This is a genomic window from Planotetraspora sp. A-T 1434, assembly GCF_025420585.1.
Taxonomy (GTDB): domain Bacteria; phylum Actinomycetota; class Actinomycetes; order Streptosporangiales; family Streptosporangiaceae; genus JAOEGB01.
In genome coordinates this window covers 1-57,671 of sequence record NZ_JAOEGB010000029.1, presented here as the reverse complement: position 1 = coordinate 57,671, position 57,671 = coordinate 1, and the positions used below count along the sequence as shown (strand labels likewise).

Here is a 57,671-nt window from a genome sequence, read left to right as displayed (position 1 = left end):
TGCTGGCGTTCGTCGCCGTGCGGCTCCGGCCCGCGTTCCGGTGGACCCGCCCCGTCGCTGTGGCGGTCGCCGCCGCGCTGGCCGGTGCGGCGGCCCTGCCCGTGCTGGGCCTCGTCGTGCCCCGGCCGGGTGACGAGGGCAGGACGGTGCGGATCGGCATCATCCAGGGCAACGTCCCCGGCCGGGGGATGGACTTCCTCGGCGACGAGCCGGCCGTCGTCCTGCGCAACCACGCGGACGAGACCCACCGGATGGCCGAGGCCGTACGGGCCGGAAAGCTCCCCAGGCCGGACATCGTGGTCTGGCCGGAGAACTCGACCGACATCGACCCCTACCGCAGCGAGTTCGCCCGGGAGACGATCGGCTCCGCGGCTAAGGACGTCGGCGTGCCGGTCCTCGTCGGCGCCGTGGCCGCCATCGGAGACGACCACCGGGCGACCCGCGGGCTGGTGTGGGATCCGGTCACCGGTCCCGGCGCCTACTACGACAAGAGGCAGCTCGTGCCGTTCGGGGAGTACACCCCGTTCAAGGAACTGGTGCTCGCGCTGTCGTCCCGGGCGAACCTCGTGGGCCGGCAGTCGGTCCCCGGGAACGTCCCCGGTGCGCTGCGGATGGGCCCGGTCACCGTCGGGACCGTCGAGTGCTACGAGGTGGCCTTCGACGGCATCGTCCGCGACACCGTGAACGCGGGCGGCACGCCGCTGGTCGTCCAGACCAACAACGCGACGTACGCGCTGACCAACCTCCCGCCGCAGCAGCTCGCCATGTCGCAGCTGCGCGCCGTCGAGCACAACCGCGCCGTCGTGACGGCCGCCACGACCGGCATCTCGGCCTATGTCACCCCAGATGGGGAAGTGGCCTGGCGGACCGGTGAGCTCGTCCCCGGGATGAACGTGGTGACCGTGCCGATCAGGACGCGGAACACGCTGGCCGGCCAGGTAGGTGCGCTACCCGAGTGGACTTTGATACTGATGGGTGCCGGAGCGACGGTGGCGGCGATCTCATGGGCACGGAGGAAGAGCTGATGGAGCGGACTCCCGGACGGGTGCTCGTTATCGTTCCCACGTACAACGAGCGCGAGAACCTGCCATTGATCACCCGGCGGCTGCGCGAGGCGCTGCCGGACGTCCACCTCCTCGTCGCGGACGACAACAGTCCCGACGGGACCGGCCGGATAGCCGACGAGCTGGCGGAGGGGGACGACCACGTCCACGTGCTCCACCGGTCCCGGAAGCAGGGCCTGGGGGCCGCCTACATCGCCGGGTTCCAGTGGGGCCTTCGCGAGGGCTACGACGTCATCGTCGAGATGGACGCCGACGGCTCGCACCAGCCCGAGGAGCTGCACAAGCTGCTCGACGCGGTGGCCGACGGCGCCGACCTGGCGATCGGCTCCCGCTGGGTGCCGGGCGGCAAGGTCGTCAACTGGCCCGCCCACCGGGAGTTGCTGTCCCGGGGCGCCAACACCTACGTGCGTGTGATGCTCGGCATCCCCGTGCGCGACGCGACCGCCGGGTTCCGCGCCTATCGCGCGGCCACGCTGGAGAAGATCGGCTTGGACGCCGTCGAATCCCAGGGGTACTGCTTCCAGGTGGACCTCACCCTCCGGACGGTGCGGCACGGCCTGCGGGTCACCGAGGTGCCCATCACGTTCGTCGAGCGCACCATCGGCGCGAGCAAGATGAGCTTCGACGTCATCCTCGAGGCGTACTGGCGGGTCGCCGCCTGGGGCATCACCGGCCTGCCGGACCGGCTCCGCCGGAGGGGATAGCCGCTCGGGGCCCCACGAGGAACGCCCAGGGCTCCCGGAGCGTTGTCCGATTAGGGAGTGTCCCTCAGATCTTGCCGCGGCGAGGTGTCGCCTGAGCCGCGCGCGGGGCCGACGGGGATCGCGACCCCGTACGACTGCCGCGGGAGTGAGGCAAGAAATGCTGCGTGTCGGGTTGTTCCTGGCGTTCCTCGTCGTGCCGGTCCTGGAGATCTGGCTGCTGATCCGGATCGGCTCCGTCATCGGAGGCTGGCAGACCGTCGCCCTGCTGATCGCCGACAGCCTCCTCGGGGCCTGGCTGGTGCGCCGAGAGGGCAGACGGGCGTGGGCGGCGCTGCAGGGCGCCATCCGGTCCGGCCGTATGCCCGACCGCGAGCTCGCCGACGGGGCGATGATCGTGGCCGGCGGCGCGCTGCTGCTGACCCCGGGCTTCCTCACCGACGTCCTGGGGTTCTTTTTCATCCTGCCGTTCACCCGGCCGGTCGCGCGGCGCTGGTTGTCGTGGTTCTTCGGCCGCCGGGTCCGGGTGATGGCCGCCCGGTCGCCGTACGGGGCTCTGTTCGACGGAGGCGACGACTTCTACCGAGGCGACGGCTTCGGTGGCGGGGACGGTTTCGGTGGCGGGGACGGTTTCGGTGGCGGGCGGCGCGGCTCGGTGGTGCACGGCGAGGTGATCGACGGCGCGGTCGCCGACGGCGACGCGCTGGACCGGCGGCGCCGCGACGCCTGACCGCTGCCGAGCGCCGCCGTGTCCTGGAGACTCGTCCTCGCCAAGCGGTGTCCTAACCGTATCCGGCTATCCATTATCCGAGCGATCCCGTCGACGCGGGAGTATGTGAAGTAATCATGCGCCAGTGGCTGCTGTCGCTCCTGTTACGGCCACGCGCCCGTCCCGACGGTGGGGATCATCGTCGGCGCTCCCCATCTTTCTGGTCGTCGCGCTCTTCACCAGCGCGGGCGCCTCGCTGATGCGCTCACTGGCGCTCGACGCCGACCAGCGGCGCCATGAGGCCGAGGTCGCCCGCGTCGAGCTCAGCGTGGGCGACTCCGCCGTCCGGATCTCCGTACGCGACGACGGGATAGGAGGAGCCGACCCCCGGCAACGGGTCGGGCCTCGTGAGCTCAGGGACCGCGTCCAGGCGATCGGCGGCAGGATGGAGGTCACCAGTCCCGCCGGAGCCGGCACCTCGCTGGTGGCCACCGTCCCATTGGGCGCGGTCCCATTGGGCGCGGTCCCATTGGGCGCGGCCCCAATGGAGTAGGCCCCTACTCATGCGGCGCTCCCGCGTGGCCCCGCACTCTCGTCACGAGACAAGCGAACGGCGGGAGCGTGGCTGTGACGACCGACAACGGGGCGACGTCCTTCGTATTCAATCCGGGTGACAGCGATCTGGGCCTCTTCGACGCGGTCCCGGAGGCGCTCACCCGCGACGTCGAGATCGGAGACCTGTTCCGGGTGCCGGGAGGCCGGCGGCTGGGCAGGCTTGGCAGGCTGGGGACGGGCCTGGGGGAGGGGTCGCTCGGCACGGGGCTGCGGGAAGGGTCGCTCGGTCAAGATCTCGGGGCACGGCTGCCCGGCCATGACGGCCTCGCCACCGACCCGCCGGAGTTCCCCCGGCTCGACGACCCGCCGATCCTCTGGAAGGACCCTCTGCTCAACGAGGGGATCTTCTGGGTCGACCCGGACCTCCAGTGGCCGCCGGCGGTGGTCCGGCCGCCGGTCCCGACGTCGGCGCACCGGAGAGACCTGACGATCCCCATCGCGCCACGCGCCGTGCCCACCGACGGTGATCTCTTCGAGAGCCCGGACGGGAGCGTCAAGTACGCGCTGCCGCGCTACTCGCTCGCCTTCGACAAGATCGGCGTGACCGACGAGCCGCGCGTCGTCATCGCCGACCGCGACGGGACGGCCACTCTCATGCTGACCTTCGTCGAGACGCCGTCCCCCGCCGCGGGGCCCGGTGTCGCCGAGCTGCCGCACGTCATCAGCGTCTCCATGAAATACCGCGTTCCGGTGATCAGCGGCGAATCCCTCGTGCTGGAGCTGCCCTTCCCCAGCGTGCGCCTCGACGCCACGCAGACGGTCGTGACCGCCGAGATGCCGCTGACCACTCCGGGGCTGCGCCAGCAGGTCCTCGCCGCGCTCGCCTCGCTGGAGGCGGCCGTGTCCCTCGTGGTCGGCCGCGGGGTGACGGTGGGCGTGCCGACGGGGGAGACACTGGAGGACGGCCTGCCCGGCTACCGCCAGGAACGGCTACTCCTGGAATGGACCGCTCCACCGCTCCCGCTGGTCCTCTCCGAGGCCCAGCGGGAGCGGCTCGGGGGAGACGTGGGCGGCGTGCGTCCGATGGGCCGCGTCCGGGTGCCCTTCGGCGGGCGCAGCCACTCCTACTGGCAGGACCCGGCGCGTCCCGAGCGGTACTACTACCTGCCCGACCGCTTCCTCCTCGCGCGGCTCGCGAGCGCGGGCCGTCCACCGGCTCTCCGGGTGCGGGCCACGGGCGCGGCGTCCGAAGACGCGGTGCGCGTCACCATGGAGTTCTCCGCCCAGCCGGTCCTCCAGCGGGAGCGGCTGGAGGCGGCCAGGCCGATCCTGGAGCAGGAGGCCAGAGCGAAAGGCGCTTCCGGGCCGGTGCGCCTGGAGATCCTGCCGGACGCCCAGCCCGTCCTCCGGCTCGCGCTGCCCGAGGGGGGCGCCCCGTCGTCCGCCCTGACCGAACGGCCCGCGGCTGACATCGATTTAGAGCTCGGCGTCACCCACGCCGAGACGCTGGGGCTTGAGGACTTCCGCCTCGTCTACGACGCGCTCTTCGGGGCCTCGCTCAGTCTGCTCCGGGGAGAGGTGCGGGTGGGGGCGGGCGGCGGCACGCCCGACGACGTGCCGCTCGAGCTGCGCCTGGACCGCACGGCGGGCGACGTGCTCGCCCTCACCCCGACCGAGAGCTCCGCCACGCGGATCACCGCCCGCCTGGTGAACGAGATCGAGAGCCCGGTGCGCCCGGGGCGGCTCGTGGCCGTGGCGCTCTGCGGGGACCGGCGCGTCCCGCTCCGCATCGAGGGACTCCCCGGCGACGCGGTCCTGCCGGCGGGCGAGGGCGTGGACGTCCGGCTGGTGCCCGAATCGCCCCTGCCGGACGGCGGCGCCGACACGATCGCGCTCGACCAGAGCGACGCCGTGGCCGAGCCCGACCGCCAGGCCATCTGGGCGCTCGTGTTCGACCGGACCGCCCAGCCCCAGCTCACCCGGGACGTGCGGGTGGAGGCCGTCCCGGCCCTCTTCGCCGGCCCCCCAGGAGATCAGGTCGCGGTGTTCGTCGTGGTCGTGGAGCGCGGCGGCACGGTTCGGCTCACCGAGACCGAGCTCACCGCCGTCACCACCGTGCGCGTGCCGGTGCAGCCGCTGCTCACGGGCGCTCCGATCCCTCCGCTGCGCTACCGCACCGAGACGTTGTGGCAATCAGGGGGCGTCGGCGTGAGTGGATGGCGCGAGACCGACGCCACCATCCTCCTGCCCATGAAGACGGCCCCCGGGACGGGCGGTGCGTGATGACAACGCAAACCGGCCTGTCCACCGGCCTGCTCACCGGCCTGCCCGACCTCGGCGCGCCGCTCACCTCGCTGCCGGGCGCCGTCTTCCGCGGTTTCGACGACAACGGCCTGGCGGTGGCCGTACCGGACGACCTGGACCTCGAACGGCAGGCGGACGGTTCGGCGGCGCTGCTCGTGACGCTGGTCCGCGGCGACGAGCCGCCCTACGGACGGATCGAGGCCGGGTTCGCGGTCGGCACCCGCCTGCCCGAGATAGGGGCGGCCGCCGTGGCACAGGGCCAGATCATCAGGCTCGCCGAGGCCGAGGTGCGGGGAGGCGTGCTGGAGTTCACCGCCAGGCTCGGCCGCGTGGCGGAACAGGTGCTCGTCCCCGCGTTCGAGCTCGCCCCCGGCCTGCTGGCACGGGCCCGGGTCGCCGCGATCCTCTCCCCGGAAGCCGCCACGCTCGCCGCGCGGCTCGTCGAGGACGCCACGCTCCTGGTGACCGCCACGCTGCGCCTCACCCTGCGCGCGGTCGCGCCGCGACTTCCCCTGGCGGTCACCGTCGACCCGCACGACCTCGCCGTACGGCTGGCCGGGCGGGTGGGCGAGGGGGCGGCGCTCAGCCTCGAAGAGCTCGGTGAGGCCCTCGACGCCCTGCTCCCCGGGCAGCGGGAGGGACGGGCGGAGACGCTGGCACTGCGGTTGAAGGAGCTGCTGGCCCGCCCGGAGCTGTCCACGGCGATCCGCTACCGGCTGCGCTCTCCGGACGAGGTGGCGCGGGGCCAGGAGCACGTCGATCTCGCCGTGCCCACCGCCGTGCTCGTCGACCGGGTGGTCAGCCTCGACCCGTTCCTCGCGGCGCGGGCGCTATCGGGCGGGAGCCTCGACCGGCACGTGCGCCGGATCACGGTTCCCTCCCTGCCCGCCGGTCACGTCTCCGTGGAGTTCGCCGCCAACCTGCCCGAGCCGGTGTCCGGCCTGCTCGCGCTCTTCGCCGACCTGCGGGTGCCCCCCGCGCCGCCTCTACGCCCCCAGCAGGTCACCGCCGGAGCCGCCCTGGACCCGCCCGGCCGTACCGGCACGGCGCACGTCGTCCTCGCGCCCGGCGAGGAGTCGCACCTCGGTGAGTTGGGCGCCGAGGTGCGGCTGCGCGCGCTGCTCGATGTGCCGGAGGTGCCCGAGGGGGCGTCGCGGGTGCCGGGCCCGGCGGAGCTGGCCGGGCCGTGGCAACCGGCGACGGACCGGCACCTGCTGCTCGGGCCCGCCGCCTTCCCGTTGCCGTTGACGGTGGTCCGGGCGTCGGAGGCGCTGACCGCTCTGGCCGTCGCCGAGGTCGTCACGGCGGAGGGGCGGACGCCGGCGCGGCTCGACGCGGCTACGCCGCTGGCGGCCGTGCCGCGCGTGCCCGGGGACCCGCCCGCCCGCGTGGTGATCCGGCCGACCGGGCCGGGACGGACGATCGAGCTGCCTGTCGACGGGCGCGACCGGCTCGACCTCGACATCGTGACCCTGCCGGGATTCGGCGCGCACCAGGCGCGCCTCGCCTGCCGCAAGCCCCCCGTCCAGGTGGAGTGGCGGGCCGAGGGCGACGCCGGGCCGCCGCGGACCATACGGCTGCAGGGGGAGGGCGAGATCCGCTGGATCGCCACCTCCCCGTTCCAGCCCGGCGTGGTGTGGCGGGTGGCGACCGGTGGCGTTCCGGGGGCTCCGGGGCAGTGGTCCGCACCGGTCGCCCCCGCCGACGGGCTGGTCATCGCCGTCGATCCCCCCGAGGGGATCGTGCTCAACGGGGTCGAGGCCTGGCCGGACGACGCGGAGCCGGGTGTCTGGACGTACGTCCCTCCCGGGCCGTTCCTCGATCGCCTGCCGGGAGGGGGGCGGGCGATCGGCCTCGTCGAGGCGGGTGCCGTGGCGTTCCTTCAGGTCACCACCCGCCTCGACGTGCCGGACCAGGACCGGGACACCATGCGCCGGGGGCTGCCCGCCGGGTCCGATCTCCGCCCCGCGCCGGTGACCGTACGGCGGGTCGCCGTGGAGGTCAGGACGCCGGACGGCGGCTGGGCTCCCGTCGCCGAGGGCACCAGCTCAGGCCTCCCGCCCTGGACCACCGCGCTGTCCGCCACGCTCGACGCCGCCCAGGCGGCGGCGGTCAAGGCCGCGCTGGGAGGAGCCAGGGATCGGCTCCGCCTGGTCGGCGAGCTGACCGCGCCAGCGGGCGTCACGGTGCGGACCCGGGACGTCGCCGACCTGCTCGAAATCCAGTGACCCCAAGAAGCGATCCATAACAGGAGGAATCCATGCTTCTGCTCCAAGGAGCCATCGACCTGCCCGAGGCGACCGCCTATCTGGACGACGGCGACGACCTCCGGTTCCACATCCTGCCGAAGGTGCCGATCCTGCGGCGCGAGGCCGGCAAGGCCGTCTTCAAGTTCGTGAAGTACCGCACGCTCAAGCCGCTGGCCAGCGGCGACGTGGGGGCCGCGCTCGTCTTCATGGACATCGAGCTGGCGCTCACCGACCAGCAGGAGCAGACGGTGCGCGGGAAGCTGGCCCAGATGATCACCGCCCGCCGCGGCCCCGGCGCGCAGCCGGTGGACCCGAACCAGCTCATCCTCACCAAACCCCAGGTCTCCACGGCCGACGTCACGGTCGAGGTGCTCGCCGCCAGCGGCGACCTCGTCCAGAGGGTCAACAACGCGGGCAAGCCGTCCATGTACGGCAACAACGTCGTGGCGATCTCGGCGGAGCTCACCCAGTTCGGCGCGCCCGTCTTCGAGGCCGTGATGAGCAGCCAGGGGGCCGGCGGCGTCCGGGTGGTGTACGACCTGACCTTCGCCGCCCGGATGCCCCCGGTGCGGGCCGTCGGCACCTGGGTCGCGACCAAGTTCTACAACTTCGTCCAGGAGGTCGACTTCGAGGAGAACTTCTGGTCGGAGGACGACTTCAGCGAGCACGTCACCGAGATCTTCAGGAACTCCGAGTCCCGGGTCGTGGAGGTCGACCCCGGCGCACTGCCGAACGGCGACCCCGAGACCGCCAAGCTGCTCGACATAGTGCGCGGGTCGGTCGAGCGGCAGCTCGACGAGGCGGTCAAGCGCAACCTGCTGGAGGCCGTCCCGCCGGAGAACCGCGACTTCTCGAAGGTCCGCGACGACGACTTCGAGAACATCAAGCGGAGCGTCATGGTGGACAAGCGGTCGGACGTCCACATCGAGGTCAAGGAGAACCAGGTCACCACCGTCGAGGTGCACCCGCAGGCCAACATGCAGTCGCTCGTGAGCCAGGGGTTCACCTGGACCGACTACTCGATGGAGGTGGACCTCGACGACCCGTTCTTCCGCCAGCTCAACCTCACGATCCAGGTGAACGCGGACTTCGTCGAGCTGCCGATCTTCAGCGTGGACGTGAAGATCGATTACCCGCCGCACACCAGGGACCACGGCATCCAGACCTTCGGCTTCCGCAAGGCCGACGACGTTGGGAAGTTCAACGCCTTCATCAGCGGCGGCTCGACGAAGTTCAAGTACCAGTACGTCGTTAACTACAAGGGCGAGAGCCGGGTGTTCACCTCCGAATGGATCGAGGACGACACCAACGACCTGAAGATCAACGTGGACGAGCTGGGCCTGTGGCTGGTCGACATCGAAGTGGGCGACATGAACTTCGACCAGGTCACCCGCGCCGTCCTCACGCTGGAGCACCCCGAGGTCGCCCCCGGAGTGCCGCCGGTGAACCGCTTCCAGATCGACAAGGACACCAAGAAGGCCACGGTCAAGGAGCTGCTGCTGAAGCCGGTCCAGCCGTACGGCGGCTCGATCAAGTACTTCATGCAGGACGGCCGGGAGTACGTCAAGGAGCTGACCGGGCTCAAAGGGCAGCGGTTCTACGTCGACGACCCCTTCTCCGCGACGCGGACGGTCCAGCTCCGCACCCGGGGCGACTTCGATCGGCGGATCGACACGATCTTCGTCGACCTGTCGTACGCCGACGACGGCAACGACTACCGGCAGTCGACGTCCATCGCGCTGCAGAAGGACAAGCGCTTCTTCGACTGGTCGTTCCCCGTCATCGACGAGCGCCAGGGAGCGGTCACCTACCGCGCCATCACCACCTTCCGGGACGGCACGTCCACCGACAGCGGCGACCTGCCGATCACGGGCAAGACGCTGCTGCTCGGCGAGGAGTCGGTGACGCTGAGCGTCAAGATCGTCCCCGACCTCATCGACTGGACCCTCGTGAAGCTGGCCACCGTCGAGATCCACTACACCGACCCCGGCCACGGCATCGACGAGCGCGGCAGCTTCACCTTCCGCAAGCCCGGCAACGAGCAGCTCTTCGAGCTGGCCATCCAGGACAAGACCCAGAAGAGCTACACGTGGAAGGCGAAGTTCTTCATGGCCGACGGAAGCCGCAAGGAGATCGAGTCCCCGGGACCGGTCACGGACGCGGACCTGATCATCGAGCTCCCCGCCTGACCGGAAAGGACCCCCGGCCATGCTCTTCGAGGCACCGCCGTACTATCTGATCGACGGCGTGTCGATCATGCGGGACCATCTGGACCCGCTGCAGTTCTACTACCTGCCGCTCGCGCCGCGGTTCGTGACCAGGACCGACGGCGGGATCGAGGCCCCCGAGTTCCTTCTCATCAAGTTCAGGTCGGCGACGCGCAACGGGGGCTTCGCCGAGTTCGACGTCGACCTCGGCATGTCCGCCGACCGGCTGGAGACCGTGCGGCGCGAGCTCCAGCGGCTCGCCGGCGTATCCGAGCCGCCGCGGCTCGCTCCGGTGCCCGTCATCGACGGCTCGGTGAAGCTCATGATCTTCGGGGAGACGGGCGACGGGGGCGGCCCGGGGTTCGTGCGGGCCGTACGGCACGCCGCCAAGCCCGCGCTGTACGGCGACAACCGCGCGGCGTTCTCCGTCGAACTGGACGAGCGGGGGGTCACGATCCTCGACCAGGCCATGGCCGGGGAGCTGGCGCCGATCGGCGTCGTCTACAGCCTCGACTACCTGGCCCTCCGGCCCGCCTACCATGTGCGCCTCACGATCGACTGGGACCGGACCCAGGAGATCCTCGACGAGACGTTCGGCCACGAGGGCCAGTTCACCGACATCCAGATCCAGAACGTCATGGAGCGCCTGGAGGACGAGAGGGCCATCCGGTTCGAGGTCGACACCACCGTTCCCGAGGACGACGAGACCGGCACCCTCCTGGAGCGCAGGGACGCGGCGGCCGCCCGCGCCCGCGACATGATCACCGACGCCTTCTTCGAGAGCTCGCTCGACCCGCTCCGGCAGCCGCCGGACGGCTGGGACAAGGCGCGCGAGGTCATCAAGTCGTTCTCGCCGGAGCGCACCACGCCGCTCGGCGTCTTCACCTACAAGAAGACGCACTACACCCGGATCGACGCCAAGCGGCTCGACGCCGACTTCTCCGAACGGACGACCGCCCGGCGGACCATCTACCCGCAGGGCCATCTCGACGGCCTGTTCCGCGTCTTCGGCGCGGGCCTCGACCGCGGCCGGCTCGTGCTGCAGATCGACGCCGACGACCCCTGGTTCCAGCGCCGAAAGGTGCAGGTGATCTCCCAGGCCGACTTCGCCCACGACCCGGTCCGCTCGATCACCGCCACGCTGACCTACCACGGGCAGACCAAGACGGTGCGGCTCGACTCGGCCACGCCGGCGGGCGAGGCGCAGTGGCCGTCGGCCATCGTGGACGGGCGGCTCATCGAGCCGGTCGATCTCAGCTTCCTCGTGGACCTGAAGCCGGCCGACGCGGGGGAGCGGCCGGGCAAACTCGTCTCCGGCGTCACCCAGGTCCTCGGTGAGACCGAGGGCATCGAGCCGCGCGACCTGTACTCCCTGGAGACCATCCCCGTCCTGCCCCTGCCGGCCTTCCCCTGGGATCGCTACCCGCAGGTCGAGGTGCAGCTCCGCTACGACGACCCGGCCCACCAGATCCGGCAGGACGATCTCATACGGCTCACCTCCGACAAGCCGGCCGGGGAGTGGCAGCGCTTCCTCGTCGGCCCGCCCGCGGGCCCCGTCATGGCGCGGCTCACCTACCGGGCGGCCGACCACCGGGACCACGTCACGCCGTTCGCCCCGCTCACCCGGCCGCAGGTCGACGTCCCCGACCCGTTCCCCCGGCGGCTCAAGGTCAGCGTCGTCGCCGCGCTCAACTTCGACCAGGTCGACAGGGCGTGGGTCGATTTCGTCTACGACGATCCGGCCAACGGGATCCACGCGGAGGACTCGATCGAGGTCGTCTCCGGGCAGACGCCGCGGCCGTTCGCCGCCGACCGGGTCGATCCCACCGTCAACCAGACGCGCTACCGCATCACGATCCTGATGAAGGACGGCACAGTATTCGAGGGGCCGTGGTCCACCACCCTGGCGAGCCGCGTCTTCGTCCGGGCCGACCTGCGCGGCCACCGGGCGGTGACCCTGCGGTCCCCGGCCGACTTCGCCGCCAAGGGGCTGGAGCGCATCCACGTCGACGCCCGCGCGAAGGACGAGGTCGCCGGGCTGTCCTTCGAGGACGCCGTCGACTTCACCGCGGCGGACGCCACGGCCGTGTTCGAGTTCGACTTCGCGGCCGCCGACGCCTACGAGCTCAGGGTCCGCCGGTTCTTCCGCAACGGGCTCACGGCCGAGCAGGACTGGCGGCGCTTCGACCAGGACAACGTCACCATTGCCGCCAATCCCTGAACGCCGCCAATGCCCCGAAACGCCGCCAATCCCCAGACCAGGAGGGACCACCCAATGCTCCAGCTCGGATCGGGCACGTTCGACGTCGACGGCGTGACGGTCTTCCGCGACCACGCGGACGAGACCCAGTTCTGGTATCTCGCGACCCAGGTCGCGCTCGGACGGCGGCCGGACGGCAGCGCCGCGTTCAGCTTCATCAAGTATCGCCCCGAGGTCGCCGACGCCGGGGTGGACGGCGGCGGGTTCCTGATGTTCGAGTCGGTCGTCGAGTTGCCCGAGGCCACCCGCCGCAAGATCATGGGCCGGATCGGCGCGCTCGTCCGGAACGGCGTGCCCAACCTCGCCCCCGCGCCGATCGAGCGGGGCACCGTACGCTGCGTCGCCCTCAACCTGGAAGGCTCCGGCGGCGCCGTGGCCGCGGACCCGCCGCCCGGCGGCTTCACCGCCGTGACCAAGATCCTCGGGGCCACCAAGCCGTCCCTCGCCGGCGCGGAGACCGCGGCGTTCTCCCTGGTCCTGGACAAGGAAGGGGCCATCATCCTGGAGCAGGCCTTCGCCCAGGGCCTCACCCCGGTCGGGATCGTCTACGAGCTGGAGTACTCCGGGCTCACCCCCGACGTCCACGTGGAGATCACGGCCGACTTCGAGCGCATATACACCCACTTCTCGGCCAACCTGGAAGCCCAGATCTACTGGGTGCGGGCCGGCATCGACGCCGGGTTCGAGAAGCTCGTCCAGGACGGGGCCATTCAGATCAAGGTCATCGACTTCGACGGCGCGCCCGACCGCGAGGCCAAGGAGAAGTGGGCCCTCGACTTCTTCAAGAACGACCTGCTCGCGAAGTGGTTCGAGCCCTCCCTCGACCTGGGGCAGCTCAAGGGCGCGGGCCAGCCGGAGGGGCTCGACGCGGTCCTCGACCGGCTCAAGAAGCTCCGCCCGGGCGGTACGGCGGGCAGCCCCGGCTCACCTACCACGGCGGGACAGCCGCCCACCGGGACGACCACTCCAGGGACGCCTTCCGCAGGCACTCGGGGGACGCACACGGCCACGGCCTCCGCCGGGACGCTTCCGGCCGCGACTCTCACGGTCAACGCGACGACGCCCTCGCCCCTGCCGGGCGGTTACGGCCTGTCCCTCGTGCCGGGGTCGGCCGGCCCGTCCGAGACGCTGCGCGTCGAGGGCCCGGCGGGTGCGGTCGTGACGGTGGGCGGGCAGTTGGAGGTGGCGGACGCGGACGGCACGGTCGCCGTCACCGTGCCCGCCGGTGCCAGCCTCCCCGTGACCGTGAACTGGCCCGCCTCGCCACCCGTCGACGAGACCTTCATCCTGGGGTTCACCTTCGACCAGCCGCACGAGCAGGGCTTCTCCCCTAGCCCGGCCAACCCCGTCTTCACGTCCTACCTGCTCGGCAATCCCGCACCCCCGGATCCGCGCTTCTCGCAGAGCACCGCTCCCGGCAGGACGCCGCCGCCGTCGGGAGCGGCGGCGCTGCGGGAGTGGCTCGACCAGCGCCTCCTGCCGCCGAAGAACGTCTCCGTCGTCGCCCACGCCAGCTTCGAGGGCGACAGCGATCCGGCCAAGGTCGCGTTCAACCAGCGGCTGTCCGAGCGGCGCCTGGCCATCGCGCGGGGCCTCATCGCCAACCGCGCCATGATCGTGACGAGCGAGGCGCGGGGCTTCTCGCGGGCGCAGGCCGCCGGGCGCGTCGGCCGTGACGAGGACCGCGTCGCCGAGGTCACCGGAAAGGTGCCCGGCCGCGATCCCGCCGTGTCCATCCAGGCCACACTCGCACGCCAGCCGGTCCCGACGCCGCCTCCCACTCCCACGCCGACCCCGACTCCCACCCCGACGCCGACTCCCACCCCGACGCCTACTCCGACTCCCACGCCGACCCCGACCACGGGCGACGGCGGAATCCCGGCCCTGGTGTCGTTCCGCCTCAAGCTCGTGCGGCAGGAGGAGCGGAAGAAGCTCACGATCGTGTACGACCGCAAGAAGGCGGTGACCCGGACCTACGCGCCACAGGGGTTCATCGGTCTCCTGCTGGACCAGCTTCCCGACAAGGCCGCCCATTTCATCTCTGTCGACCTGGACGACCCGTTCTTCCGTGAGCTCCACGTCGACGTCGGCACCCCGGTCGACTTCCAGCGGATCGGCCTCTTCGCCACCGATGTGACGATCGACTACGGAGATCCGGCCGACGCGCAGAACCATCGCCACGCCGAGTTCCGGCTCACGGCGACGGACCCGGGGCCGAAGCGGTTCACCACCTTCCTCGACCAGGCGCACGACATCGGCTTCCGCGTCGGCCTCCAGCACCATTTCCGCGCGGACTCCGGCTGGGTGGGGGAGAGGCTCAGCTACGACATCGCCCCACGGCCCAGCACGGACCGCACGCTCACGGTGGACCCGGACGACGACCTGGGCTTCCTCGAGGTGCAGATCTTCCCGAACCGGATCGACGCCGGGATCGTCGACGCCATCGACGTCGAGATGTCCTACGACGACGGCGCGGCGTTCCAGCGGCACGACGTGTTCCGGGTGGTCCCCGGCGGTCCTGGCGGTCCTGGCGGTCCTGGCGGTCCCGGCGGTCTCGGCGGCGCGCCCCAGCTCTGGAGGCTCCGGCTCACCCGCCCCGACCGGCGCGGGTGGACCGCCCGGTTGACGCATCACCTGAAGAACGGCACGGCGCGGACCACGGGGCCGATCAGCGGCGACGCCTCGTTCCTCCCCGTGGACGACCCGTTCGTGGACGCGCTCGACATCCGGGCCATCCCGCTCTTCGCCCCCGGCACGGTGCAGGTCGCCTTCCTCGACATCGACTACGACGACCCGGGCAACGCCTACCGCCGCAGCGAGCGGCTGGAGATCCCGGGGACCGCCACCGAGCCCGTCCCCTTGCGGATCGCGCTGCTGAACGCGGGCCTGCGCACCTTCCGCCGCCGCGTGACCATCGTCACCAAGGACGGCCATCTGGTCCAGGAGGCGCCCGTAGACGGAACGGAGACGCTCATCCCCATCGGCGTGGCGTGATGGAGCGGTCTCGGACTCCCGGACGAGGCGGTGGTCCGGTGCGATCAGGGCCGTCTGACGAGGTGACTGGCGAAGAGGTGGCCGGGCAAGAGGCGGCGGGGGAAGAGGTCCGGGCGCGGCGCCGCAGTGAGATAAGGCGGGCGGTGGAGGGCTTGGTCGGCGAGGCGACCGGTCTCGGGGTCCTTCCGCCGCATCTCGATGCCGCCGTCGGACGACTTGAGGCCGGCGCGTGGCCAGAGGTGGCCGCGCGGTGGAGCCGTCTCACGCCGTCCGGCTTCCCCGTCGAGTTGACGGTCGGCGCCGCCGACGGCTGTCTCCGCTGGACGGCCGAGATCGCCGGGCCGGAGGTCGCCGGCTCGTGGCGCCTGCCCCTGACGGTCGCACTGCTGGCGGCTTGCGGCCAGGCGCCCGATCCGGCGCTCGCCGAGGAACTGGAGCGGCTGCAGGCCGGTGCCGATTTGCGCTTCGGCGCCTGGCTCGGCGGCCGGGAGGCGCTCCCCGGGCTGCCCGGGCTCACGCCCGAGGAGTCGTCCGATGGTGTGTCTCGGCCCAAGCCCGAGGAGTACGGCGGGCCGTACCGGCTTGAGGCCGACCAGGCGCTCAGCGGGGCAGCGCGGCTCAAGGTGTACGCCGAAATGCCATCGCGGGAGAGCGGCGGCCCAGTCATGAGGAACGAGCGCCTCCCCGAATGGCTGCCGGTGCCCGCCCGGGTGACGGCGGCCTGGGGGCTTCTCCCGCCCGGCAGCCGGTTCCGCATGCTGGGCATCGAGCCCGCGCGGAGCCGGACCGAGACGTACGCCCGCCTGCCCTCGATCGACGCGCTCGCGCTGCTGCCCTTCCTGCACGCCATAGGGCACACCTCGGCCCTGACCGCCCTGGAGAGGGATCTCGTGGACGGCCTGCGGCGGCTGCGGGGGCGGAGGCTGGGGCTGAGCGTCGCCTGGGGGCCCGGCGGCCGGATCGAGACGGCTCTGTTCGCGTCCGCCCGCTCGCTCTTCCCCACCGACCCGGCGATGCTCACCCGCCTGGTGCCCGAAGCGGGCAGATCCGGCCGCCCGCGCGAGGCGTCGCGCACCGGGCTCGTCACGCTCGGCCTCGATTCCGGGGGAGGGCCGTTGCGAGCCACCGTCGGGCTCTCGCCCGCCGTGAAGCCCGCCGTGAAGCCCGCCGTAAAGAGCGACGCAAGAGCCCGCCGTACGGCATGAGCGTTGAAATCTGTTATTCCGCTCCAAATCGAGTAGGGCCCTACTCATGCCCGTGTGACTGGGCGTGCGATCCCATTGATTCATGACGGAGAAAATCCCCACCCAGCCAAGACCGGAGCCGGAGCTCTCAGCGGACGATCCACCCCAGGAATTCGACGAGCCCGACTACGACGAGATCGATCGGGAGGTGGCGGGCGATGCCCAAACCCAGTGAACTGCTCAGGGAAATGACCCGTTACCTCGACTACGCCGAGCCCGTGAGCGGGAAGACGGTGTTCGGGGCCACCTACCGCGAGCGCAAGCAACTGGAGCCCGCTTTCGACGTGGCCCCGTGGTGCGACATGTTCATCGCCCAGTGCTCGCTGGCCGCCGGAGGGGCGGACATGCTCGACGTCGTCGGCGACTTCGCCCTGACGACGAGCCACGCGGAGTGGTTCCGCGAGCACGACAGATGGCACGCCGGAACGGCGGGCATCCGCGCAGGAGACATCGTTTTCTTCGACTGGTCCGGCGGAAAGAAAATCAGCGCCATCGACCATGTCGCGACGGTTGAGAAAGTGATTTCCGAGCACGACATCCAGACGATCGACGGGAATGTCGGCGACACCTGTAAAAGGCGTCGCCGGACGAGCGCCCTGGTCGTCGGATACGGGCGTCCGGCGTATGACGGAACGCCGTCGAGCCCGGATGTGTCGCTCATCTCCACTCTGGCCGAGCTGGGGCACGCCCCCGATTTCCCGGGCGTCGTCCGGCCGGGCCAGAACGGTAAGAACGTCCGGCGGGTGCAGGAGAAGCTCCGCCGCCGCCAGTTCGGCCTGGGCCCTTCCGGCGTCGACGGCGACTTCGGCCCGGCCACCAAGGCGGCGGTTGTGGCCTTCCAGGAGAGCGTCGGCCTGGAGGCGACCGGCCTCGTCGACGAGAAGACATGGGAGGCGCTGTGGGAGGCTCCCATCGAGGGCTGACCCCCAGTGACGTGACGGCCATCGCCGCCCTCCGCGCCAGAAGGCGCCGGGCCGCGGTGGCCGTCTTTTCGTGGCCGGGCAGGTTCGTGGCCCGGGTCAGATGGTGACCCACTCGGTCGTGAACGCGACGTCGCCGGTCCGGCAGCGGATGCTGAACGGGCCCGCCGGCACCCGATCGACGGTGAAGCGGCCCAGTGAGTCTGTGGTCAGCGAGACCGGGCCGGGGCCGCGGACCTCGATCGCCGCCTCCCGCGGAGGCATCACCTGGCCCACGATGCGGTTCGTCGTCCCGGTCTCGGAGATCTCCAGGTCGAGGGCGGACCCGGCCGCGCCGAATGTCAGCAGCCGAGGGTGTTCGCCGCCTCTCACCGGTACGGGGCCGGCGAGAGAGTCGAAGGTCAGATCGGCCAGCTCGGCGTCGATCGTCCGAAACCGGTAGGCCTCGCTGGCGACCTGAAGGAGGTGGGGCGGCACCGGATCGAACAGCTCGGCCGCTCGGCGCAGCTCCCCCTCCAGCTCCATGTCGTCGTTCACGCCGCACTTCCTTCGCGGTGACGCCGGTGACGCCGGTGACGTCTCATTCGGCGAGCAGCTTTCTCAGGTGGCCGAGGCACCGTCCCCGGGTCGGCCCGATGCTTCCGATGGCGATCCCGAGGCCCGCCGCGACCTCGGCATAGGTCGGCGGCGGCGAGGCCATCAGGACGCGGAGCAGCCGCCGGCAGTTCTCGGAGAGCTGCTCGTAGGCCTCCCAGACCCGCCGGAGCCGCGCCGCCTCGGTCCTGGTCTCCTCCGCGTCGAGGACGGCGCGTTCCGGTGAGAGATCGTCGACGCCGGGGGAGAGCACGTCCAGGTCGCTCGTCGGGATGACCCGGCGGGAGCCCCGGATGACCTTGAGGCACTCGTGCCGGGCCGTGCTGGCGAGCCACGCGCCGACCTTGTCCGGCTCCTTGATCCGCGTGAGGTTGTCGGCGAGCCGGAACCACGTGGTCTGGTACACCTCGTGGGCGTCCGCGTCGATCAGCCGGTATGACCGGATGACCGACCAGACGAGCGGGCTGAGCCGCTTCACGAGCGCCTCCCAGGCCGCGGCGTCACCGTCGGCCGCGGCCTGGAAGAGGCGGGCAGTTGAATCGCTGTCCACGCGGCGTGTCCCTTACGTTCGGGATCGTCATCGTACGCCGGGGGAGCCCCGGACGGCGGGGCTATACGAGCGATTGATCGGCCCGCAGGATCGGCAGGACGAGTCCGTCCGTGTCGGTCACGGCCTGCTTCCGCGCCTGGTCGAGCAGCCACGCCGCCGCGTCCCTGCTCGGCTCGTCCGCCACCGACATGCGCGCGACGATGAGCCCGGCGACGAGAGGGGTGGAGAAGGACGTGCCACTCCACCTCGCCAGTCCCTCGAACTGGCTCGTCGTCCCCTCGGGCTGGTTCGCACCGACGAAGTGGTCGGCGGGGTGCAGCGTGGTGTACTCCCCGAAGGCGAACGCGTTGACCAGGTGGTAGCCCCGGGCGTACACCTTGACCCAGTCGCCGTAGTCGCTGAACGCGACGCGGGCGTTCTCCTCCTTGTTGAGCGCCCCGACGGAGACCACGCTCGGGTCGTCCGCGGCGTAGGCCGCGGGGTAGAACGGCGTGCTCATCGCGTCGTTGCCCGCGGCGGCGACGAGCGTCGTCTCGGGGTGAGCGTGCAACTGGTCCATGAAGGCGCCCAGGCTGACGAGGGGCCGCTCCGCGACCGTCCGCACGCCGGCGGAGAGGCTGATGACGTCGGGCCACCGCCCGTGCTGGCTGTCGTACCTGGCCAGGTCTTCGATCAGCTTGTCGCCGAAGCTCATCGCGTCGATGGTGCCCGCCCACTGGAGCGTGTTGTAGACCGTCACCCGCGCCCTCGGCGCGACGCATCGGACGACTCCCGCGATGAAGGTCCCGTGGCCGACGTACTCCTGGATGACGCCGTGCCTCGGCTGGCCTCTGTCGTCGCCCCAGATCTCCCGCCCGGCGAGCAGGCCCCCGTGACCCGGCACCGGGATGTCCCCCAGGTCCAGATCCAGACGCGGATCCAGAGCCGGGTGAATCGCGGGAGCGTCCCCGAGCTCCGGTGCTCTGAGCCGTCCCTTCACCTCATCCTTCTCGACCTTGTCGGCGAGCCAGGGGTACGCCTCGAGATGGTCCGCCGTGTCCCAGCCCGTCACGAGACCGGTGTCGATCACGAGGACGTGCTTCCCGGCTCCGAGGTCGGGCTCCGGCCGTTGCGGTGGGTCGGGGCGCGTGAACTCGGGAACGACAGGCTCGTCCGCCGGGCAGAGGTTGACGTTGCAGATCGACACGAGGTAATTGGGGCTCACGGACTCGACGTCCCGGAGCTTGCGGAGCGCGTCGAGCACGCGGGACCCGCCGCGCTCGGCGGGCCCGTCGAGGCGCATCGCGTACACGCCGGCCGGGCGCCAGGCCCTGGCGGCGTCGTCGGCCGCGCCGGGCACTCTCTCCAGGATCGTGTCGCGGGCCGCCGCGTCGTGACAGATGAGAACGTCCTTCTCATACACGTATCCGGGGTCGAAGTCCCTGTCCGGTGTGGCGAAGACCTCCGTCCCCTGGGCGAGGCTCCTCCGGCGGATGCCATCAGGAGCCTGGACGGGAAAGCAGCGGGCGGGCGGCCGGCGGGGGTCGAGCGTGGCGCTCTGCTCGGCGACCTCCAGCCAGAGGCCGGGCGGCGCGTCGGCGAGGACCAGCCCGAGCTGCCTCCAGAACCGGTCGCGGAGGGAGTTTTTCGAGGGAAGCGCTGGTGACTCGGCCATGCGAGGTGTCCCTTTCATAGTCAGGATGCGGGTCTCCTCAAACAGGAGCCAGTGGGTGGCGCCCTGATACACCGCAGTGTGGACGCTCCGGCGAGCCCGCGTCTAACATCGATCCGTGGCCGGGGACACCCAAGATCCACTCGATTTGCTGCCCCTGGTCTTCTCGCAGCCCAAGGAGGCGCTGGCGGGCGCACGCGCGCTGCTCGCCGGCAGGCCCACGCCCCATGACGCGTCCGTCGCGCATCACGTGCTCGGCCTCATCGAGCGCGACTTCGGCGACCTGACCGCGGCCGTCGCGCACCTGCGGCGGGCCAGGTCCCTCGCCCGCGCGGCCGGTTCCGCCGCCAGAGAGGCCGACGTCCTCGCGACCCTCGGCATCGCCCTCATCCACGGCGGGCGAACCCGGCCGGGCCTCGCCGCGCTCGACCGCTCCCTCTCCCAGGCCCTCTCCCAGTCGGACGGCGTGGCGGCGGCCAAGGTGCTGTTCCGGCGGGCCGGAGCGCTGTGGATCCTCGGCCGGCACACCGAAGCCCTCGACGACCTGCGCCGGGCGATTCCCGACCTGCGGCGGGCGGAGGACACCATCTGGACCGCCCGGGCGATCACGCTGCGGGCCACGCTGCTGCTGGCGCTCGGCTCCGTCGAGCGGGCCAACCTCGACTTCCTCGCCGCCGAGCGGCTGTGGGCGACGACCGGCCAGGAGCACGACAAGGTCGTCGCCGTGGAGAACCGCGGCCGCGCGGCCTTCCGCTCCGGAGACCTGCCCGCGGCGCTCGGCCACTTCGACGAGGCCGCCAGGCGTTACCAGGCGCTCGGCACGCCGATGTACGTCATGGAGATGGAACGCTGCGCCGTCCTCATGGCGGCGGGGCTGCCCCGGGAGGCTCTGGAGGCGGCCGACGCCGCGATCGGCGGCCTCGACCGGACCGGCGGTCAGCCGACGAGGAAGGCGCAACTCCTGCTCACGGCCGCCCGGGCCGCCATCGCCGCGGGCGACCCGGACACCGCGGTCGCGCGCGGACAGGCGGCGATCCGGCTCTTCGCGGGCCAGAACCGCGAATGGTGGGAGACGCACGCCCGGCTGGTGCTCTGCCAGGCCAGGTTCGCCTCCGGGCGGATCTCCGCGCGGCTGGTCCGCGACGCCGCCGCGGTGGCCGGGCGGCTCTCGGAGCTGCGCTCGCCGGACGCCGTTCAGGCGTGCCTCCTCGCCGGCCGTACGGCTCTCGCGCTGAACCGGCCGGCCGACGCGGCGCCCTACCTGGCCACGGCGGCGCGCGGGCGGTTCAGGGGGCCCGCGTTCGCCAGGGCGGACGGGTGGCTCGCCCAGGCTCTGCGGGCCGAGGCGGGCGGGCGGCCGAGGGGCGTGCTCGACGCCTGCCGGCGCGGGTTGGACGTGCTCGACGAGCACCGGCTGACGCTGGGCGCGTCCGAGCTGCGGGCCCGCGCCACCGCGCAGGGCGCCGAGCTGGCCACGCTGGCGCAGCGGGTCAGCCTCCGGTCGGGGAGCCCCCGCCAGTTCCTCGTGTGGAGCGAGCGCTGGCGGGCGACGGCCCTCGCCGTGCCGCGCACCCGTTCTCCCGACGACCGCGACCTGTTGCGGGACGTGACGGCCTTCCGCGAGATCACGGTCAGGGCCGACGAGGCGCGATCCTCGGGCGCCCCCGTCCCGGCGCTCGACCGCGAACGGCGGCGGCTGGAGCGGGAGATCCGCGCCCGGACCCTGAGGATCCGGGCCGAGACCACCTCCGGCGGCCACCGTTTCGACGTCCGCGCGCTGCTGGGCCGGCTCGGGGGCGGCGTGCTGGCCGAGATAGTCAGCGTGGACGGCGACCTGCACGTCCTGCTCTGCGGAGAGGGACGGGTCCGCCGGTTCAGGGCCGGCCGGGCCGCCGACGCCGCGGCCGAGATCGAGCACGTCCGCGCGGGGCTGCGCCGGCTCGCCTACGACGGGGCCGCCGGGCGGCTGCCGCTGATCGAGGAGGGCGGCCGCCGCCTCCAGGAGATCCTGCTCGGCCCCGCCGTACGGCACCTTGGTGAGGGGCCCGTCGTCGTGGTGCCGCCGGGGCGGCTGCACGGCGTGCCGTGGGCGGTGCTCCCCGCGCTGCGCGACCGCGTGGTCAGCGTCTCGCCGTCGGCCAGCGCCTGGCTGCGCGCCGCCGACCTCACCCCGCCGGCGGTGGCCGGCCCCGGAGTCGTGCTCGCCAGGGGCCCCGGCCTGGAGAGCGGGGGCGGAGAGGTCCCGCTGCTCGCCGCGCTGTACGGCGACGCGGCCGTCCTGGAGAACGGCGACGCGACGGCCTCCGCCGTTCTCAAGGCGATCGACGGCAGCAGGCTCGCCCACGTGGCAGCCCATGGGACCTTCCGTGCCGACAGCCCGATGTTCTCCTCGCTGCGCATGGACGACGGGCCGCTGACCGTGTACGAGTTCGAGCAGTTGGGCCGCGCGCCGTACCGGATCATCCTGCCGAGCTGCGACTCGGGCAGGCTGGAGCCGGTGGGGGCCGACGAGCTGCTCGGCCTGGCGACGGCGCTGCTCCCTCTCGGCACGGCCGGGATCGTGGCGAGCCTCGTCCCCGTGAACGACGAAGCCGTGATCCCGCTCATGCTGGCCCTGCACGACCGGTTGCGCGCGGGGTCGTCCATGGCGGAGGCCCTGCGGGACGCCCGGCGGGAGGCCCCTGGCGATGCGCTTCACCAGGCGACGGGGTGGTCCCTCACCGCCATCGGCGCCGCGTAGGTCAGGCTGATCAGCCGGCCGAGCGCGGTCCGGTCGCTGCTGCCGAGATGCTCGTACATCCGGCACAGCTGGTTGGCCACCGTCCGGATGGACAGCCCGAGCCGCTCCGCGATCTCCCGGTTGGTCAGGCCCGCGGCGGCGAGGCCCGCGATCTGCCGCTGACGTGGGGTGAGGCGGGGCGTCGCCAGGTCGACCAGCGTCGGGGTGCGGGCTCCCTGGCACACGTGGGCCAGCATGGCGGCGTGGGCCAGCGAGGCGTCCGCGGCGCGGCCCTCGCGATGGGCACGATGGGCCTTCGCCGCGTGTCCGGCCGCCTCCGCCGCGTGCAGCAGCAGGCCCAGCTCCGCCAGCTTGCGGGCCACCTTGTCGAGCGCCGCCGCGTCGCCCGCCACCAGCGCGGCGGCGTGCTCGGCCAGCAGGGGAGCGAGATCGCCGGACATCGTCTCGGCGAGGCGGTCCAGCCGGGCGGCGACCATTCCGGGCGCGCCGAGCCGGGCGACGTCATGCAATGCGAACAGGTCGCCGCCTTCGGCCGCGGCGAGGGCGGACCGCAGCGCGCCGTCGAGGTCACCCCTGGCGGCCAGGACCCAGGCCCGCGCCGACGCGTCGTCCGGACACCGGTCGAGGGCCTCCTCGGCGGTCAGCAGGTCACCGGCGCAGGCGGCGGCCCGGGCCAGCTCGCCCAGGCATGGAACGTTCCCGGGGTCGCGCCGCAGCCCCTCGCCGCTCCAGCTCACCGCCTCGCGGACCTCGCCGCGCAGGCGGGCGATCCACGCCCGGCGCGCGCAGAACTCGGCCATCCCGGCCTCGTCCCAGCCCGTGTCGTCCTCCACCAGCCGCTCGCCGGCGCCCGGCGCGATCCTGGCGAGGTCACCCGCGTAGCCGCGCGCGGCCAGCTCGGCGCACTGTTTCGTCAGCTCCGTGGTTCGGGCCGCCGGCTCCGTGGTTCGGGCCGCCGCCTGTGTCACCGGCTCCGCGGGCCGGGCGGCCGGTTCGGGGCACTGTGCCGCCACCGCGGCGTGCTGGGCGGCCCGTGCCGTACGGCTCAGCCTCTGGGCGCGCAACCGCCCGACACCGGCCCGCACGGCCGGGCCGAACAGGGGATGGGCGAGCCGTACGAGCAGGTCGTCGTCGCTGACGATGAGCCCGCGCGCCTCCAGCCGTTCGAGCGCGGCGACCGGGACCGGGGCCGCCGCGGCGGGCAGCGGCTCCCCGAAGGCGACCAGTTCGAGCGCCTCCCGCTCCGCCTCGCCGAGCTCGCCGATGGCGGCGGCGACCAGCTCCCGCAGCCTGCCGGTCATGGGCACCTCACCTCGCCAGCGCCACACCCCGTGGAGGCGCTCCAACGTCCCCGCCTCCCGCGTGGCGGCGGCCAGCTCGCGCAGCAGCAGGAGGTTGCCCCCGCTCAGGCGGTGCAGCCGGCGTACGGTCAGGGCCTCGACATGGTCGCCGAGCACCGAAGTGAGCACCTCGGCCGTCCGTTCCTCCGAAAGCGGGCCGATGGTGAGGCGCGGGAGGACATGACGCCGCCAGAGCCCGCTCACCGCGTCGGGGCACCATGAGGCCGCCGTCTCATCCAGCCGGCCCGGCGTCGTGACGGTGAGAAGAAGCCCGGCCCGCCGGTGCACGGCCAGGTGCTGCACGAGCGCGGCGGAGGCGTCGTCGAGGAGATGGGCGTCGTCCACGACCAGGACGCGCACCCATCGGAGCGTCTCGACGGCCCTGCTCAAGGAGTCGGCCGCCGCTCCGGGAAGCAGGTGGGCGAACGCGCCGAAGCGGAGTGACGCCCCGCCCCGCGTTCCCGTGACCCAGACATGGGCGAGACCCGCCACGGCCTCCGCCGCCAGGCGGCTCCTGCCCGTTCCCGCCGCGCCGCAGACGACGATGCCGCGCCGGCCCCCGCCCAGGCTCTCCCGCACCTGCCCAAGCTCCGCCGCGCGCCCGCTGAACGGCCATTGGCCCCGTAAGTCTTCCATGTCAGCAAGAGCCCGCCATGTCACGCCTGATACACAGCAGTTGAGTAGGGGGGTACTCATGGCCGCGGCCTCCGCCCGGCCGACGATCGTGGCATGGGATTAACACGTCTATGCCTCGCCGCGGTCCTGGCGACGGCGGCGCTCGTCCTGACGGGGTGCGGCGACCTCGACGATCCCGGTGATTCCGGTGATCTCGGCGCCTCGGCGGCCGCGAAGGCACAGCCGGGAACCGGCGGAGCCGGTGCGAGCGGCGGTGCGGGCGGGCGGGGGTCCGGTTCTCAAGGCGGCAAGCGGCAGGGACGGTTCACGCTGACTTCGGGGCCGACGCTCGACGGCGACTTCAGCGCGCCGAAGGGGCAGGTCGCGGGGGCCGGCTGCGCGATCGTGCGAAGCACGGCGCCGGGGTCGACGCGGGTGGTGCGGGTCCGGTTCGTCCAGGACGAGCCGCAGGTCATCTCGTTCGGCGGCCCGGCCGGATGCCCGGACCGCCCGCAGGTCGCCGACCCGTGCGAGGGCGCGACGCTCGACCCGGACGCGGGCACGGAATGCGAGTTCCTGCTGTACGGGCACGGGGACGTGAACACCACCGGCCGGCTGGTCGTGACCCTGGAGCAGAAGTGCGTGGACCGGAGCACGCCCGCCTGCGAGCTGCTGCCCGCGTCGGCCGACCCGTCGTCCGCCGAGCCGATCACCGTTACCTGGCAGGACTCGAAGCCGTACTACTACTGTGCCAGCACGCCGGTGGGCGCGGTCGTCAGCGACAGTCCGTGCCCCCAGCCCTCCCCCGAGGTCCAGTCGCCGACGCCGGACGCCGGCCCCGAAGTCGCTCCCACTGACGCCGTGGCGACATGACGCCTCCGGAGGGGCGGTCCGAGCCGGGGCCGGCCGAGCGGGAACTCACGCCGCTCGAGCGCAGGATGAAGACGTTCGCGGAGGTGCTCGGGATCGGCGCCCTGCCCCCGAGCATCGCGGTGGGGCTGCTGTTCTACTTCGGCTACGTCGCCAGCCGGCGGCGGTTCGCCGAGTTCGGCCTCGACCTGGACATCCTGGACCTGTCGACGCAGGCCGTCCTGCTCTACGGCTCCGAGGCGCTGTGGTTCCCGCTCGTCGCGCTCTTCCTCGTCACGCTGCTCGGCCTGTGGGCGCACGTGGAGCTCGCCCGGCTCGTACGGCGGAGCCGCGCCGGAGCCCGGGGCCGCGCGCTCACCTGGTGGGGAGCCGCCGTGCTCGCGGCCGGCCTGGCGCTGCTGGCGCGCGGCGTGCTGGGCGTCGTGGACCCCCACATCGCTTACGACGAGTTCCCCGGGACGACGCCGGTCTGCCTGGGCCTCGGCGCCCTGGTCGGCGCGTACGGCCGGTGGCTGGTCACCTGGCGGCGTGACGGCGGGCGGCGGCTCGCCGAACGGGCGGCCGTGGCGGTGGCCGTCTCCGTCGCCGTCGCGGCCCTGTTCTGGGCGAGCGCCAGCTACGCGGTCGCGTACGGAAGGGACCGCGCGGCCACGTTCGTGGGCGAACTCGCGACCCGCCCCGAGGTCGTGCTCGACACCACGGAGCCGCTCGCACTGGGCCCGGAGTTCGCGGGCGTGACCGAGTCGCGGCTGACCCCGGGGAAAGGCGGCCGGTTCACCCACCGGTACCGCAAGCTCCGGCTCCTCACCGAGTCGGGCGGGCGGCTGTTCCTCATCCCCGCCGCGTGGCCGCAGGGCCCCCGCTGGCCGCGGGTGTGGCGTGGCGGCGGGACGCTGGTGGTCCCCTACGGCGACTCAATCCGAATCCGGGTCCTCCCGTACGCCGGTCCCTGAGCGATCCCATGCAAGCCGGGGTCAATCTGCGTGCAAGCGGAGGCCGCTACCTTTCTGGACATGTCACGACGATTCCTGGGAGGCGCGGCCGCGGCCGCCTCGGCCGCCGCTCTGCTCCTCACGTTCTCCCCGGCCTCCCCGGCCTCCGCTGCCTCAACAACCTCCGCCGCCTCCGCCGCCTCCCCGGGCTCCGCCGCGTCCGCGCAGGCGGCTCCGGCCGGGGTGGCGAAGAAGCTGTTCAAGGCGTGGCTGAGCGGCGACCGCGACGCCGCCGGGCTGGTCGCCTCGCCGTCCGCGGTCAAGACCCTGTTCTCGTACGTCTACCGGGCCCCCGACGAGTTCGGCGGCTGCGCGGGGAACGCCTGCCGGTTCGTGCACACGAGCGTGCATGTGCCGGGCGGGCTGAACGGCATCCTGATGATCGTGTCCGGGTCCAAGGTGGCCAAGGTCTACGAGTCGCGCCACCTGACGACGCCGTCGGCCCCGGCGAAGTACCTCTTCAAGGCGTGGCAGCAGGGCGACCGCAACCGCGGCCTGGAGGTCGCGACCGGCACCGCCGTCAAGACGCTGTTCCACACCAAGTACGACCCGAAGGGCGTGACGTACTTCTTCCAGGGCTGTACGGCGGAGCCGAAGGGCTACAGCTGCGCGTACTCCTACGACGGCGGCGCGATGCTGATGCACGTCCGCGGCTCCAAGACCCGCGGCTACGACGTCCGCTCCATCAGCTACATCGCCGACTGACCGCTGACATGGAGTTCTACGGCACGCCCGTCCGGGTCGCGCAGAACGTGAACGCCGGAGGGGAGAGACGCGGCGCGGTCGACGGAGAAACCGAGTCGCAGCGCACCGGTCTCGCGTCCTGAAGTGGCCGGATACAGCTCCAGGACGCCGCCGTCGGCCAGGACGGCGGCGAAGTGCCGAGGGCCGTCGCCGTGCTGTTCGGCGGTCAGGTCCAGCCCGAGGGACGCGTAGAAGGATCTGCACTCCTCCAGCTTGGAGGTGTAGATCACCAGCAGAATGGGTCGCATACGGCACCAACTGAAGCACGCTCGCGCGGTGGAATGGATTTGATCATGACAATAGTGCTGTGAAAACGGCCCTGAGACAGCACTATCGTCATGGTCGACTTCAGGAGAGCCGGGCGGAGGGGCGCTCCGGCGTCACTCCTTGGGGGGTTTGATCCAGTCGAAGGTGCGCTGGACGGCGCGTTGCCAGTTGTCGTACTCCTCCTCGCGGCGGCCGGGTTCCATCGCGGGAAGCCACTGGGCGGCGCGGTGCCAGTTGCGGCGCAGGCCCTCCAGGTCGGGCCAGTAGCCGACCGCCAGCCCGGCCGCGTAGGCGGCGCCGAGGGAGACGGTCTCGGCCACCATGGGGCGGACCACCGGCACGTCGAGGACGTCGGCGATGAACTGCATGAGCAGGTTGTTCGCCGTCATGCCGCCGTCGACCTTCAGGGTCGTGAGGTCCAGCCCGGAGTCGGCGTTCATCGCGTCGACGACCTCGCGGGTCTGCCAGCCCGTGGCCTCAAGGACGGCGCGCGCCAGGTGGCCCTTGGTGATGTAGGACGTGAGGCCGACGATGATGCCGCGCGCCTCGCTGCGCCAGTGCGGCGCGAACAGGCCGGAGAACGCGGGCACGATGTAGCAGCCGCCGTTGTCGTCGACGGTGCGGGCCAGTGTCTCGATCTCCGGGGCGGTGCCGATGAGGCCGAGCCGGTCGCGGAACCACTGGACCAGCGCGCCGGTGATCGCGATCGAGCCTTCCAGCGCGTACGCGGCGGGCTGGTCGCCGATCTGGTAGCCGACGGTCGTGAGCAGGCCATGGGTCGAGCGGACCGGCTCGGTGCCGGTGTTCAGCAGGAGGAAGCTGCCGGTGCCGTACGTGCACTTGGCCTCGCCGCGGGCGAAGCAGGTCTGCCCGAACAGCGCCGCCTGCTGGTCGCCGAGGGCGGCGGCGATCCGCACCCCCGGCACGACCCGCCGCGCCACGCCGTACGTCTCGGCCGACGGGCGGATCTCGGGGAGCATCGCGCGGGGCACCCCGAAGAAGTCCAGCAGGGTGTCGTCCCAGGCGAGGGCGCGGATGTCCATCAGGAGCGTACGGCTGGCATTGGTGACGTCCGTGACGTGGACGCCGCCGTCGGGGCCGCCGGTGAGGTTCCAGATGAGCCAGCTCTCCATCGTGCCGAACAGCACCTCGCCGCGCTCGGCGCGCTCGCGCAGGCCCGGCGTGTGGTCAAGCAGCCACCGGATGCTGGGCGCGGAGAAGTACGTGGCGAGGGGGAGCCCGCAGCGCTCCTCGACGATGTGCGCGTCGGGGCGACGGGAGAGCTCGTCCACCAGGGCGTCGGTGCGGGTGTCCTGCCAGACGATAGACGGGGTCACGGGAACGCCGGTGCGGCGGTCCCACAGCACGGTGGTCTCCCGCTGGTTGGCGATGCCCACGGCGGCCACCTGCTCGGGGCCGACCCCGGCCTGGGCGAGCGCCTCGGGGGCGATGCGTTCGAGGTTGCGCCAGATCTCGGTGGCGTCGTGCTCGACCCAGCCCGGCCGGGGGAAGTGCTGCCGGTGCTCGCGCTGCGTCACCGACACGAGCCGGCCGCCGTGGTCGAACAGGATGCAGCGGGTGGACGTCGTGCCCTGGTCGATGGACATCACATAGCGCTCGGTCACGGCGCCCTACCTCCCTTTCACCAACGGGAGGCCCCGAGGTCCCGCGACACGGCGCGCGCGGCGTCGCGCACGTAGGTGACGAAGTCGGGCCGCGGCCGGCCCTGGGCGTCGCAGATCCGCTCGACGGCCCCTGAGATCCCGATGGCCCCGACGACGAGCCCGCCGTACCCGCGGATGGGCCCGGCCACGCTCGCCTGGCCTATGGTGATCTCCTCGATCTCGGCCGCCCAGCCGACCTCGCGCACGCCGGCGAGGGCGCGGGCGAGCTCCTTGGGGGTGCGAATCGTGCGGCGGCTGAACTGCTCCAGCTCGCCGTTCTGCATGGCGGCGGCCGCGTTGGCGTCGTAGGCGAGCAGCACCTTGCCGAGGGCCGTGGCGTGCATGGGCAGCAGCACCCCGACGTCGAGCGTCTGAAGGCTGTCGTCCGGCCGGAACACGTGGTGGACCACAAGGACCTTACCCTGGAGGCACGTCCCGATCCGTACGGCCTCGCCGCTGCGTGAGGCGAGCGCGTCGGCCCAGTTGATCGCGCGGGAGCGCAGCTCGTTGACGTCGAGGTAGCTCGTCCCGAGGTGCAGCAGGGCAGCGCCGAGCTGATATTTGCCGGTCGCCTCGTCCTGCTCCACGAAGCCGACCATCTGCAGGGTGCGCAGAATGCCGTGGGCGGTGCCCCGGGCCAACCCGAGGGAGTTGGCGATCTCGCTGAGGCCGAGCCGGCCCGATCCCTGCGCCAGCACACGCAGTATCGCGGCGGCGCGCTCGATGGACTGTACGGGACCGGGCACGTGCCGGATCGTACCGTCGCCGGATGCCGTTCGACAATGCCGACAGGCGGATGAACAACCTACGGAGATTTTGACCGGTTTATACCGAGATCGGCGCGTTCGTGGGTGAATCATCGGTGTCAGGGTCACGCCTCCGGAGCCTAATACGCCAGCGGGAAGCTGACCAGTGTTCGACAATGCCGACACCCATTCGTTGACGCTTCCTACCAGCGCCGTTTAACGTCCGGTGCAGCCCCCCGGCGGTCACGATGTTAGGAGGAAGACATGGCTGAACGGCTCAGAGCCGGAGGGCTGGCCGGCGAGTTGGCGGCCGAGTTCGCGGGGACGTTGATCCTGATCCTGTTCGGAGCGGGCGTGGTGGCGCAGGTCGTCGCCGGCGGGATCGGCGACCACGACAGCATCGCCTGGGCGTGGGGGCTCGCCGTGGTCATGGGCGTCTACACCGCCTCCCGGATCAGCGGCGCCCACCTCAACCCCGCCGTCACCGTGGCCCTCGGGGTCTTCAAGGGTTTCTCCTGGCGCAAGGTCCTGCCGTACACGCTGGCGCAGACCGCCGGCGCGTTCGTCGCCGCCCTGATCGTGCGCTGGAACTACGGCGAGGTCCTGAACAAGGTCGACCCCGGGCTCACCATCAAGACGCAGGGGGTCTTCTCGACCCTGCCGGGCAACGGCGCGCTGCCCGTCGGCGAGTGGGGCGCCTTCCGCGACCAGGTGATCGGCACCGCCATCCTGCTGTTCCTCATCCTCGCCGTCACCGACCTGCGCAACTCGGCCCCGCTGGCCAACCTCGCGCCGTTCATCGTGGGGCTGATCGTGGTGGCCATCGGCATGGCCTGGGGCACGGACGCCGGATACGCGATCAACCCCGCCCGCGACTTCGGCCCGCGGCTCGCCTCGTTCCTCACGGGATACGAGACCGCGTGGAAGGACCAGTACGGCAACCTCTACTTCTGGGTGCCGATCGTCGCGCCGGTGATCGGAGCCGTCGTCGGCGCCGGTCTCTACCAGGCCCTGATCGGACACTTCCTGCCCCGCGAGGAGGCTCCCGAACCCGGCCGCACACCTCCGCCCGCCACTTTCGAGACCGCGACCGGCAAGGCCGCCTGAACCACCTACCCCACGACACGAGAGGCAGAGCCAACGAAATGGCCGACTTCGTCGGAGCGATCGACCAGGGCACCACGAGCACCCGCTTCATGATCTTCGATCACGGCGGCAACGAGGTGGCGCGCCACCAGCTCGAGCACGAGCAGATCCTGCCCCAGGCGGGCTGGGTCGAGCACAACCCCACCGAGATCTGGGAGCGCACCCGCGCCGTGGTCGAGACCGGCCTGCGGGTCGCGAACCTCGGCGCCCCCGACCTCGCCGCGCTCGGCATCACGAACCAGCGGGAGACGACGGTCGTCTGGGACCGCCGGACCGGCCGGCCGTACTACAACGCGATCGTCTGGCAGGACACCCGCACCGACCGCATCGCCTCGGCGCTGGAGCGGGACGGCAAGGGCGACGTCATCCGGCGCAAGGCGGGCCTGCCCCCGGCCACCTACTTCTCCGGCGGCAAGATCCAGTGGATCCTGGAGAACGTCGACGGCGTCCGGGAGGCGGCCGAGCGCGGCGACGCCATCTTCGGGAACACCGACACGTGGCTGCTGTGGAACCTCACCGGAGGCCCCGACGGCGGCGTTCACGTCACCGACCCGACCAACGCCAGCCGCACGATGCTGATGAACCTGGAGACGCTCGACTGGGACGACGAGCTGCTGTCGTTCTTCGGCGTCCCCCGGCGGATGCTCCCGGAGATCAAGCCGTCCTCCAACCCGGGCCTGTACGGCATGACGCGGGTGAACGGCCCGCTGGGCGGGGAGGTGGCGCTGGCCGGGGACCTCGGCGACCAGCAGGCGGCGACGGTCGGGCAGGTCTGCTTCGAGCCCGGCGAGGCCAAGAACACCTACGGCACCGGCAACTTCCTGCTGCTGAACACGGGTACCGAGCTGGTCCGCTCGCGGCACGGCCTGCTCACCACGGTCTGCTACCAGTTCGGCGACGAGGCCCCGGTGTACGCGCTGGAGGGCTCGATCGCGGTCACCGGCTCGGCGGTGCAGTGGCTGCGCGACCAGCTCGGCATCATCTCCGGGGCCTCCCAGAGCGAGGCGCTGGCCCGCCAGGTCGAGGACAACGGCGGTGTCTACTTCGTGCCGGCGTTCTCCGGGCTGTTCGCGCCGTACTGGCGGTCCGACGCCCGCGGCGCGATCGTCGGGCTCTCCCGCTTCAACACCAACGCCCACCTGGCGCGGGCGACCCTGGAGTCGATCTGCTACCAGACCCGTGACGTCGTCGAGGCGATGGAGCAGGACTCGGGCGTCGTCCTCGACGTGCTGCGGGTGGACGGCGGCGTGACGGCCAACGAGCTCTGCATGGAGCTCCAGGCCGACATCCTCGGCGTCCCCGTGTCCAAGCCGGTAGTCGCCGAGACCACCGCGCTCGGCGCGGCCTACGCCGCCGGGCTGGCCGTCGGCTTCTGGAAGTCCACCGAGGACCTCAGGCGCAACTGGCAGGAGGACCGGCGCTGGGAGCCGCAGTGGACCGAGGAGCAGCGCGAGCGCGGCTACGCCGGCTGGAAGAAGGCCGTGTCGCGGACGCTCGACTGGGTCGACGTCCAGTGACGGCCGCCTCTAACCCATCAGCCGGCCTCTCACCCATCAACTGAGGAGCGCACAGCAGATGTCTGCATCTTTGGGACCATCCTTGGGACCGCAATATCGGGCGGCCGCGCTGCGGAAGCTGGCCGAGCGCGAGTTCGATGTGCTCGTCGTCGGCGGCGGCGTGGTCGGGGCCGGGGCGGCGCTGGACGCGGTCTCGCGCGGCCTGTCGGTCGCGCTGGTGGAGGCCCGCGACCTCGCGGCCGGGACCTCCAGCCGTTCCAGCAAGCTCATACACGGCGGGCTGCGCTACCTGGAGCAGCTCGACTTCCGGCTGGTGCGGGAGGCGCTCAAGGAGCGCGGCCTGCTGGTCAACCGGCTGGCCCCCCACCTGGTCCGTCCCGTCCCGTTCCTCTACCCGCTGCGCCACCGGGTCTGGGAGCGGGGCTACGTCGGCGCGGGCATCCTGCTGTACGACACGCTCGGCGGCTCGTGGAAGCTGCCCCGCCACCGGCAGCTCAGCCTGCGGCGCACCCTGCAGAAGGCCCCCGGCCTCCGCAAGGACGCCCTCGTCGGGTCCATCCAGTACTACGACGCGCAGGTCGACGACGCCCGGTTCACCATGATGGTCGCCCGTACGGCCGCGCAGTACGGCGCCTGTGTCACGACCCGGACACCCGTGATCGACTTCCTGCGGGAGGGCGAGCGGGTGACCGGGGCCCTCGTGCGGGACCTGGAGACCGGCGCCGAGATGGAGGTGAAGGCCCGGCAGGTGATCAACGCCACCGGCGTCTGGACCGACGAGAGCCAGCGGCTGGCGGGGCCGGCCAAACCGGCGTCCGGCGGCTCGGTCTCCGTCCAGGCGTCCAAGGGCGTGCACGTCGTGGTGCCGCGCGACCGGATCAGGCTCGACACCGGCCTGATCCTGCGCACCGAGAAGAGCGTGCTGTTCGTCATCCCGTGGGGGCCGCACTGGATCGTCGGCACCACCGACACCCCCTGGGATCTAGACAAGGCCGAGCCCTCCGCGACCCACGCGGACATCGACTACATCCTCGACCACGTCAACGCGGTGCTTAACACGCCGCTGACCCGCGACGACATCGAGGGCGTCTATGTCGGGCTGCGCCCCCTGCTGGGCCACACGGGGGAGGAGACCGTCAAGCTGTCGCGCGAGCACGCCGTCATCCGGCCGGTCCCCGGCCTGGTGATCGTCGCGGGCGGCAAGTACACCACCTACCGGGTGATGGCCAAGGACGCGGTCGACGTCGCCGTCAGCGGGCTGGGTGAGGCCGTGCCCGCGTCGGTCACCGAGCGGGTGCCGATCCTGGGCGCGGACGGGTTCGCGGCGCTCCGCAACAACCGGCGGCGGCTCGCGGAACGCTCGGGCCTCACCGTGGGGCGGATCGACCACCTCCTGCACCGGTACGGCTCCCGCGTCGAGGACCTGCTGGAGCTCATCGAGGCCACGCCCGCCCTCGCCGAGCCGATCCCCGGCGCGGACGGCTACCTCAAGGCGGAGGCGGTCTACGCGGCCTCGGACGAAGGCGCGCTGCACCTGGAGGACGTCATGGTCCGCCGCACCCGCGTCTTCATCGAGGAACGCGACCACGGGCTGGCGGCCGCGCCGGTGATCGCCGAACTCGTCGCGCCGGTCCTCGGCTGGGACGCCGAGACGGTGAGCCGCGAGATCGGCCGGTACCGGGAGTTCGTCGAGGCCGACCTGGCCGCGCAGCGGGAGTGGGACGACGCCGCCGCCAACGCCGTACGGCAAGGCGCGCAGCACAGCCATTTGTAGGAGAGGCCCGCGGAAACCCGCTAGGGTTATAAGGGGCGTAAGTGGAGCTGCGGGGAATTCCAACCGGCTTTCGGGCTAACGCTCCTTTAACCCGCAGGGCAGTACGATCCACCCGTCTACTACTCGAATAGTAGTTCTCGATTGGGTGGTGAATGCCTTTGTTGTCGTCGCCGGACGTGACCGTCGTGGTCATCGTCTACAACGACGCCGAGCGCCTGCCGAACGCGGTCCGTTCGGTGCTCGAGCAGTCCCTCCGCGGCGTCGAGGTCGTGATCGTCGACGACGCCAGCACGGACTCCTCGGCGCAGGTCGCCGAGGGTTTCGCTCGGGCCCATCCGGACCGTGTCAGGGCGATCCGGCTGCCGGAGAACTCCGGAGGGTGCGGGCGGCCGCGCAACGTCGGCATCGGGCACGCCCGCGGCTCCTACGTGATGTTCCTGGACAGCGACGACACACTCGACCGGCACGCCTGCCGCAACATGGTGGCCGCGGCCGAGGAGACCGGCGCGGACCTGGTCTCCGGCCGGTGCGTGCGCGTCTACAGCGACACCGGCGACGAGCGGAGCTGGTATCCGAGCCTCTACCGGCGCCGCGCGGTGCTCGACGACGTCCTGGAGAACCCCACCCTCCTGTACGACACGCTGAGCACCAACAAGTGCTACCGCCGCGACTTCCTCGAGCGGGCGAACCTCAGCTTCGTCGAGGGCCTGCACTACGAGGACCTGCTGTTCAGCGCCCAGGCGTACGTGTCGGCCAGGCGGATCGCCATCATCCCGCACCGGGTCTACAACTGGTTCGTGGTCCAGCGGGGGCCCAACCTGTCCATCACGAACCGGCGCAACGAGCTGCGCGGCTTCGCCGACCGGCTGACGATCCACCGGGCCATCGACGAGGTGTTCCGCAAGCACGACGCGGTCGAGCTGAAGCGCCGCAAGGACGCCAAGTTCCTCAACCACGACCTGGTCCTCTACCTCCGCGAGCTGCGCAGCCGCGACGCCGATTACCGCCGGGAGTTCCTCGACCTGGCCCGCGCGTACCTCGCCGAGCTGGGGGAGGAGGCTTTCGACGAGTGCAAGCCGCTCCCGGCGATCGGCGGGCTGATGGTCCTGCACGGCGACTACGACGCCGCGCTCGCGGCGGCCGACTACCTGCCGAAGAAGGGCGTGCGGCCGACGCTGTCGACCGACCTGGTGGAGCGGGACGGCCGGGTCTACTGGTGCGACCGGCACCTCGACGGCGAGCGCGAGCGCCGCATCCTCGACGTGACCGACCTCGGCGTCCATTCCGCGCCGTTCAACACGTTCAAGCTCGGCGGCCGGGTCACCGAGGTGTCCCGCCGGGGCTCCGACCTCCATGTGGCCGGGGACGCCGTCAACCCGCTCGGCCGGATCGGCTCCAAGGACCTGACCGGCACGCTGGAGTTCCGCGACCGCCAGCGCAAGGGCCGCGCGTTCAGGGTCCAGGCGCGGGTCGGCACGGACGGCAGGCGCATCCACTGGGAGGCCACCTTCCCGGGGGAACGGACGATCCGCCCCATCGGCCTCCTCGACCAGACCTTCGGGCTGTGGCTCGTGCTCAGCGCCGAGGGGCAGAACATCACGGTCCGCCTGACGTCGGATGTGGTCGACTACGAGCAGGCCGCCATCGCCGTACGGCCCCGCCTGACCCGCCTCGCCGGGGACCACATGGAGTTCTACGTCCCCGAGTCCGGAGAGCTGGCACTCCGCACGGTGGCCACGGGCTGGCCCGGCCGGGTGACGCTGCCCCTGCTCCGCAAGGCCGCCACCAACGGCGCCGGAGCCCGGGTGTGGGGGACGCTCAGCCGGAAGGAACGCGACCTCCTCACGGGGCTGAAGAGCCGCAAGACCAAGATCGCCGTCTACAACTCCGTGCTACGGCGGCTGCCGGTCCGGAAGGGGACCGTGGTTTTCGAGAGCCACCTCGGCGCGCAGTACTCCGACAACCCCAAGTACATCTACGAGGAGCTGGCCCGCCGGGGCGGCGGCCACAAGGTGATCTGGTCGTACAAGAGCAGCCCCAAGGGCTTCCCGAAGAAGGCGGAGCTCGTCAAGCGCGGGTCCTGGGCGTACTACCGCGCGCTGGCCCGGGCGGAGTACTGGGTGGACAACCAGGGCTTCCCCGCCGGGCTGATCAAGCCGTCCGGGACGACCTACATCCAGACCTGGCACGGCTCGGCGTTCAAGCAGATGGGCTTCGACGAGCCGCAGGTCAAGGCCGCCACCCGGGCGAGGCACGACCGGATGCGCCAGATGGTGGGCCGGTTCGACCACTTCGTCATCCGCTCCGAGCACGACCGGCGGACGCTGGTGAAGGGCCTCGGCGTGACCGCCGACCTGCTGGAGACCGGCTACCCGCGCAACGACCCGCTCGTCACGGGCGGCGACCCCAAGCAGCTCGCCGCGCTGCGGCGCAGGCTCGGCCTCGGCGACGACCGCACGGTGGTGCTGTACGCCCCGACCTTCCGGGCCGACGAGAAGGGCAGGCCCGTCAAGCGGTTCGAGATCCCCTTCGAGCTGGAGCGGTTCGTCAGGGAGCTGGGCCGCACCCACGTCCTGCTGATCCGGGCGCACTACCTGAGCACGGTCGTGGTGCCGCCGGGGGTGAGCCACGCGGTGGTCGACGTGGGCGACGTCCACGACGTCAGCCAGCTGCTGCTGCTCTCCGACGTCCTCGTCACCGACTATTCGTCGCTGATGTTCGACTACGCGCTGCTCGACCGCCCGATCGTCTTCTACACGCCGGACGCCGACACGTACGTGAACCAGGACCGGGGCGCCTACTTCGACCTCGCCGAGCACGCCCCCGGACCGATCGTCACCGAGGAGCACGAGCTGTTCGCCACACTGCGGGACACCACGAGGGAGAAGGACGTGGAGCTGCGGCGCCGCTTCGTCGAGCGCTTCGGCGAGTACGACACCGGGACCGCCGCGAAGACCATCGTCGACCGGTTCTTCCCCGGAGGCCGCCGTGGCTGAGCACCGGGACGTCTTCATCGTCTGCAACAACTTCGAGGAGCTCGGCGGGCTCCAGCGCTGGGTGCACCACATCGGGCGGCTGTTCGCCGAGCGGGGCCACCGCGTCCACCTGATCGGCATCACACACGCCGAGCGGGCCCACGACTACGGCAGCGACCTGCCCTACGCGACCACGGTCCTGTACGAGCGCCGCCCAGCGGCCAAGTGGCAGCCGCGCGGCGCCCTCGACCGGCTCAACGTGCCCGCCCAGGTGCGCATGGCGCGCAGGCGGGCCGGGATGAGACGGGCCGCCGCCCGCCTGTCGGAGATTTTCCGGACCGGCGGGCCGGGCTCCGTCGTCATCGCCGCCCAGGTGTGGGCGATGGAGTGGGTGGCGCTGGCCGACACGCGGGGAATGACCGTCATCGGCATGAGCCACGAGTCGTACGCCGCGACCCGCTCGTCCAGCCGCTACGAGCGGGTGAAGACCTACTTCTCCGGCGTGGACAGCTTCCTTGTGCTCACGCAGGAGGACGCCGACGCCTGGGCGGCCGCCGGGATGTCCGCCGCCGGGGCCATGCCGAACCCCCTGCACGTCCATCCGGAGCGGATCTCGTCGCTGGACGAGCAGGTCGTGGTGCGGCTCGGCCGGATGTCGTTCGAGAAGGGCCAGGACCTGCTGCTGGAGGCCTGGGCCAAGGTGGCTCCCCGGCATCCCGGCTGGCGGCTCCGGCTCTACGGCTCAGGCCCCGACGAGGCCGAGATCCGGGCGCTCGCCGGCGAGCTCGGCCTGACCGGCAGCGTGGAGTTCCCCGGGCCGACCGACGACCTGGAGACCGCCCTGACCGGCGGGTCGATCTTCGCGCTCTCCTCCCGCGAGGAGGGCTTCCCGATGTCGATCCTGGAGGCCATGGCGTACGGCCTGCCGACCGTGGCCTTCGACTGCGCGCCCGGCGTCCGGGAGCTGATCACCCACGACGTGGACGGGCTCATCGTCCACCCGGGGAACACGGTGAAGTTCGCCGCCTCACTGGAGCGGCTGATGAACGACGCCGGGCTGCGCCGGAGCTTCGGCGCGGCGGCCCGGGCGTCGGTCACCAGGTTCGCGCCCCACACGGTCGTCGACCAGTGGGAGCGGCTGTTCACGCTGCTGGAGCGCTGAGAACCGAACGTCAGACGCGGCGAGGCGGGCGGGGGAGGAATCCGCTCGTCCTCGCCAGGTAGTCGGCGTACTCCGGGCCGCGCGAGCGGGCCATGCGGCGCTCCAGCAGCGCCTTCCCGCTCCAGTTGACCAGGAGATGGGTCATGACGATCGGGGAGACGACCGTGAGGACGCCCGCCCAGTGCGAGCACGCGAGCAGGAACAGGCCCCACCAGACGGTCGCGTCGCCGAAGTAGTTGGGATGCCGGGTCCAGGCCCACAGGCCGCGGTCCATCACCTTGCCGGCGTTGGCCGGGTCGGCCTTGAACCGGGAGAGCTGCAGGTCGCCGACCGACTCGAAGGTGAACCCGAAGACCCACACGGCGACGCCGATCCAGGTGACGATCCCGAGCGGGGCGGTCTCGTACATCGCAACCTGCACCGGCAGCGACACCACCCACATCAGCGCGCCCTGCGGCCAGTAGATCTTGCGGATGACGTACGGCACGACCGGGCCGGTGTTCTTCCGCATCAGCGCGGCATAGCGGGGGTCCTCGCCCTTGCCGTGGTTCCTGCGGTGGATGTAGACGCCGAGCCGTACGCCCCAGATCGCGGTGAGCGCGAGCACGATGACGCGACGGGCGTCCAGGCCGTCGCCGAGAACCCCCTCAGCAAGCACATGGGAGGTCACGAAGCTCACGATCGCGACGCCGACGAAGCCCAGCCCCCACACGGTGTCGATCACGCTCTGGACGCCGGTGCGCAGCGCGTACGCCATGGTCGCCAGCATCGTGAGGGCCACGGCGGCCACCGAGACCACCAGGTTGACCAGCAGGTGGGCGAGCGTCATCGGGTCATCTCCTCGGCGAAGTCAAGGAAGCCGTCCTTGGCGTTGGTGTAGCTGTGGGCGGGACCCTTGCGGCTGCGGTCGAGCAGGCCGGCCAGCTCGGCGGGGTCGAGGGCCTCGCGGGGGAGGGGCACGCTGCCCCACTCCACGGCGTCGGCCGCGCGCAGCCCGCCGCCCGCCGCGACGATGACCTCGCCGTTCAGCGCGGAGCGGCGGTCGCACAGGGCGGCGACCACGGGGGCGACCGCCCCGGCGTCCATCAGGTCGCGAAAGGCGGGCTCCATGCCCTGGCCGGAGTCGGTCATCTGGGTCAGGGCGTAGGGGAGCAGCACGTTGGTGAACACGCCGCGCGGTGCGCCCTCGACGGCGATGGACTTGCCGAGCGCGATGACCGCTCCCTTGCTGGCGGCGTAGGCCGACACGGTCGGCTCGCCGTGCAGGCCGGCGGTGGAGGCCACCAGGACGATCCGGCCGTGGCGCTGTTCGCGCATGACGGCGCTGCAGGCCATGGCGATCTGTGCGGTGCCGAGCACGTTGGTCCGGATCACGGCTTCGAACGCATCGGGCGTCGACTTGTGGAACATCGCGGGGGCGCTGACGGCCGCGCTGGTCACGCAGGCGTCGATGCGGCCCCAGGTGCCGAGCGCCAGCTCGACCAGGTTGCGCGCGGTCGCGGGGTCGGCCACGTCGCCGTGCTCGGCGACCGCCTCGCCCCCGGCCGAGCGGATCTCCTCGACCACGTGGTCCGCCGGCCCGAGGCCGTGCTCGTCCACCACCCGGTTGCGGTTGTTCACCACCACGCGCGCCCCCTGGGCGGCCAGATGCAGGGCGAACGCGCGGCCGAGGCCCCGCCCGCCCCCGGTGATGACGACGACCTGCCCATCTAGCCGCCCGTCTAGCCGCCCATCTAGCCGACCGTCGAGCGACCTCATGCGCTCACCCTTTCCACCAGTACGGCCACGCCGAGCCCGGCGGCGCCGCTGACGGCGGCGACGCCATAACGGCCGCCGCGGCGTTCGAGTTCGTCGACGCAGCCGCCGACCATGATCGCGCCGGTCGCGCCGAAGGCGTGTCCCATCGCGATGGTCCCGCCGTTCGGGTTGAGCCGGTCGGGGCCCGCCGACAGGTCGCGGCGGAAGCGCAGGCACAGCGCGGAGAACGCCTCGGCGATCTCGAAGACGTCGATGCCGGACGGCCGGAGCCCGGCCTTGGCGATGACCTTCTCGACCGACTCCTGGCCGGCCGTGAGCATGATCACGGGGTCGACGGCGGCGGTGGCGGAGGCGACCACGCGGGCCCGGGGGCGCAGGCCGTTCGCCCGAGCCTGTTCCTCGGTGCCCAGCAGCAGCAGCGCCGCGCCGTCGGCCAGTGCGGGGGAGGTGCCGACCGTGTGCAGGTGGGAGATCTTCCCGGCCTCGGGGTGCGCGGCGAGCGCGATGTCGTCCTGCCCGGACGCGCCCAGCTCCTCGAAGGCGGGCTGCAGCGCGGCCAGGCTCTCGGCGGTCGTGCCGGGCCGGATCAGCTCGTCGCGATCGAAGACCGTGCCGTCGGCGCGGTTCATCGGGATCACCGAGCCGGCGTAGTGGCCCCGGTCCCAGGCGGCGGCCGCCTTGGCCTGGGTCTCCACCCCGTACGCGTCGAGCTCCTCGCGCCGCCACCCGTCGATGGTGGCGTTGAGGTCGGCCGCGATGCCCATGTGGACGGAGCCGATCCGCTTCACCGTCTCCGGGTCGGACCACAGCGGTCCCCGGTCGCTGAACATCGGCACCCGGGAGACGCTCTCGACGCCCCCCGCCACCGCGAGGTCGAGGTCGCCGCCGCGGATCCGGGCGGCGGTCTGGGCGACCGCGTCGACGCCCGAGGCGCAGAAGCGGTTGATGGACCCGCCGGGCACGCCGTGGCCCCAGCCCGCGAGCAGCGTCGCGGTGCGGGCCAGGTTGGCGCCCTGCTCGTCCACCTGGGAGGCCGCGCCGACGACCACGTCGCCGACCGCGGAGGGGTCGATGCCGGTGCGGCCGACGAGCGCCCGCTGAAGGGCGACGACCAGGTCCACGGGGCTCAGGTGGTGCAGCGATCCCCGGGCGGAGCCCTTCGCTCTCGGGGTTCGGACGTAGTCCAGCACGTAGACGTCGGGCACGCTGACGCCGTCCTCTCTGTCCTCAGTAACTCTGCTAAATGTAGTGTTGTGCGCTGTGCCCGGCAAGACCGGATTTCCGGCTCGACATGGAGATTCGGCTGCCGCGCGTTGACGCTTCACTCTTCTTGTTGTAGTAAGAATCGGGAGAAATGGAGGTTCGCATGCCGGAAGCCGTGTGGATCCTGGGTGGGTACCAGACCGACTTCGCCAAGAACTGGGCCAAGGCCGGGCAGGAGTTCTCCGACCTCACCGAGGAGGTCGTCCGCGAGACGCTCGCCGACGCCGGGGTCGCCCCCGCCGACATCGGCGTGGTGCACGTCGGCAACGCGTTCGGCCAGCTCTTCACCCGTCAGGGCCAGCTCGGCGGCATGCCCGCCACGGTCGAGCCGGAGCTGTGGGAGGCGCCCTCCGCCCGGCACGAGGCGGCCTGCGCCTCCGGCGGCGTCGCCGCCCTGGCCGCGATGGCCGACATCGAGTCCGGCCGCTACGACAGCGCGCTCGTCCTCGGCCTGGAGCTGGAGAAGACGGTCCCCGGCGACCTCGCGGCCGGTCACCTCGGCGCGGCCGCCTGGATCGGCCACGAGGGACAGGACGCCACGTTCATGTGGCCGTACATGTTCAGCGCCCTCGCCGACGAGTACGACCGCCGCTACGGGATCGACGAGGCGCACCTGCGCGCGATCGGGGAGCTCAACTTCCGCAACGCCCGCGCCAACCCCAACGCGCAGACCCGGGGCTGGACGCTGACCGACCGGAGCTTCGCCGCCGACGACGAGGCCAACCCCCGGGTCGAGGGACGGCTCCGCCGCTCCGACTGCAGCCAGATCACCGACGGCGGCGCGGGCGTGGTCCTGGTCGGCGAGCGCTTCCTCGCGCGCAACCCCGAGATCGCCCGTGGCCGCTCGCTCGCCCGCGTGCTGGGCTGGGGCCACCGGACCGTCGGGCTCCCGCTGGCCCAGAAGCTGGAGCGCAGCAGGGACGACGAGTACGTCCTGCCCCACGTCCGCCGGACCGTGCTCGACGCGTTCGCGCGCGCCAGGATCTCCGGCGTCGACGACCTGGACGGCATCGAGACCCACGACTGCTTCAGCATGTCGCAGTACGCCGCGATCGACCACTTCGGCATCACCGGCCCGGGCGAGAGCTGGAAGGCGATCGAGAACGGCGAGCTGGAGATCGGCGGCCGCATCCCCGTCAACCCGAGCGGCGGGCTCATCGGCGGCGGCCACCCGGTCGGCGCGACCGGGGTCCGCATGCTGCTGGACGCCGCCCGCCAGGTGACCGGCACGGCCGGCGCCTACCAGGTCGAGGGCGCGCGCCGGTTCGGCACGCTCAACATCGGTGGCAGCACCACCACGACCGTCAGCTTCGTCGTCGGCTCAGAGCCGGCCGCGTAACCAGACCTCGCTTAAACACAGGAGAGCATCATCGTGGACGTCGAAGTTGTCGGGCGCGTGCTGTCGACCCTTCCTGAGGATGACGACCATCCGTACCGGACGGGTCCGTGGCGGCCGCAGACGACGGAGTGGCGCGCGGACGACCTGGAGGTGATCGGGGAGATCCCGGCCGATCTCGACGGCGTCTACCTGCGCAACACCGAGAACCCGGTGCATCCCGCGCTGGAGCGCTACCACCCCTTCGACGGCGACGGCATGGTCCACGTGGTGGGCTTCCGGGACGGCAAGGCGTTCTACCGCAACCGGTTCGTCCGCACCGACGGCTTCCTCGCCGAGGGCGACGCGGGCAAGGCGCTGTGGGCCGGCATCGCCGAGCGCCCCGCCAGGTCGATCCGCGAGGACGGCTGGGGGGCGCGCGGGCGTATGAAGGACGCCTCCAGCACCGACGTCGTCGTGCACGCCGGGGTCGCCCTGACGAGCTTCTACCAGTGCGGCGACCTCTACCGGCTCGACCCGCTCACGCTGGAGACGCTCGGCAAGGCCGACTGGGGCGGCGCCTTCCCCTACGCCTGCGGGGTGTCGGCGCACACGAAGGTCGACGAGCACACCGGCGAGCTGCTGTTCTTCAACTACGGCACGGCCGAGCCGTACATGCACTTCGGCGTCGTGGACGCGGACAACCGGCTCAGCCGCTATGTGGAGGTGCCGCTGCCCGGGCCGCGGCTGCCGCACGACATGGCCTTCACGGAGAACTATGCGATCCTGAACGACTGCCCGCTGTTCTGGGAGCCCGAGCTGATGGCCAAGGGCCTCTACGCCGCCCGGTTCCACCCGGAGCTGCCCACGCGGCTCGGCGTCGTCCCGCGCCGCGGCGACGGCGAGGTCCGCTGGTTCGAGGCCGACCCGACGTACGTCCTGCACTGGGTCAACGCGTACGAGGAGGGCGACGAGATCGTCCTCGACGGGTTCTTCCAGGGCGACCCCGACCCCAAGGACACCGGCGACGGCGGCTACTACCAGCGGATGTTCCGCTTCCTCGCGCTGGACAGGATGCAGACCCGGCTGCACCGCTGGCGGCTGAACCTGGTCACCGGCCAGTGCAAGGAGGAGCGGATCACCGACTCGATCACCGAGTTCGGGGTCATGAACAACACCTACGGCGGCCGCCGCCACCGCTACGCCTACGCCGCCAGCGGCGTCGAGGGCTGGTTCCTGTTCGACGGACTCGTCCGCCACGACATGGTCACCGGCGCCGAGGAGCGGTTCAGCCTCCCGGCCGGGGTGTACGGCAGCGAGCCCGCGATGGCCCCACGCGTCGGATCGGCCGCCGAGGACGACGGCTACCTTGTTACCCTGACGACCGACATGAATGAAGATCGTTCCGAGTGTCTGATCTTCGACGCCTCTCGGGTGGCGGACGGTCCGGTGGCCCGGATCCGGCTCCCCGAGCGGATCTCCAGCGGCACGCACGCCACGTGGGCGGCGGGGGACTCCATCCCCGGCTGGCGCGAGGCCGAGTCACCCGAGAGCGCACTGGGTCTCTGAGGGCGCTGGGGTTCCGGTGAAGAGCGTCGGCGAGCCGGGCGTCGCCTCGGAGCGGCATTCGAAGCCAGCGGGATGAAGCCAAGGGATTCGGAGCTACCGCCTATGGAGACGCACGTGCTCGTCCACCCACCGGATCGGCCCACGCAGCTGCCTCCCGGGCACGTGAACGCGGTCGGCCTCACGCTGGGGCTGATCGGGGACGAGTGGAGCCTGCTGATCCTGCGGTACGCGATCCGCGGCGCCCGCCGCTACGGCGAGTGGCGGGCGGAGCTGCCCATCTCGCATGCCGTGCTGACCCGCAGGCTCGCGCAGCTCACCGAGATGGGAATCTTCGAGCGCGTCGAGTACCAGAGCCGGGCCAAGCGCTTCGAGTACCGCCTGACCAAGCGCGGGCGCGACCTGTGGCCCGTCCTGCTGTCCATCTGGGCGTGGGAGGCGGCCTGGGTTCCCGAGCATGTCGAGTCGCTGCCCGCGATGGTGCACCGGCGCTGCGGCCAGGAGTTCCTGCCGATTCTCGTCTGCTCGGCCTGCTTGGAGCCGGTGCGGCCCCGGGACATCGCCGGCGGGTTCGGCCCGAGCGGCACCTGGGAGCGCTCGGCGCCTGCGGCCACGACCCGGCGCAGGTCGGGATCCTCGTTCGAGGGCGGCGCGGGCATGTTCCCCCAGACGATGGCGCTCATCGGCAACCGCTGGTCGGCGGCCATCCTCGGCGGCGCGTTCCAGGGCCTGCACCGCTTCAGGGACTTCGAGCAGCGCCTGGGCGCACCCCCCACGATCATCGCGGAGCGGCTCCGCGCCTTCTGCGAGCTCGGCGTCTTCGAACAGACGCCGAGCCCGGAACGGCCCGACTGGCCGAGCTACCACCTCACGGAGAAGGGCCGCGCCTTCTTCCCAGTGATCATGACGCTGATCGACTGGGGCCAGCGGTGGTTCCGGGCGGCCGAAGGGCCCGCCCTGGTCTACACCCACCAGGCCTGCGGCCGCGCCTTCCAGCCGCAGTTCGTCTGCGACGCCTGCAAGGCGCCGCTGCGCGGAAACGAGGTCGTGGTGGAGCCCCCCGCATGACAGAAAGGAGGACACACCATGTCCTCGTCCGTGTCCTCGTCCATCGCCGATCTTCTCCGCGTGTCCGCCGCCCGGGAGCCCGATGCCCCCGCAGTGACCGGTGACGGCCGGTCCGCGACGTACGGCGAGCTCGCGGAGCGCTCCGACCGGGTCGCCGCAGCGCTGGTCGCCGCCGGCCTCGCCCCCGGAGACCGGGTCGGCTACGTCGACCGCAACGCGACCGAATACTTCGAGCTGCTGTTCGGCGCGGCGAAGGCCGGCGTCGTGCTCGTGCCCCTCAACTTCCGGCTCGCCCCGGACGAGATGCGGTGGATCCTCGGCGACGCCGAGGTGTCCCTTGTAGTGGCCGGGCCGGACCACCCGCTGGACGGAGTCGGCGTTCCGGTCGTCGCCGTGGGGGACGGCGTGGGGGAGGGTTACGAGCGGTGGCTCGCGGAGCACGACCCGGTGGACCCGCGGCGCGACGCCACCGGCGACGAGCTGATCGTACTGATGTACTCGTCCGGCACGACCGGCAGGCCCAAGGGCGTGCACGTCACCGTGAACAACCTCGGCGGCGCGGTCGAGCTCTTCGGAGGGTGCTTCAAGCTCGGCCCCGACTCGGTCAGCATGGTGCCGATCCCCTACTACCACATCGCCGGCGCGGGCTGGGCGCTGATCACGCTTGCCCAGGGCGGCACGCTCGTGCAGTGCCGGGAGCCCACCCCCATGTCCATGCTCGACCAGCTCGTACGGCACCGCGTCACGCACACCGCCATGGTCCCGGCCGTCATTCAGGTCATGACCGAGCTGCCCGCCGCCCGCGACGCCGACTTCTCCGCCCTGGAGCAGATCGTGTACGGCGCGTCGCCCATCTCCGAGAGCCTGCTCAGCCGGGCCGTGGCCCTGTTCGGCGCGGAGTTCTTCCAGTCGTACGGCCTGACCGAGACCGTCGGCGTGACCACGCTGCTCGGCCCGGACCAGCACCTTCCCGGCAATCCCGTCAAGGGGCGGCTGCGCTCGGCGGGCCGGGCGGTGCCCGGCATGGAGGTCGCGATCGCCGACCTGGAGACCGGGCTGCCCGCGGAGCCCGGCGTGGTCGGCGAGGTCATCGTGCGCGGCCCCTGCGTGACCACCGGCTACTGGCGCAACCCGGCCGCGACCGAGGCGGCGTTCCTGCCCGGCGGCTGGCTGCGCACCGGCGACGCCGGATCTCTGGACGAGGACGGTTACCTCTACCTGCACGACCGGATCAAGGACATGATCGTCAGTGGCGGGGAGAACGTCTACCCCGCCGAGGTGGAGAGCGCGCTCGCCGGCCACCCCGCGGTGCTGGAGGCCGCCGTGATCGGGATCCCGTCCGAGCGCTGGGGCGAGACGCCGCTCGCGGTCGTGGTCCGGCGGCCCGGCACGGAGGCGACCGAGGAGGAGCTGCTCGCCTGGACGCGGGAGCGGCTGGCCCACTACAAGTGCCCGACCGCGATCGCGTTCGCCGACGAGCTGCCGCGCAACCCCTCGGGCAAGATCCTCAAGCGCGAGCTCCGCCGGCCGTGGTGGGAGGGCACCGAGCGCCAGATCAGCTGATCGGCCGGGAAGAACGCCCTGGCGCCGCCAGGGCGTTCAGCGGCGCAGGGGCGGGCGGCGTCCCCAGGTGGCCCAGCGCCAGAGCCACTCGAGGGGGCCCTGGCGGTGCCGGCGCAGCCAGAGGGCGGACCACAGCCACTGGGCGGTGAGGATCGCACCCGCGATCAGCGACACCCTCGTCGCGGACCAGCCGTCCGGCGGGCCGCCGAGGACGTGACCGGCCGCCAGGACGAGGACCGTGGCGGACAGATAGTTGGTCAGCGCCATCCGGCCCAGCGGTGCGAAGACGGCCCGCAACGCGGGTCGGAGCGGCGTCCCGAGCAGGACCAGCAGGGCGCACACGTACACCCCCGCGAGGAGCAGCCCGGCCACGGCCATGGAGAGGCCCGAGTCGCTCACGTCGCCCGCCTGCCACCACAGGGCGGCCGCCGCCCCCGCCGCGAATACCACGCCGACCACCGCCGGCACCCGGATGGACCGCTCGATCCGGTCGATCAGCCCATATCTGGTCAGCGCCGAGCCCAGCAGGAACAGCCCGGGGACCAGCGCGGTCCCGCCGCCGTAGACGATCAGCGACGTCGCGAGGAGCGCGGCGGCGAGGCAGGTCACGGCCCACCGCGGCAGCCAGGTCGACGGCAGCAGCACCACCAGGCCGACGACGGCGTAGACGGTCAGGATGTCGCCCCGCCACAGCAGCATGTGCGCCAGGCCGAACCCGAGCAGCGCCAGAAGCCGGCGCAGCAGGAGCAGCCGAGGGTGAGCGGCGCGGTCCGCGGCCGAGTCCAGCAGCAGCGAGAAGCCGATGCCGAACAGCAGCGAGAAGATCGGGAAGAAGCGCTGCTCGGCGAGCAGCCCCATCCACGCCCCCTCCGGGCGTGCCGCTGAAGGCGGCAGGACGACGTCGCCGGCGTTGGCTATCGGCTGGATGTTGACCAGCAGGATCCCGCACAGCGCGAACCCTCGTACCACGTCGAGCGCGACGATGCGCGGCCGTCCGGAGCCGGTCGTCGCGGGACCTCCCGCGTCGTCACCGCGCCCGGGACGCCGGGCCCCTTGGGGAGGGCCTGGCCGGTCGCCCGGCCCTCCGGAATGCGCGGATGGCGCGGGCGCGGAGTCACTCCCGTGCCCGGATGTCTCCTCGGAGGCCGGGCGCGCGGCATGGGGAAGGGCGTCGTCATGGGTCATGGGGCCTGATCCTGCGGGCGGCGGCCTGGGCCGGGCATCGGCCGGAAGCACGGTTCGCCCTCGCGGGATCGTACTTTTGACCGGTTCGAGGCGCGGGCGGAGGCTCGTAGCCTGAACGCTGTGAATGTTCCGGATCGGCTGCCCGGGCGTGTCCGGGTCGCGGCCGACGCCGCGCTGGCGGCCGTGTTCGCCGTGGCGCTCGCCGTCTGGGCGGCCGCGATCGCGGACAGCTGGGGTGGCGGCTACTGGCGGTTCGACTGCGCCGCCGGCGCGGTGGTGTGCGTGATCGCTCTGATGCGCCGGCGTGGCCGGCTGCGGGCGGCGGTCGCGGGCCTGGCCGCCGCGGCGGCCGCCATCCTGGTCGCCCGGTTCGCCGAGCTGCCCGGTGAGCCCGGCCCCGCCATGGCCTTGGCCCTGTCCGTGCTCGCCGGCTCGGCGATCAGAGCGCTTCCGGCCCAGCCGGCCGCTGCAGTCGCGGCCGGAGGGTTCGCGGTGGCCGCCGGCAGCCTGCTCGCGGTCCATACGTTCACCTCCGGAGTCCCGGCCGTGGTGGCGTTGAACGGCACGGCATGGCTCGCCGCCCTCGCGGCCGGGCTGGGGCTGCGCCTGCTCGACGCCCGCCGCCGGGCCGTCGCCGAGAAGGTGCGCCGCGACGAGCGCCTGGAGCTGGCCAGGGAGCTGCACGATGTCGTCGCCCACCACATCACCGGCATCGTCGTCCAGGCCCAGGCCGCGCAGCTCGTCGCTCGCAAGCACCCGGACAGGCTGGAGGGTTCTCTGGCGGGCATCGAGGCGGCCGGTGCCGACGCGCTGGCCGCGATGCGCCGCGTCGTGGGCCTGCTGCGCGACGCCGACGACGCGGCCCCCGCCTCGGCCGGACTCGGAAGCGAGCAGCTCAGCGAACTGGTCAGGCGTTTCGACGGGCACGGCCCCCCGGTGCGCCTGCGACTGCCCGACGGAGGATCGGCGTGGCCGCCGGAAGTGGCCGGCACCGTCTACCGGGTCGTCCAGGAGTCGCTGACCAACATCGCCCGCCATGCCCCGCACGCCCGCTCGGTCACGGTCAGCGTCGCCCAGGACCGGCAGGCCGTCACCGTCGAGGTCGTCGACGACGCTCCGCTGGTCGCGGCCCGCTACCACCACCGCGGCGGGTACGGTCTGGTCGGGATGCGCGAACGCGTCGAGGCCCTCGGCGGCACGCTGTCGGCAGGCCCGCGCGCCGAGGCCGGCTGGTCCGTGCTCGCCACCCTGCCCGTCCCCGCGCGGGAGCGCCGATGACGACGACGCCGACGACGCCGACGATGCCGACGATCAGGGTCCTGCTGGCCGACGACCAGGCGATGGTGCGCGGCGGTCTGCGGCTCATCCTGGAGGACCAGCCCGACATCAGCGTGGTCGGGGAGGCCTCTGACGGCGCGGAGGCGGTCGCCCTGGCCAGGCGGCTGCGCCCGGACGTCTGCCTCGTGGACATCCGGATGCCGCGCCTCGACGGCATCGAGGTCACCCGTGCTCTGGCCGGTCCCGGCGTTCCCGACCCGCTCCGGGTGATCGTCGTCACCACGTTCGACCTCGACGAGTACGTGTACGGCGCGCTGCGCGGCGGGGCGGTGGGCTTCATCCTGAAAGACGCCGGCCCGGTCCTGCTCGTCGAGGCCGTCCGGGCCGCGAGCGCCGGCGACGCCCTGATCTCGCCGTCGGTGACGCTACGGCTGCTGCGCCGCCTGACGGCCGCCGGAGCGCCCGCCGCCCGCGGGTCCAGGCGGCCGCTGTCCGAACGGGAGACCGAGGTCGTCCGGGCCATCGCCAGAGGCCGCACCAACCAGGAGATCGCCGCCGAGCTGTTCATCTCGCTCAGCACGGTCAAGAGCCACATATCCGGCATCCAGACCAAGCTCGGGATGCGCAACCGGGTCGAGATCGCCGCCTGGGCCTGGGAGAACCACATGATGGAGAGCACATAGCCGCCGGTCGTCTGGCCGGCGGCCGGTTGCCCGGTGGCTTTCGCGTGGGCGTGAGGTCTCGTTCGAAGCCGGCATTTCAGGCGGCACTTCGTCATCGAGTGCTGAGAGGTACGGCAGGCATCCGCTGCGGGGATGCCTGCCGTACCTCGGTCACTGTGGTAGTGCGGCGATGGCGCTGACGAGCGCCTCGCCCGTGGTCGGGGTGAAGGCCAGGTCGAGCTGCCCGTCGGTCACGGTGACCCGGACCTGCCGGTTCACCGGGTTGTGGCCCGCCACCTGGTAGGCGTCGAGGTCGCTGATGACGGTCTGGCCCTCGGCGGTGACGGAGAAGACGCGCTGCCCGGCCGCGGTGGAGAGCGGGTCGAGGAACGACAGGTCGACGGCGTAGGTGCCGTTGGGGACGGGCAGGCGGTAGGAGAACGTCCCGTGCCGGTAGGTGGCGTCCGGCGCCGTGGTCCCGGTGGCCGTGGCCCGGGTGCCGTGCAGGAACTGCTGGTCGGTGCTGCTTCCCGCGTCGATCGTGAGCGCGCCGTACGGGAAGTCGGCCCGCAGGCCGATGTTCGGGTAGTCGAGCTTGGACTCGTCGAAGTCGGGCTGCCAGCTGGAGTTGGTGACCACGCCGGCGCTCTTGTTGGTCTTGAAGACCGGCTTGCGCTGGATGTTCTCCGCCTTGACGTTGCTGACCTGGGAGCCGTAGGTGCCCTCGTCCAGGTAGACGGCGGCCGGGTGGGTGCTGGCCCCGGCCTGGGAGTTGCTGGCCTCGGGGTGGCTGTAGGCGTAGTTGACCGCGATCTGGTCGTAGGTGTTCACCTGGAACGGCCCGGTTGGGGAGGTGCTGGTGCCGAAGGTGTAGACGCCGGCGCCGTCGCGGCTGTCCTGCATCACGTCGTGGATGTTGAGGTTCCTGACGGTGTTGTCGCGGGTGTACAGGTCCTGATTGGGGATGTCGCGATATCCGGCCAGATAGACGCCGAAGCGCGGCGAGTTGTAGATCTCGCTGCTGGAGATCTCGTTGTTCGACGACTGCATGAGGATGTATCCGGAGCCGTGCCCGACCAGCTCGCCCACGTCGTGGATGAGGTTGCCGGCGAGCACGTTGTGGGTGAGCACGTCACCTTCGCCCGGATAGTGGCCCTCGAAGAACACGCCCGCGTAGCCGGTGTGCTCGATGAGGTTGGACTCGATCCTGTCGTCGTGGTTGGCGAACAGCGCGTAGATCGCCGAGTAGCCGGAGTTGCGCAGGTGGGAGCGGGTGATCGTGACGTTCGCGGTGTCGGTCATGAAGATCATGCCGGTCCGGTTGGGCGCCATCTCGATCTGCCGGTCGTAGATGGCGTACTGGTGGTTCTCCCCCGATTCGTTCCCGAACGGGTAGCCGTGGCGGTAGAAGTCGGTGAAGTCGGTGTCCTCGAACCCGAGCCCGTCGAAGGTCACGTCATGCGTGCCGTTGAGGCTCAGGATCGTCTTGGTCCGCGGCGCCACCACGTCGCCGAGGCCGTGGCGCGGCCAGTAGTAAAGGACGCCGGCCGTGCTGTCGTAGTGGAACTCGCCCGGCTGGTCGAGCGCGCTCAGCATGCCCTGCACGTAGAAGCGGGAGGGGTAGTTGAGCTGCCCGATGGGGTGCCGGGTCTGGTTCTTCAGGGTGATCGTGTGCGCGACGGGGTCGACGGAGGCGATGGGCTGGTGCTCCTCGAACCAGTTGGCGCGCGGCCAGATCCGCAGCTGCGCGTCCCGCAGGTCCCAGCCGGCCGGGTCGAAGTCGCCGGACTTGTAGTGCAGCACGGTGAACGACTCGTCGCCGGTCTCGGCGGTCCAGTAGTGGGCGTGGGCGGTGACCAGGTCGCTGGGCTCGAGGTTGGGGGTGCGGGCCTTGATCGCGCGGACGCCGTCCTCGTAGAGCGCGTCGAAGTGGTAGCCGACCTTGGCCTGCCAGATGTCGCCCTTGTACTGGGTCCAGCCGGTAACCCGCTGCCCGCCGATGAACCGGGCGGATCCGGGCGGTCCGCCCCACACGCGGTAGGTGACCCGGTGGCCCGCGCGTCCCGAGTCCTGCGCGGTGAACTCGATCGGGGCGTCGACGTAGTAGTCGCCCCGCCTGACGTACACGACCACGTCGGTGTCGGCGGTGACGGCCCGGACGGCGTCGCGGGCCCGCTGCAGAGTCCTGAACGGCCGCGAGGCCGTTCCCGGGCCCTCGTCGCTGCCGTTGGGGGCGACGTACAGGTGAGCCGGGGCGGCGGCCTGCGCGGTCGTCGCGGGTAACGTCACGGGCAACGCCCCCAGCAGCAGGGCCGCGGCGAGCAGTAACCGTTTCACGGGTAACCGTCTCATGGGAGACCTCCTGTCGGATCCGGTACGGCGGGCGGCTCCGGCCACCCGCCCGAGGGGTCGTGGACAAGCCCGAGCACCGCGGTGACCAGGAGGTGCTCCCCGGGCGGGTGCTCGGCGACGAGCGTCGGGATGAACGTCCTCCGGGCCATCACGTTGGTCCCGGGAAGGGCCTCGACCATCTCCCCGGCGCGGGCGGCGCCCAGGTCGTGGATGGCCGACAGGCCCGCCGCGCCCCTGGCCCCGGCCATCCCGAGCCGGGCGCGCCGGTCGAGCGGCAGGTCACGGTCGATGGCGAAGCCGCCCTCCGCGGAGTGCAGGTGCCGCCCGGTGCGCAACCGGTGGACGCGGACGTGCCACGGTGGGCGGGCGATCAGCCAGGTCTCCACCTCGACGTCGGGCGCGACCTGCCAGCGGGAATACAGCCGCCCTCCTGTCAGGGTGTGGTCGAGCGGCACCTCGCGCGCCCGGTAGTGGGTGCCGTCGTCGCTCAGGGCCAGCATGCTGTCGTGCGCGCCCTGCTCCAGCCCCGATCCGCCGGCGGGCACGCTGAAGCCGAAGTGGGAGGAGTAGGCGAATTTCGCGTATTTCTGTCCGCCGTGCCGTACCCAGGAGTGGTGCTGCCGGGAGGCCAGCGCGACCACGTGCCGCCCCCGCTCCGTCCTCATCAGCACCGCCCCCGCGTGCGGCTGCGCCGAAACCTCGGCGGACGGGGGCGCGGGAGCTTCCTCCGCGGTCCAGAAGGGGTGGGTCCCGGGCAGCGCGAGAGGCAGGAACGCCTTCATCGCCCAGTACGGCGAGCCGGGCGCGTTGTACTGCTCGGCCAGCGTGGGCTGGGCATAGGCGTACCCGACGCTGAGCAGCCCGTTGTCGAGGATCGGCCGGTCGCGCCACCAGCGCAGGTTGCGCAGCAGCTGTCCCTTGATCACACCCCACGGCAGCGCCTCGACCCCGGCGAAGGCGAGCGCGCCCCAGAAGGCCGCCTGCGCGAAGCGGTAGGTGAGGCTGCGGCCATAGGGCACGGCCGCCCCGGTGCCGGCGAACCAGTGCTGGAAGTCGGCGGCGAACCGCGCGGCCCGGTCCGTGAACCTCGCCGAGCGCGGCCCGTCGCCCGAAAGCGCCGCGTAGATCAGGCCGTAGAAATGCATCGCCCACGGCACGTAGTAGTCGCGCCGCTCGGTCGGGCCGTCGGCGTACCAGCCGTCGCCGAGTGAGTAGGTCTCCAGGCGATCCAGCCGCGCCTCAACGCCCGCTTTGTCGTGAAATATCCCGACTTTGTCCAAGCCCAGGGAGACGAGCACGCCGAAGAAGCGCCAGTTGTTGTCGGTGGTCTCCCGCTCCAGCGCGGTGGCGAGCCAGGCGGCGAGCCGGTCGCGCTCCGCGCCGGTCAGTGGATCCCACAGCCGCTCGGGCGCCAGGGCCAGGGCGAAGCCGAGGGCCGCCATCTCGACGATGCGCTGGTCTCCGTCGCCCGGTTCGCCCCAGTATTCGGGGTGCCCTGGATCGGTGCCCGACGCGAGGCCCCGCCGTACGAGGTCCCAGTGGCCGAAGAAGCCGCCACCGGCCGCGAGCGGAGCCAGGCCCCACAGCGGCCGGGCGAACGTCTCCAGCTCGGCCGCGGCGTCGTCGTGCAGCGCCACGTTCGCGCCCAGCCGCACCCGGGCGCCGCCCGGTGAGTAATGCGGGATCAGCGGATCGACCAGCTCCCGGACCCACCCGGCAAGCCACTCGCGCATGGTCACCCCTTCTCCGCGCCCGCGAGCATGCCCGTGCGCAGGGCGCGTTGCGCGACGAGGAAGGCGGCCAGCGTGGGCGCGCACGCGACGAGCCCGGCCAGCGCCGCCTCCGGCTGGTGGATGTTCAGGCTGGAGAAGCCGCTGGAGGCGTTGACCGCGCCGGTCGACTGCAGCAGGCTCATCAGCCCGAGCTGCAGCGTGAACGTGCGGTCGTCGTCGAGCATCACGAACGGCAGAAAGAAGTTCGTCCACACGTTGACGAAGCCGAAGAAGGCGATCAGCCCGATCGCGGGCCTGGCCAGCGGCAGGCCGATGGTCAGGAACAGGCGGAGCTCTCCCGCGCCGTCTACGCGGCCCGCGTCCAGGATGGCCCCGGGCAGCGCGCTCGCGAAGTGCAGGTAGGCCAGGTAGACGCCGAACGGGTAGAACGCCAGCGGCAGGATCACCGACCACGGCGTGCCGGTCAGCCCGGCCGCGGTCATCTCCAGGTAGAGCGGCAGCACCAGCGCCGTCTGCGGCAGGATCATGCCGATCAGCGTCAGCGTGAGCACCGCTCTGCGGCCCGCGAAGTCGTGCTTGGCCAGCGCGTATCCGGCCGGGATCGACAGCAGCAGCGTCAGCGCGACGCTGGCGGCGGCGTAGCCGACCGAGTTGCCGATCCAGCCGGCCAGCTCGCCGTCGTTGTAGGCCATGAGGTTGCCCCAGGCGGAGGCGACGTTCGCGATGGAGCCGAACGCCAGCGGCGGCCCGCCGATCAGCGAGTCGGCCGTCCTGGTCGGCGCCAGCACCATCCAGACCAGCGGCAGCACGAAGAACACCCCGGCCAGGGCCAGGAAGGCGCGCCGGGTCATACGGCGTCCGTCCGGTAGAACCGGGTCTTGTAGATCACCAGCAGCGCCGCGACGAGACCCACCGCGAGCATCGCCAGCGACAGCGCCGCCGCCCTGCCGAAGTCGCCCTCCTGCGTGGCGTAGAAGTAGGCGAGCTGGTTGACCGACCAGGTCGGGCTGATCTGCCCCCGCGCGCTGGTCTCCAGCACGGTCGGCTCCACGAAGACCTGGGTCCCGCTGGCGAAGCTGCTGATCAGGACGAACGCGACGTAGCGCCGCACCAGCGGGAGCTTGACGTGCCGGGTGATGCGCCACGGCGTCGCGCCGTCCACCGCCGCCGCCTCGAGCACGTCGCGCGGCAGGGCGGTGAGCGCGCCGTACAGGACCACGATCCAGCCTCCGGCGTGGATCGCGACCCCCATCACCACCAGCACCCCGATCAGCCCGTCACCCTGCAGCGCCTGGCTCGCGCTGCCGATGCCCAGGGCGCCGAGCAGCGGGCCGAACGGGCTGACGTCCGGGCTCATCATGAACAGCCACAGCAGCGCCGCGGCCGAGCCGGTGACCGCGCCGGGCAGGTAGTACACGAACCGCATGACCCCGGCGAACCGGCCGGGCCGGGCGTGCAGGGTCAGTGCCAGCGACAGCACGAGGAGCACCAGGACGGGCAGCCACAGCACCAGATAGAGCGCGACGTTCCGTACGGCGGCGCCGAGCCGGTAGTCGCCGAACACCTCCCCCCAGGAGCCCAGCGAGGTCCACAGCCCGAACGCGGCCGGGGCCAGCCCGAACGCCACCAGGAAGACCACATAGGGGCCGACCAGGACCCAGACCGCGAGCCGGCCGGCCTGGTCGCGCCGGCTTTTCCTCACTTGACGGTGTATCCCGCCGAGGTGGCCGCCTGCGTCAGCCGGCTCTGCCAGTCCGGCAGGGCTCCCGCGATCGGCTTGCCCGCGGTCACGGCGGCGATCACGGTCTCGTTGAAGCTGCTCTGCCAGACCGCCTCGTAACGGACGAACCCGAACCCGGGCCGCAGCGACGCCGCCGCCTGCTTCAGCGCGGGCACCGGGTCGGCCGCGTAGAAGCCGTCGGACGCCTTCGCCTTACCCCACGCCTCGGCCGAGGCCTGGTGCGCGGGGAAGGTCGGCTGCTTGGCCTGCAGCGCCACGTCGGTCGTCATCCAGGTGATCATGTCGACCGCGGCCTTGGTCCGCTCGCCCGCGTGCTTGGAGACCACGAACACGCCTCCGCCGACCTGCCCGCTGTACGGCTTGTCCTCGCCGTCCCAGGCGGGCATCGGCGCGGCGGCCAGCCGTCCCGGCGGCAGCTTGAACGCCGGCTTGAAGATGAAGTCGCCGAACCAGGCGGGCCCCGGCAGCATGAGGATCTTGCCGTCCTGCCCCAGCTTGGCGAAGGCCGGGTCGGTGGGGGAGATCGTGCTGACGCTCTTGTCGGCGGCCAGCGGCTGCAGCAGGTCCGCCATGCGGGTGCAGGCCTGGTCGGCGGCGTTGATGTGCACCTCGGTCAGGCTGACGGCCTGCCTGGTCGGGCAGCCGCTGCTGGCGAAGTAGACGCCCGCGCCGTACTTGCCGTTCATGGTGCCGATGAGGTAGCCGGGGTGTTCCCTGGCGACCCTCTCGCCGATCTGCTGGTATTGCGCCCACGTCTTCGGCACCTCGTAGCCGAAGTCCTTCATGAGCTTGGCGTCGTACCAGAGCACGGTCGGCGCCAGGTCGTTGCGCAGGCAGTAGAGCCTGCCGCCGAGCACGCAGGGGTCGAGCGCGCCCGGCGTGAACGAGTCGCGCACGCTCGCCGGGATCTCCAGCGGCGCGGCGTAGTCGAAGGGCGCCGCCGCCAGCGTCGACACCTCGGCCGGGTTGGTGAGGAACACCACGTCCGGCCAGCCCTTACCGGTCTTGTTGGCCAGCGACACCTTCGTCGGGACATATCCGGCGTCGGGCGGCATCGTGACAACTCTGATATTCAGGTCCTTGTGCGCGGCCGCGTACTGCTTGGCCGCCGCCGTCCGGGTGTTGTCCACCCAGACCAGGAGCTCTCCGGAACCCTTGTGGGTCCCGCCGCACGCCACCATGCTCAGCAGGCCCAGCAGCAGGACGATCCCGGCCATGACACGTCTCATCGAACACCTCAGATCGGGGGGGTGAGTTGCGATACTTTTCGCAACATCTGAGAGTTGCCGGTAACGTAGGCGAAACATCGGATGTCCGTCAAGGCCCAGTTGCACTGGGTAGTTACCCCGTGCCACGCTGACCTGCAGTGGTTTCGGGAGGTTTCGAAAGAATGACGCGGCGCAGCACCATGGCGGACATCGCCTCGCAAGCAGGGGTCTCGATCTCGACCGTGTCAAAGGTGCTCAACGGGAGATCCGACGTCTCGGTGCAGACGAGGGCGAAGGTGCAGCGCCTGCTCGACCAGCACGGCTACACCGCGCCCGGCCGCCGGGAGCGGGCGGGAGGGCTGATCGAGTTCGTCGTCAACGAACTGGACAGCCCATGGGCGGTCGAGCTGATCAGGGGCGCGGAG

At 71.8% G+C, this 57,671-nt stretch carries 44 protein-coding genes (1 of these 44 running past the window's edge); 28 read left to right on the top strand and 16 right to left on the bottom strand.

All coding sequences use genetic code 11. The annotated features are described in order from the left end of the window. The 12 genes from lnt to N5079_RS29705 form a co-directional block, all read left to right on the top strand. Positions 1 to 1,025, top strand: the 3' portion of a protein-coding gene (lnt, locus tag N5079_RS29760) for an apolipoprotein N-acyltransferase (protein ID WP_261587478.1). Its footprint begins 547 nt before the window's first position; 1,025 of the gene's 1,572 nt are visible here — the last part of the coding sequence; the start codon falls outside the window, past its left edge; it ends in the stop codon at positions 1,023 to 1,025. Continuing rightward, complete coding sequence (locus tag N5079_RS29755) at positions 1,025 to 1,768, top strand: polyprenol monophosphomannose synthase (protein ID WP_261587477.1); 744 nt, start codon at positions 1,025 to 1,027, stop codon at positions 1,766 to 1,768. The genes lnt and N5079_RS29755 overlap by 1 nt, the downstream gene beginning before the upstream one ends. 157 nt (positions 1,769 to 1,925) lie before the next feature. After that, complete coding sequence (locus N5079_RS29750; protein WP_261587476.1) at positions 1,926 to 2,495, top strand: FxsA family protein; 570 nt, start codon at positions 1,926 to 1,928, stop codon at positions 2,493 to 2,495. Between the two features lie 124 nt (positions 2,496 to 2,619). Further along, positions 2,620 to 3,027 carry a hypothetical protein gene (locus N5079_RS29745; RefSeq protein ID WP_261587475.1) on the top strand — a complete coding sequence of 136 codons (408 nt, stop codon included), beginning with the start codon at positions 2,620 to 2,622 and terminating at the stop codon, positions 3,025 to 3,027. Positions 3,028 to 3,101: 74 nt separating this feature from the next. After that, positions 3,102 to 5,312, top strand: coding sequence for a hypothetical protein (locus tag N5079_RS29740; RefSeq protein WP_261587474.1), 2,211 nt, complete (start codon positions 3,102 to 3,104; stop codon positions 5,310 to 5,312). Next, positions 5,312 to 7,561, top strand: a complete 2,250-nt coding sequence (locus tag N5079_RS29735) for a hypothetical protein (RefSeq protein WP_261587473.1) — start codon at positions 5,312 to 5,314, stop codon at positions 7,559 to 7,561. Before N5079_RS29740 ends, N5079_RS29735 begins: the two co-directional genes overlap by 1 nt. A gap of 32 nt (positions 7,562 to 7,593) precedes the next feature. Next, a complete protein-coding gene (locus N5079_RS29730) occupies positions 7,594 to 9,771 on the top strand; it encodes a hypothetical protein (RefSeq protein WP_261587472.1) in 2,178 nt (725 codons plus the stop codon). A gap of 19 nt (positions 9,772 to 9,790) precedes the next feature. Beyond that, positions 9,791 to 12,010 carry a hypothetical protein gene (locus N5079_RS29725; RefSeq protein ID WP_261587471.1) on the top strand — a complete coding sequence of 740 codons (2,220 nt, stop codon included), beginning with the start codon at positions 9,791 to 9,793 and terminating at the stop codon, positions 12,008 to 12,010. Between the two features lie 54 nt (positions 12,011 to 12,064). Further along, positions 12,065 to 15,043: a hypothetical protein gene (locus N5079_RS29720; RefSeq protein WP_261587470.1), complete on the top strand. Its 2,979-nt coding sequence runs from the start codon at positions 12,065 to 12,067 to the stop codon at positions 15,041 to 15,043. A gap of 62 nt (positions 15,044 to 15,105) precedes the next feature. Then, entirely contained in the window at positions 15,106 to 16,248 is a 1,143-nt protein-coding gene (locus N5079_RS29715) for a hypothetical protein (RefSeq protein WP_261587469.1), read from the top strand. 82 nt (positions 16,249 to 16,330) lie between these two features. Further along, positions 16,331 to 16,462 carry a hypothetical protein gene (locus N5079_RS29710; protein ID WP_261587468.1) on the top strand — a complete coding sequence of 44 codons (132 nt, stop codon included), beginning with the start codon at positions 16,331 to 16,333 and terminating at the stop codon, positions 16,460 to 16,462. Beyond that, positions 16,446 to 17,210 (top strand): peptidoglycan-binding protein, encoded by a 765-nt coding sequence (locus N5079_RS29705; protein WP_261587467.1) that lies wholly within the window; start codon positions 16,446 to 16,448, stop codon positions 17,208 to 17,210. The genes N5079_RS29710 and N5079_RS29705 overlap by 17 nt, the downstream gene beginning before the upstream one ends. A gap of 96 nt (positions 17,211 to 17,306) precedes the next feature. Here the strand turns inward: N5079_RS29705 and N5079_RS29700 are convergent, their stop codons facing one another. From N5079_RS29700 to N5079_RS29690, 3 genes are all read right to left on the bottom strand, one after another. Next, positions 17,307 to 17,744 carry a hypothetical protein gene (locus tag N5079_RS29700; RefSeq protein ID WP_261587466.1) on the bottom strand — a complete coding sequence of 146 codons (438 nt, stop codon included), beginning with the start codon at positions 17,742 to 17,744 and terminating at the stop codon, positions 17,307 to 17,309. A 43-nt stretch (positions 17,745 to 17,787) separates the two neighbouring features. Then, positions 17,788 to 18,351 carry an RNA polymerase sigma factor gene (locus N5079_RS29695; RefSeq protein ID WP_261587465.1) on the bottom strand — a complete coding sequence of 188 codons (564 nt, stop codon included), beginning with the start codon at positions 18,349 to 18,351 and terminating at the stop codon, positions 17,788 to 17,790. 61 nt (positions 18,352 to 18,412) lie between these two features. Next, positions 18,413 to 20,005 carry a S8/S53 family peptidase gene (locus tag N5079_RS29690; protein WP_261587464.1) on the bottom strand — a complete coding sequence of 531 codons (1,593 nt, stop codon included), beginning with the start codon at positions 20,003 to 20,005 and terminating at the stop codon, positions 18,413 to 18,415. Between the two features lie 115 nt (positions 20,006 to 20,120). On the opposite strand from N5079_RS29690, the gene N5079_RS29685 reads away from it, so the two are divergent. Next, entirely contained in the window at positions 20,121 to 22,742 is a 2,622-nt protein-coding gene (locus N5079_RS29685; RefSeq protein WP_261587463.1) for a CHAT domain-containing protein, read from the top strand. On the opposite strand, the gene N5079_RS29680 is transcribed toward N5079_RS29685, so the two are convergent. Further along, entirely contained in the window at positions 22,697 to 24,718 is a 2,022-nt protein-coding gene (locus N5079_RS29680; protein WP_261587462.1) for a helix-turn-helix domain-containing protein, read from the bottom strand. The two genes, N5079_RS29685 and N5079_RS29680, sit on opposite strands and share 46 nt — an antisense overlap. Positions 24,719 to 24,811: 93 nt before the next feature. Here N5079_RS29680 and N5079_RS29675 point away from each other — a divergent pair, with 93 nt between their 5' ends. Genes N5079_RS29675 through N5079_RS29665 form a run of 3 tightly spaced genes read left to right on the top strand, consistent with a single transcriptional unit; the run spans position 24,812 to position 27,264 of the window. Then, a complete protein-coding gene (locus tag N5079_RS29675; protein ID WP_261587461.1) occupies positions 24,812 to 25,570 on the top strand; it encodes a hypothetical protein in 759 nt (252 codons plus the stop codon). Next, on the top strand, positions 25,567 to 26,520 hold the full coding sequence (locus N5079_RS29670; RefSeq protein ID WP_261587460.1) for a hypothetical protein: 954 nt from the start codon (positions 25,567 to 25,569) through the stop codon (positions 26,518 to 26,520). The genes N5079_RS29675 and N5079_RS29670 overlap by 4 nt, the downstream gene beginning before the upstream one ends. A 60-nt stretch (positions 26,521 to 26,580) precedes the next feature. Next, positions 26,581 to 27,264, top strand: a complete 684-nt coding sequence (locus N5079_RS29665; RefSeq protein WP_261587459.1) for a hypothetical protein — start codon at positions 26,581 to 26,583, stop codon at positions 27,262 to 27,264. Here N5079_RS29665 and N5079_RS29660 read toward each other — a convergent pair. The 3 genes from N5079_RS29660 to N5079_RS29650 form a co-directional block, all read right to left on the bottom strand. Further along, on the bottom strand, positions 27,249 to 27,551 hold the full coding sequence (locus N5079_RS29660; protein WP_261587458.1) for a VOC family protein: 303 nt from the start codon (positions 27,549 to 27,551) through the stop codon (positions 27,249 to 27,251). The two genes, N5079_RS29665 and N5079_RS29660, sit on opposite strands and share 16 nt — an antisense overlap. A gap of 132 nt (positions 27,552 to 27,683) precedes the next feature. Continuing rightward, positions 27,684 to 29,195: a glycerol kinase GlpK gene (gene glpK / locus N5079_RS29655; RefSeq protein ID WP_261587457.1), complete on the bottom strand. Its 1,512-nt coding sequence runs from the start codon at positions 29,193 to 29,195 to the stop codon at positions 27,684 to 27,686. Between the two features lie 17 nt (positions 29,196 to 29,212). After that, a complete protein-coding gene (locus N5079_RS29650) occupies positions 29,213 to 29,980 on the bottom strand; it encodes an IclR family transcriptional regulator (RefSeq protein ID WP_261587456.1) in 768 nt (255 codons plus the stop codon). Between the two features lie 264 nt (positions 29,981 to 30,244). Here N5079_RS29650 and N5079_RS29645 point away from each other — a divergent pair, with 264 nt between their 5' ends. The 5 genes from N5079_RS29645 (at position 30,245) to N5079_RS29625 (ending at position 38,554) form a co-directional block, all read left to right on the top strand. Beyond that, positions 30,245 to 31,087: an MIP/aquaporin family protein gene (locus tag N5079_RS29645; protein WP_261587455.1), complete on the top strand. Its 843-nt coding sequence runs from the start codon at positions 30,245 to 30,247 to the stop codon at positions 31,085 to 31,087. Between the two features lie 38 nt (positions 31,088 to 31,125). Continuing rightward, the gene (gene glpK / locus N5079_RS29640; protein ID WP_261587454.1) at positions 31,126 to 32,643 is read left to right on the top strand and encodes a glycerol kinase GlpK; all 1,518 of its coding nucleotides are present in this window, start codon (positions 31,126 to 31,128) and stop codon (positions 32,641 to 32,643) included. Positions 32,644 to 32,701: 58 nt separating this feature from the next. Next, on the top strand, positions 32,702 to 34,417 hold the full coding sequence (locus tag N5079_RS29635; RefSeq protein WP_261587453.1) for a glycerol-3-phosphate dehydrogenase/oxidase: 1,716 nt from the start codon (positions 32,702 to 32,704) through the stop codon (positions 34,415 to 34,417). Positions 34,418 to 34,569: 152 nt separating this feature from the next. After that, positions 34,570 to 37,413, top strand: coding sequence for a CDP-glycerol glycerophosphotransferase family protein (locus N5079_RS29630; protein WP_261587452.1), 2,844 nt, complete (start codon positions 34,570 to 34,572; stop codon positions 37,411 to 37,413). After that, complete coding sequence (locus N5079_RS29625) at positions 37,406 to 38,554, top strand: glycosyltransferase (RefSeq protein ID WP_261587451.1); 1,149 nt, start codon at positions 37,406 to 37,408, stop codon at positions 38,552 to 38,554. The genes N5079_RS29630 and N5079_RS29625 overlap by 8 nt, the downstream gene beginning before the upstream one ends. A 10-nt stretch (positions 38,555 to 38,564) precedes the next feature. Here the strand turns inward: N5079_RS29625 and N5079_RS29620 are convergent, their stop codons facing one another. From N5079_RS29620 to N5079_RS29610, 3 genes are read right to left on the bottom strand one after another with little or no spacing between them, the layout of a single operon-like run. Then, on the bottom strand, positions 38,565 to 39,383 hold the full coding sequence (locus tag N5079_RS29620; protein ID WP_261587450.1) for a DUF1295 domain-containing protein: 819 nt from the start codon (positions 39,381 to 39,383) through the stop codon (positions 38,565 to 38,567). Further along, on the bottom strand, positions 39,380 to 40,312 hold the full coding sequence (locus N5079_RS29615; RefSeq protein WP_261587449.1) for an SDR family NAD(P)-dependent oxidoreductase: 933 nt from the start codon (positions 40,310 to 40,312) through the stop codon (positions 39,380 to 39,382). The genes N5079_RS29620 and N5079_RS29615 overlap by 4 nt, the downstream gene beginning before the upstream one ends. Beyond that, positions 40,309 to 41,517, bottom strand: coding sequence for an acetyl-CoA C-acyltransferase (locus N5079_RS29610; RefSeq protein WP_261587448.1), 1,209 nt, complete (start codon positions 41,515 to 41,517; stop codon positions 40,309 to 40,311). The genes N5079_RS29615 and N5079_RS29610 overlap by 4 nt, the downstream gene beginning before the upstream one ends. A gap of 161 nt (positions 41,518 to 41,678) precedes the next feature. Between N5079_RS29610 and N5079_RS29605 the strand changes: the two genes are divergently transcribed. The 4 genes from N5079_RS29605 to N5079_RS29590 all read left to right on the top strand — a co-directional run bounded on the left by N5079_RS29605 (position 41,679) and on the right by N5079_RS29590 (position 47,087). Then, positions 41,679 to 42,914: an acetyl-CoA acetyltransferase gene (locus tag N5079_RS29605; protein WP_261587447.1), complete on the top strand. Its 1,236-nt coding sequence runs from the start codon at positions 41,679 to 41,681 to the stop codon at positions 42,912 to 42,914. 33 nt (positions 42,915 to 42,947) lie between these two features. Beyond that, positions 42,948 to 44,459 (top strand): carotenoid oxygenase family protein, encoded by a 1,512-nt coding sequence (locus tag N5079_RS29600; protein ID WP_261587446.1) that lies wholly within the window; start codon positions 42,948 to 42,950, stop codon positions 44,457 to 44,459. Positions 44,460 to 44,573: 114 nt separating this feature from the next. Continuing rightward, positions 44,574 to 45,524, top strand: coding sequence for a winged helix-turn-helix transcriptional regulator (locus N5079_RS29595; RefSeq protein ID WP_261587445.1), 951 nt, complete (start codon positions 44,574 to 44,576; stop codon positions 45,522 to 45,524). An 18-nt stretch (positions 45,525 to 45,542) separates the two neighbouring features. Continuing rightward, on the top strand, positions 45,543 to 47,087 hold the full coding sequence (locus tag N5079_RS29590) for a long-chain-fatty-acid--CoA ligase (RefSeq protein ID WP_261587444.1): 1,545 nt from the start codon (positions 45,543 to 45,545) through the stop codon (positions 47,085 to 47,087). A 36-nt stretch (positions 47,088 to 47,123) separates the two neighbouring features. Here N5079_RS29590 and N5079_RS29585 read toward each other — a convergent pair whose 3' ends face one another. Continuing rightward, positions 47,124 to 48,272, bottom strand: a complete 1,149-nt coding sequence (locus N5079_RS29585; protein ID WP_261587443.1) for a DUF418 domain-containing protein — start codon at positions 48,270 to 48,272, stop codon at positions 47,124 to 47,126. Positions 48,273 to 48,392: 120 nt separating this feature from the next. Between N5079_RS29585 and N5079_RS29580 the strand changes: the two genes are divergently transcribed. Further along, a complete protein-coding gene (locus N5079_RS29580; protein ID WP_261587442.1) occupies positions 48,393 to 49,550 on the top strand; it encodes a sensor histidine kinase in 1,158 nt (385 codons plus the stop codon). Beyond that, positions 49,547 to 50,233 carry a response regulator gene (locus N5079_RS29575; protein WP_261587441.1) on the top strand — a complete coding sequence of 229 codons (687 nt, stop codon included), beginning with the start codon at positions 49,547 to 49,549 and terminating at the stop codon, positions 50,231 to 50,233. The genes N5079_RS29580 and N5079_RS29575 overlap by 4 nt, the downstream gene beginning before the upstream one ends. A 150-nt stretch (positions 50,234 to 50,383) precedes the next feature. On the opposite strand, the gene N5079_RS29570 is transcribed toward N5079_RS29575, so the two are convergent. The 5 genes from N5079_RS29570 to N5079_RS29550 are packed head-to-tail and all read right to left on the bottom strand — an operon-like array spanning position 50,384 to position 57,267. Then, positions 50,384 to 52,564 carry a malectin domain-containing carbohydrate-binding protein gene (locus N5079_RS29570; protein WP_261587440.1) on the bottom strand — a complete coding sequence of 727 codons (2,181 nt, stop codon included), beginning with the start codon at positions 52,562 to 52,564 and terminating at the stop codon, positions 50,384 to 50,386. Further along, the gene (locus tag N5079_RS29565; protein ID WP_261587439.1) at positions 52,561 to 54,297 is read right to left on the bottom strand and encodes a DUF2264 domain-containing protein; all 1,737 of its coding nucleotides are present in this window, start codon (positions 54,295 to 54,297) and stop codon (positions 52,561 to 52,563) included. The genes N5079_RS29570 and N5079_RS29565 overlap by 4 nt, the downstream gene beginning before the upstream one ends. A gap of 2 nt (positions 54,298 to 54,299) precedes the next feature. Next, positions 54,300 to 55,148, bottom strand: a complete 849-nt coding sequence (locus N5079_RS29560; RefSeq protein WP_261587438.1) for a carbohydrate ABC transporter permease — start codon at positions 55,146 to 55,148, stop codon at positions 54,300 to 54,302. After that, positions 55,145 to 55,999: a carbohydrate ABC transporter permease gene (locus N5079_RS29555; protein WP_261587437.1), complete on the bottom strand. Its 855-nt coding sequence runs from the start codon at positions 55,997 to 55,999 to the stop codon at positions 55,145 to 55,147. Before N5079_RS29555 ends, N5079_RS29560 begins: the two co-directional genes overlap by 4 nt. Continuing rightward, entirely contained in the window at positions 55,996 to 57,267 is a 1,272-nt protein-coding gene (locus N5079_RS29550; protein WP_261587436.1) for an ABC transporter substrate-binding protein, read from the bottom strand. Before N5079_RS29550 ends, N5079_RS29555 begins: the two co-directional genes overlap by 4 nt. A 161-nt stretch (positions 57,268 to 57,428) precedes the next feature. Between N5079_RS29550 and N5079_RS29545 the strand changes: the two genes are divergently transcribed. Further along, the coding region (locus N5079_RS29545) for a LacI family DNA-binding transcriptional regulator (protein WP_261587435.1) at positions 57,429 to 57,671 on the top strand (243 nt) is incomplete at its 3' end.

Bases quoted from the DNA above. Each gene is read 5' to 3' on its own strand.
- N5079_RS29755 (WP_261587477.1), top strand. From the start codon at position 1,025: ATGGAGCGGACTCCCGGACGGGTGCTCGTTATCGTTCCCACGTACAAC.
- N5079_RS29750 (WP_261587476.1), top strand. From the start codon at position 1,926: ATGCTGCGTGTCGGGTTGTTCCTGGCGTTCCTCGTCGTGCCGGTCCTG.
- N5079_RS29735 (WP_261587473.1), top strand. From the start codon at position 5,312: ATGACAACGCAAACCGGCCTGTCCACCGGCCTGCTCACCGGCCTGCCC.
- N5079_RS29730 (WP_261587472.1), top strand. From the start codon at position 7,594: ATGCTTCTGCTCCAAGGAGCCATCGACCTGCCCGAGGCGACCGCCTAT.
- N5079_RS29725 (WP_261587471.1), top strand. From the start codon at position 9,791: ATGCTCTTCGAGGCACCGCCGTACTATCTGATCGACGGCGTGTCGATC.
- N5079_RS29720 (WP_261587470.1), top strand. From the start codon at position 12,065: ATGCTCCAGCTCGGATCGGGCACGTTCGACGTCGACGGCGTGACGGTC.
- N5079_RS29710 (WP_261587468.1), top strand. From the start codon at position 16,331: ATGACGGAGAAAATCCCCACCCAGCCAAGACCGGAGCCGGAGCTCTCA.
- N5079_RS29705 (WP_261587467.1), top strand. From the start codon at position 16,446: ATGCCCAAACCCAGTGAACTGCTCAGGGAAATGACCCGTTACCTCGAC.
- N5079_RS29690 (WP_261587464.1), bottom strand. From the start codon at position 20,005: ATGGCCGAGTCACCAGCGCTTCCCTCGAAAAACTCCCTCCGCGACCGG.
- N5079_RS29680 (WP_261587462.1), bottom strand. From the start codon at position 24,718: ATGGAAGACTTACGGGGCCAATGGCCGTTCAGCGGGCGCGCGGCGGAG.
- N5079_RS29675 (WP_261587461.1), top strand. From the start codon at position 24,812: ATGGGATTAACACGTCTATGCCTCGCCGCGGTCCTGGCGACGGCGGCG.
- N5079_RS29670 (WP_261587460.1), top strand. From the start codon at position 25,567: ATGACGCCTCCGGAGGGGCGGTCCGAGCCGGGGCCGGCCGAGCGGGAA.
- N5079_RS29665 (WP_261587459.1), top strand. From the start codon at position 26,581: ATGTCACGACGATTCCTGGGAGGCGCGGCCGCGGCCGCCTCGGCCGCC.
- N5079_RS29660 (WP_261587458.1), bottom strand. From the start codon at position 27,551: ATGCGACCCATTCTGCTGGTGATCTACACCTCCAAGCTGGAGGAGTGC.
- N5079_RS29645 (WP_261587455.1), top strand. From the start codon at position 30,245: ATGGCTGAACGGCTCAGAGCCGGAGGGCTGGCCGGCGAGTTGGCGGCC.
- glpK (WP_261587454.1), top strand. From the start codon at position 31,126: ATGGCCGACTTCGTCGGAGCGATCGACCAGGGCACCACGAGCACCCGC.
- N5079_RS29635 (WP_261587453.1), top strand. From the start codon at position 32,702: ATGTCTGCATCTTTGGGACCATCCTTGGGACCGCAATATCGGGCGGCC.
- N5079_RS29630 (WP_261587452.1), top strand. From the start codon at position 34,570: ATGCCTTTGTTGTCGTCGCCGGACGTGACCGTCGTGGTCATCGTCTAC.
- N5079_RS29620 (WP_261587450.1), bottom strand. From the start codon at position 39,383: ATGACGCTCGCCCACCTGCTGGTCAACCTGGTGGTCTCGGTGGCCGCC.
- N5079_RS29615 (WP_261587449.1), bottom strand. From the start codon at position 40,312: ATGAGGTCGCTCGACGGTCGGCTAGATGGGCGGCTAGACGGGCGGCTA.
- N5079_RS29605 (WP_261587447.1), top strand. From the start codon at position 41,679: ATGCCGGAAGCCGTGTGGATCCTGGGTGGGTACCAGACCGACTTCGCC.
- N5079_RS29590 (WP_261587444.1), top strand. From the start codon at position 45,543: ATGTCCTCGTCCGTGTCCTCGTCCATCGCCGATCTTCTCCGCGTGTCC.
- N5079_RS29585 (WP_261587443.1), bottom strand. From the start codon at position 48,272: ATGACCCATGACGACGCCCTTCCCCATGCCGCGCGCCCGGCCTCCGAG.
- N5079_RS29575 (WP_261587441.1), top strand. From the start codon at position 49,547: ATGACGACGACGCCGACGACGCCGACGATGCCGACGATCAGGGTCCTG.
- N5079_RS29570 (WP_261587440.1), bottom strand. From the start codon at position 52,564: ATGAGACGGTTACCCGTGAAACGGTTACTGCTCGCCGCGGCCCTGCTG.
- N5079_RS29565 (WP_261587439.1), bottom strand. From the start codon at position 54,297: ATGCGCGAGTGGCTTGCCGGGTGGGTCCGGGAGCTGGTCGATCCGCTG.
- N5079_RS29560 (WP_261587438.1), bottom strand. From the start codon at position 55,148: ATGACCCGGCGCGCCTTCCTGGCCCTGGCCGGGGTGTTCTTCGTGCTG.
- N5079_RS29550 (WP_261587436.1), bottom strand. From the start codon at position 57,267: ATGAGACGTGTCATGGCCGGGATCGTCCTGCTGCTGGGCCTGCTGAGC.